Origin of the sequence: Agrobacterium tumefaciens (assembly GCF_013318015.2) — a bacterium.
In the GTDB taxonomy this organism is placed as follows: domain Bacteria; phylum Pseudomonadota; class Alphaproteobacteria; order Rhizobiales; family Rhizobiaceae; genus Agrobacterium; species Agrobacterium tumefaciens.
Genome location: NZ_CP115843.1, coordinates 57,672 through 114,092 on the forward strand (window position 1 = coordinate 57,672; position 56,421 = coordinate 114,092).

A 56,421-nucleotide genomic window follows, 5' to 3' on the forward strand; every position below is an offset into this window, starting at 1 on the left:
ATCTGGGCGGATCCTACCGGCCCGCAATAAAAAAATTGCTCGCCGACGACGCTCAGAACGTCCTTAACGGCATCGCAATCCGCGCGGTCTCCGCCAAGAATGATCGTGAGCGTGCCCTCTACAGCTTTGACCACCCCGCCACTCACCGGAGAATCGATCAGTTTGATGCCATATTGCTCGACCTCGTTCGCGAACTCACGAATGGCCGCTGGCAGGACGGTTCCCATCACGATCAAATATTGCGTCTTGTCCTTGGGCTTGTTTGTCACGATACCCGACGGCCCCAGAACAACCTGGCGAATCTGGTCATAGTTCGCAACCATAAGCATGATGACATCACAGTTACCGCAATCAGCCGGATTTTGGGTCGTCCGAACACCGAGCTCTCCAAACGGACTCAATGCTTTTTCGCTGACATCGCAAACGATGAGATCAAATTTGTTGCGGGCGAGCCTTAGGGCCATCGGCCCTCCCATAGCACCCGCACCTATAAATCCGACTTTCACAGACATTAACTTTCTCCCGAATGTTGATGCGGCACCTGTCTAACAAATGTTGCACCAATTATTTACCGGACGTACGGTCGAATTATATTGACTTATGTTTGGCTCCTCGTCAACAATAGGTCCAACAAGTTTGATCGCTTGAAAGGAAGGTGGCCCCTATGCAGACCCCACGCCGTCAGGGACGGCCTCCGGTTCTCGAAAATGCTTATGAGCGGATTCTCGATGGGGCCGCTGTACTGTTCGCCCAGAAGGGCTTCGACGCCAGTTCTATCAGCGAAATCGCTACAACCGTCGGCATGTCGAAGGCTGCCGTATTTCATTACTTCCCTGCCAAGCAGGACATCTATGACGCTATAATTGTACGCGCTCTGAGGGGGCTTAAAGATCAGGTATCGGATGCGGTGAACAACGATAACGCATCTCTCGATCGCCTCAGGCTCTTCATGACTTCGCATGCAAACTACTTCGAAGAGAATTTCTGGAGTTTCGTAACCATGCTGATCGGTTACGGAGGTATGGCAACGCCGACCTTGAAGCAGGAAGCTTTGGCCCTGCGAGATGAATACGAGAGCCTGCTTCGCGAGATCATTCGCGAGGGAGTGAAGCAGGAGCAAATTAAGGATGTTGATCCGGTCGATGCGAGCCGCGCCATCCTGTCAATGCTTAACTGGATGGCCCGATGGTTTAAGCCTGGCGGCGAGCGTTCTGCCGCCCAGGTCGCGGAAGACTATTACTCGATTATCGTCGGCGGATTGAAGCGCGCCTAGTGAGGATTACAAGTCATGGCTCTGGACACCGATACATTTAACATGCTCCTGGAGACTGTCAGCCGCTTTGTCACCGAGCGGCTCATCCCTCGGGAAGTGGAAGTCGTTGAGACCAACGCCATTCCCGCGGATGTTATTGCGGAAATGAAGGAACTTGGGCTCTTCGGGCTGTCGATCGCGGAAGAGCACGGCGGGCTCGAACTGTCGATGGAAGAAGAGGTCCAGGTTGTCTTTGAGCTCGGAAGGGCGTCTCCTGCTTTCCGGTCCGTCGCAGGCACCAATATCGGCATCGGTTCGCAGTCGATCGTTATTGCCGGCACCCTAGAGCAGAAGCAGAAGTATCTTCCGGCCCTGGCATCGGGCGATCTCATCGGTTCGTTTGCATTGACCGAACCGGACGCCGGTTCCGATGCGATGGCGCTGCGAACTTCGGCGCGCAAGGACGGTGATCACTACGTCCTGAACGGCACCAAGCGTTACATCACCAATGCTCCGAGCGCCGGCCTGTTCAGCGTAATGGCCCGCACCGCACCCGAGCGGAAGTCGAATTCTATCTCCTGCTTCCTCGTAGAGGCAGGCACTCCGGGTATAAAGCTTGGTCTTCCGGACAAGAAGATGGGGCAGCGTGGTGCGCTGACATGCGATGTGGTGTTCGAGGATTGCCGCGTTCCCGCGAGCGCGCTTCTTGGCAACGAGGAGGGAAACGGCTTCCGCACGGCCATGAAGGTTCTCGACAAGGGGCGTCTGCATATCGCCGCTCTTTGTGTCGGTATCGCTGACCGGCTCATTAAGGAATCGGTCGCCTACGCGAAGGACCGCAAGCAGTTCGGTCAGCCGATCGCAGCGTTTCAGCTCGTTCAGGCGATGCTGGCCGACAGTGAGGCCGACACCTATGCGGCGCGTTGTATGATCCTTGACGCGGCCGCCCGTCGCGACCGTGGGGAAAACACCACCAAGGTTGCGGCTTGCGCGAAAATGTTCGCGTCCGAAATGGTCGGTCGTGTTGCCGATCGAGCCGTACAGATTTTCGGCGGCGCGGGCTACATGGCGGAATATCCCGTGGAACGTTTTTATCGCGACGTACGGCTTTTCCGCATCTTTGAAGGCACCACCCAGATCCAGCAACTCGTCATCGCGCGCGAACTGCTCAAGGCTGCGGACTGAAGAAGGACATAGTGAGGATCCCATGGCCGTCGAATTGACACAACAGGAAGAGTTTGCGGTTCTCACACTCAACCGCCCGGACGCGCTGAACGCGCTGAACGCCCAGACGATCGGCGAGATATCGGATGCTATCGACGCGGTCGAGCGGATGGATGTGCGTGCGCTCATCATTACGGGAGCGGGTGAAAAGGCCTTCTGCGCGGGCGCTGACGTCAAGGAGATGGTCGGTATCGATCTCATCTCGAAGAAGCGCAAGGCCGAGCGCGGCCAGTCGACTTTTGCCAAGCTTGACCAACTGCGTGTTCCCTCGGTTGCGCTGATCAACGGTTATGCCTTCGGCGGTGGCCTCGAACTCGCGCTCGCCTCCACCTTCCGGCTGGCGACGCCGCGCGCAGCCGTTGCACTTCCGGAAATCAAGCTCGGCCTGATGCCCGGCTACGGCGGCACGCAGCGTCTACCGCGCATCGTCGGCGAGGCGAGAGCGTTGGAGATGATCATGACCGGGCGAACCGTTCGCGCGGAAGAGGCGCAGGCCATCGGTCTCATCCATCGTCTCGTCAGCGAGGACAACCGCCTGGCGGAAGCCTTTGCCTTCGCCCGTGAGTTTTCCAAATTCAGCCTGGTTGCCCTCGGTTATGCGCGGGAGGCCGTCCAGCGTGCTCTGTCGACCACATTGCAAGACGGGTTGAAGATCGAAGCCGAGATCTCAACCCTCGCCTTCCAGTCAAAGGACGCGCAGGAAGGCATCACCGCCTTCATCGAAAAACGGACGCCAAACTTCACTGACGCATAAGCGCGTAACGAAATGAAAAGAAGTCGAGGAGGATCGATGCTAAGCTACCGGATTCACGAAACTGGTAACACCGGTTCGGCAAAAATCGAGGACGTCGCCGGCCTTCTTCCAGAGGACGATGAGATCATTGTCGATGTCGCGGCGGCGGCGGTTGGCTTCGTCGATACACTCGTCGTCTCTGGCCGATATCAGAACATTCCACCTACACCTTTCACCCCTGGTATGGAATTCTCAGGCTGGATATCTGCTGTGGGATCGAAAATTGCCGGGTACAAGCCGGGCGATCGGGTGACCGCCTATGTGTTGAACGGTGCCTTCGCTCAGCAGGCCAAAGCTAGGGTTGGTGAATTTTATCCGGTCCCTGCCGATGTTCCTCTCGATCAGGCTGCGCTTTTGTGCGGAGCCTATCTGACAGGCTATTTCGCGCTGGTGGAACGCGGGCAGTTCAAGGCTGGCGACACTGTACTGGTCGGCGGAGCAAGTGGAGCGGTCGGGCTGGCAACTGTACAGATAGCCAAGGCGTTGGGAGCCGGGCTGGTGATCGGCACATACCGATCGCCAGAAGACAGAGAGGCGCTCCACGCCGCTGGCACGGATGCTGAGATCGACGTGTCTGGTAGCGACGTCCGCGAAGCTCTTCGGTCCACGGTGCTGGAACTGACCGATGGAAAAGGTGTCGATCTGGTGATCGATCCCATTGGCGGCGAATTCCTGAACGCGGCTCTTCGGTCGATCGCATGGTCCGGACGTCTCGTCGTGGTGGGGTTCGCAGCCGGCGATATACCCTCCATCAAGGTCAACTATCTCCTTCTGAAGAACATAGCGGTCGTAGGATTGGACGTCAGCCAATATCGCAAGCGTGCGGCTGAACGGCTTGCGTTGGCCCAAGGCGAAATTTTCGAGCTGTGGCGTAAAGGTTTGGTAAGGCCGAGAGTCGCCAGACAATTCGCCTTCGAACATATCGGGGAGGCTCTAGACCTCGTTGCCAAGGGTCAGACGCATGGCCGGGCCGTGATCATTCTAGGGGACGGAAAGCTTTGAACGCTCTATCAAAATCCAGTGTTGTCGCTGTCATCGGCGCCGGTGCGATGGGGGCCGGAATTGCCCAGGTCGCCGCACAGGCGGGGCATACCGTTATCCTGTTCGATGCGAAGGAAGGTGCGGCGGACAAGGGTCGGAGCGGTGTGTTGGCAGGGCTCGACAAGCTCGTAGAGAAAGGGAAGTTCGAACAATCGCTGCGCAACGAGGTTGCCGAAAGGATCATCGTAGCGGCATCGCTTGGCGATTTGCGCGAAGCGCGCCTTGTCGTGGAAGCAATCGTCGAAAAGCTGGATGTGAAGCGGTCGGTGTTTGCTTCTCTGGAAGAGGTGGTTGCGGACGATTCCATCCTCGCAACGAATACATCGTCGCTGTCCGTTACCGCCATCGCAGCCGGACTAAACCATCCGGAGCGCGTTGCAGGGCTGCATTTTTTCAATCCGGCTCCGGTCATGAAGCTGGTGGAGATCGTCTCCGGTCTGGCGTCGAGCAAGCAGGTCCTCGATACGCTTTTTGAGACTGCGCGTGCCTGGAAGAAGGAACCGGTGCGGGCCACATCCACGCCCGGCTTCATCGTCAACCGCGTCGCTCGCCCCTACTACGCTGAGGGATTGAGGCTTCTCGAAGAGAGGGCGTCCGATGTTGCCAGCATCGATACCATTCTGCGCGAGGCCGGAGGGTTTCGGATGGGTCCGTTCGAGTTGATGGATCTCATCGGCCATGATGTTAACTTCGCCGTCACCAGGTCCGTGTTCGACGCCTATTTCGGTGACCCTCGGTTCCGGCCGTCTTTGGCGCAACAAGAACTGGTCGCCGCAAACTGGCTCGGCCGCAAGACAGGTCGCGGCTTTTACGACTACAATCCGGATGCGCCAAAGCCGCAGGTGCTTTCAATTAAGGGCGGCGTGGCGGTCAAGAGCCTCATCGTTGAAGGCGAAGTCGGCCATCTTGAACCTTTGATCCGGACTGCAGTAGCAAACGGGATACAGATCGATCGTCGAGGGGGAGAGGGCTATATCCGGATTGAGGGTTCTACAATCGCTTTCAGTGACGGACGGACGGCAACCGAACGGGTGGCCCAGGGTGGCCCCTCAGACCTCGTCCTTTACGATCTGACGCTCGATTTCGAAAAAGCGTCTCGAATTGCCATCGCAAAAGCGGATCAGGCGCATCCCGATTGCCTGCATTCCACCGCTGGCTTGTTCGGCTCCCTGGGCAAGACGGTTACAGTCGTCGATGATACGCCCGGCCTTGTCGTGCTGCGCACGGTTGCTATGCTCGCCAATGAGGCATCCGAAGCGGTGCTTAACGGCGTGGCGACCCCGTTCGACGTCGACCGCGCCATGACGCTTGGTGTCAATTATCCGCGTGGACCGCTCGCATGGGCCGATTCTATCGGTGCACAGCATGTACTTGCGACACTCGAAGCAATTCATGCGTCGTACGGCGACGACCGCTACCGACCGTCGCGGTATCTACGTCGCGTCGTCGGTGCCGGCAGGCGTCTTCTGCCCGGTCCTGATCTTTAGCCGCCGACAATGGAGGCTTCGGGACCAAAGTCCGTCCGCGGTTGCTGTTACAAAAGATGCTCCTACGAGCGAGAGGAAGAAGGAATACTCGATTGAAAATCCTCGTGCCGGTTAAGCGAGTTGTCGACTACAATGTGAAGATCCGCGTCAAGGCGGATGGTTCCGGTGTCGAACTGGCCAACGTCAAGATGTCGATGAACCCCTTCGACGAAATCTCGGTTGAAGAGGCACTGCGTCTCAGGGAAGCCGGCAAGGCCGAAGAGGTAGTCGTCGTGTCCATCGGACCTGCGAAGGCCGAAGAGACCCTTCGCACGGCGCTGGCCATGGGGGCCGACCGCGCCATCCTGATCGAGACCGACGAAACCGTCGAGCCACTGGCTGTTGCCAAACTCTTGAAGGGTGTTGCCGAAGCAGAGGCTCCCGGCCTCGTCATTCTTGGCAAACAGGCGATCGATGACGATTCGAACCAGACCGGCCAGATGCTCGCAGCTCTTCTCGGCTGGGGTCAGGGCACATTTGCCTCGAAGGTCGAACCTTCTGACGGCAAGGTTGCCGTGACTCGCGAAGTGGACGGCGGCCTGCAGACGGTCGAACTGAAGCTTCCGGCCATCGTCACCACCGACCTTCGCCTCAACGAGCCGCGCTACGCTTCGCTGCCCAACATCATGAAGGCAAAGAAGAAGCCGCTCGACAAGAAGACGCCTGCCGATTTTGGCGTCGACATCGCCCCGCGCCTCAAGGTGCTGAAGACCGAAGAACCGGCTGGCCGCAAGGCTGGCATCAAGGTTGGTTCGGTTGCCGAGCTTGTTGAGAAGCTCAAGGCTGACGGCGTCATCTAAGGTTTAGGATAGGGAAATTACATCATGGCCATTCTTCTTCTGGCAGAACACGACAACGCAACCCTTTCCGACCAGACGGCAAAGACGCTGACGGCAGCAACCAGGATCGGTGGCGACATCACCATTCTGGTCGCCGGTTCCGGGGCGAAGGCCGCAGCCGATGAGGCCGCCAAACTTTCCGGCGTTTCCAAGGTGCTTCTGGCTGACGACGCTTCGCTCGCCAACCAGCTTGCCGAGCCGCTTGCGGCCCTGATCGTTTCGCTGGCTTTGGGATACGACGTCATCATCGCACCCGCGACAGCATCGGCCAAGAACGTCATGCCGCGGGTTGCAGCGCTGCTCGACGTGGCGCAGCTTTCGGAAATCACCGAAGTAGTTTCCGCTGACACCTTCAAGCGGCCGATCTATGCCGGTAACGCCATCCAGACCGTACAGGCGACTGATGCCAAGAAGGTCATTACCGTGCGCACGGCGTCCTTTGGCGCAACTGCTGCCGGTGGTTCCGCTTCGGTCGAAACCACCGCCGCTGCGGCCAATCCGGGCGTGTCGTCCTTCGTATCGGACGCGCTTGCCTCGTCCGACCGTCCGGAACTCACATCCGCCAAGATCATCATTTCCGGCGGTCGCGCACTCGGTTCTTCCGAAAAGTTCAAGGAAGTCATTCTGCCGGTGGCCGACAAGCTCGGTGCCGCCGTTGGTGCCTCGCGCGCTGCCGTCGATGCCGGTTACGCCCCCAACGACTGGCAGGTTGGCCAGACCGGCAAGGTGGTTGCACCGCAGCTTTACATCGCATGCGGCATCTCCGGTGCTATCCAGCATCTGGCCGGCATGAAGGATTCGAAAGTCATCGTCGCCATCAACAAGGACGAGGAGGCACCGATCTTCCAGGTTGCTGATTACGGCCTCGTCGGCGATCTCTTTGACATCCTGCCTGCTTTTGAAAAGGCACTTTGAGCGCTTTGCGGAGGAGCATACCATGACCGAAGTTTTTATCTGCGATTACATCCGCACGCCCATCGGCCGTTTCGGCGGCGCGCTTTCGTCCGTCCGGGCCGACGATCTCGGAGCGATCCCCCTCAAGGCGCTTGTCGAGCGCAACAAGGCCGTCGACTGGGAAGCCGTCGACGACGTGATCTTCGGCTGCGCCAACCAGGCAGGCGAAGACAACCGTAACGTTGCCCGCATGTCGCTGCTTCTGGCCGGTCTGCCGGTTTCGGTCAGCGGCACCACGATCAACCGCCTGTGCGGCTCCGGCATGGACGCGGTCATCACCGCCGCCCGGGCCATCAAGGCCGGTGAGGCCGACCTGATGATCGCCGGCGGCGTCGAAAGCATGAGCCGCGCCCCGTTCGTCATGCCGAAGGCAGACAGCGCCTTCTCCCGCAAGGCGGAAATCTATGACACCACCATCGGCTGGCGCTTCGTCAACCCGGCAATGAAGGTGCTTTACGGCGTCGATTCCATGCCCGAGACCGGCGACAACGTCGCCATCGACTACAAGGTCTCCCGGAGTGATCAGGATGCCTTTGCTGTGTGCAGTCAGGAAAAGGCTTCCACCGCCCAAGCCAATGGCCGTCTCGACAAGGAAATCGTTTCCGTCAGCATTCCCCAGAAGAAGGGCGATCCGCTGAAGGTGGCGAAGGACGAGCATCCCCGCGCGACCAACGTCGAGGCACTGGCCAAGCTGAAGCCCGTCAACCGCCTTAACGGCGCAACGGTAACCGCCGGCAACGCGTCGGGCGTCAATGACGGCGCCGCCGCCCTCATCATCGCCTCGGCTGCGGCGGTCAAGAAATACGGCCTCACCCCGATCGCGCGCATCGTTGGTGGTGCGACGGCTGGCGTTCCGCCGCGCATTATGGGCATCGGCCCCGCCACGGCCTCGCAGAAGCTGCTGGCCCGCATCGGCTGGGCCGCAACCGATCTCGATGTCGTCGAACTCAACGAAGCCTTTGCCTCCCAAGGCCTTGCGACGCTCCGCCTGCTCGGGATCGCCGATGACGATTCGCGCGCGAACCCGAACGGCGGGGCGATCGCACTTGGGCACCCGCTCGGCATGTCCGGCGCCCGCATTGCCGGCACCGCCGCGCTCGAACTGTCGCTGACCGGCAAGAAGAAGGCGCTTGCCACGATGTGCATCGGCGTCGGCCAGGGCATCGCCATTGCGCTGGAACGTGTCTGAAATGGATGTGGAAAGCATCCAGGATCTGCCTGAACGAGAGGCAATGGAGTTCGACGTTGTGATCGTGGGGGCTGGTCCTGCCGGGTTATCTGCGGCGATCCGGCTGAAGCAGGTCCATCCGGATCTCTCGGTGGTCGTTCTGGAAAAGGGCGCGGAAGTCGGCGCGCACATCCTGTCGGGCGCGGTTGTCGATCCGGCTGGCATCGACAGGCTTTTGCCCGGCTGGCGCGAGGAGGAGGGGCATCCGTTCAGGACCGAGGTGAGGGATGACCAGTTCCTGTTTTTAGGGCCTGCCGGTTCGATCCGCCTTCCGAATATGCTGATGCCGCCTTTGATGAACAATCACGGCAATTACATCGTGTCGCTTGGGCTGGTCTGTCGCTGGCTGGCGGAAAAGGCGGAGGCTCTCGGCGTGGAGATCTATCCCGGCTTTGCCGCCAGCGAAGTGCTTTACAATGATCAAGGCGCGGTGATCGGCGTGGCGACCGGCGATATGGGCATCGAGAAGAACGGTGAACCCGGCCCGAATTTCACCCGCGGCATGGAATTGCTCGGCAAATATACGCTGATCGGGGAGGGCGTGCGTGGCTCGCTGGCCAAGCAGCTCATCGCCCGGTTCGACCTTCAGAAAGACCGCGATGTCCAGAAGTTCGGTATCGGCATCAAGGAACTGTGGCAGGTGAAGCCGGAGAAACACAAGCAGGGTCTGGTGCAGCATTCCTTCGGCTGGCCTCTGGGGTTCAGGACCGGTGGCGGTTCGTTCCTGTATCACCTTGAGGACAATCTGGTCGCCGTCGGTTTCGTGGTGCATCTGAACTACAAAAACCCCTATCTCTATCCGTTCGAGGAGTTCCAGCGTTTCAAGACGCATCCGGCGATCCGCGATACGTTCGAGGGCGGCAAGCGCCTGTCCTATGGTGCGCGCGCCATTACCGAGGGCGGTTACCAGTCCGTGCCGAAACTGACGTTTCCCGGCGGCGCGTTGATCGGCTGTTCGGCCGGTCTGGTCAATGTGCCCCGCATCAAGGGCAGCCATAACGCGGTGCTGTCGGGTATGCTGGCGGCGGAAAAGATTGCCGACGCGATCGTAGCCAGGCGTGCGCATGACGAGGTTATCGAGATCGAGAACGAGTGGCGCGACAGCGCGATCGGCAAGGACCTGAAACGGGTGCGCAACGTCAAGCCGTTGTGGTCGCGGTTCGGCACGCTCCTGGGCGTCGGCCTTGGCGGCCTGGACATGTGGACGAACACGCTGTTCGGCAAGTCGATCTTCGGCACGCTGAAGCACGGCAAGACGGATGGGCAGAGTCTGGAACCAGCCGCGAAGCACAAGCCGATCGCCTATCCCAAGCCTGACGGCGTGTTGACCTTCGATCGGTTGTCATCAGTGTTCATGTCGTCCACCAACCATGAGGAAGACCAGCCGGTGCATCTTCAGGTGAGGGATATGGAATTGCAGAAGCGGTCCGAGCATGATGTTTATGGCGGTCCATCGACACGCTATTGCCCGGCAGGCGTCTATGAATGGGTGGAGAAAGACGGTGAGGAGGTCTATGTGATCAACGCGCAGAACTGCGTGCACTGCAAGACCTGTGACATCAAGGACCCCAACCAGAACATCAACTGGGTGCCGTCACAAGGTGGCGAGGGGCCGGTTTACGCTAGTATGTAGGACGTGTCCCCCAAAAATGGGCTGCAGACTGGGTTTTCTTTCCCTGAAAGATCCGCCCCGCGATGATGATGGGAACCATGACTTCAAAATACTCTCGTCGGCTGTCATCAAGTCGAAATCGCCATGTGGGGCCGCCGACGCTGGACAGGAAACCTATAACGTTCGGCTACCGCTTCATGGGTGAAAGCGAAGGGGTCTCAAACCGGCAATTCCGACGTCAGCTTGATCTTCTGCATGGGGATTTCGGTCTTGACGCTCCGGACCCCCTTGATCCGGGTCAGATGGTTGACCTGGAACCTGCGGTAGTCGTCTAGGTCGGCCGCCACCACGCGGAGAAGAAAATCGCAGTCCCCCGCCATCAGATGGCATTCGACGACGTTTGACAGGCGCCGCACCTGATCCGTGAAATGATCGACAGTCTCGACGTCCTGCCCAGTCAACCAGATCCTGGCAAAGACCGTCAGTCCTAGCCCCACCTTGGATGCATCGACCAGAGCGACGTAGCGTTCGATGATGCCGGCCTCTTCCAGCATCTTGACCCGCCGTGAACAGGGCGACGGCGACAAGCCGACCTTTTCCGCGAGTTGGACGTTCTGGATAGCGCCGTCCTTCTGAAGCACACGCAGGATGCGTCGGTCGATATCGTCAAATTTGTTCATCGTGATGTGTTCCCTGAACTTTTAGCAGTGAGTGTCGCGATCTGCGACAAATCAGCTCCAGACTGCCAATAAATCAGAAATCCTGGTCATATACGCAAGCAAAATCCACGTAGCTCGGGATAGGTCTTGGTTCAGCGGTGACGATGTCATGTTGCCAAAGGAAATAACGACGATGAACAAGACGAAGCCGACTTTTGATGTGAAGAAAAACCCTAATCCCGTGACCGGTGAACAACGGGAATTGCTGCTTGCCAATCCGGGTTGGGGACGTGTGTTCACCGACCACATGGTCACCCTGCGCTACAGCGAGGATCGTGGGTGGCAGGACTGGAGAATCGAACCGCGCAAGGCGCTCGATCTCGATCCAGCCACGACCGTCCTTCACTACGCGCTGGAGATTTTCGAGGGGATGAAAGCTTATCGGCTGCCCGACGGCGGCGCCACGCTGTTTCGTCCACACGCCAACGCCCGCCGCTTTCGCAATTCCGCCGAACGGCTTGCCATGGCGGATCTGCCCGAGGACCTTTTTGTCGAGTCGGTGCGGGCGCTGGTGTGTATTGACCGCGAGTGGATCCCGTCGGCCCAAGGGGCCGCGCTCTATTTGCGCCCGTTCATGATCGGCACCGAGGTGGGGCTCGGCACCAAGCCGTCCTCCGATTACATATTCTGTGTCATTGCCTCTCCGGTCGCTTCGTATTTCAAGGGTGACGGACCTGCAGTCACGCTCTGGGTCTCGGAAAATTTCACACGCGCAGCACCCGGTGGGACCGGCGCCGCAAAATGCGGCGGCAATTATGCGGCAAGCCTCGCCGCCCAGGCCGAGGGATTACGCGAGGGATGCGAGCAGGTCGTTTTCCTTGATGCTGTCGAGCGCAGATGGGTTGAGGAACTCGGCGGCATGAACGTCTTCTTCGTCTTCGAGGATGGCTCGCTTCAGACACCGCCGCTTGGCGGCACGATCCTGCCGGGGATTACCCGCGAATCGCTTATCACGTTGGGCCGGGACATGGGCCTGACGGTGCGGGAAGAACGCTATTCGATCGACCAGTGGCAGGAGGATGCCCGAAGCGGCCGACTGACGGAGGCTTTCGCCTGCGGCACGGCCGCCGTGGTGACGCCGATCGGCAAGGTCAAGGGCCGCACGCACGGGTTTACGGTCGGTGACGGCAAGGCTGGTCCCGTCACGCAGCGGCTCAAGGCAGCCTTGACGGACATTCAGTTCGGACGCGCCGATGACAAGCACGGCTGGCTCGACCGGCTGTTTTGATGCAAGGCCGCAACGGAGATTCTATGATGACAGGTACCACGGAAGAAATCGGCTTTATCGGCCTTGGCGTGATGGGCAGGCCGATGGCCCTCAATCTGGTGAAAGCAGGAACACGGCTGATCGTCTGGAACCGCTCACCTGAGCCCCGCGAAGCCTTGCGAGAAGCCGGCGCAACCGCTGTGGCCAGTGTCGATGACGTGTTCGCGCGCACCCGTGTCGTGATCTGCATGCTGGTAAACGAGACGGCGCTTGACGCGGTCCTCAAGCGTGGCACCCTGGGATTCGGCGATCTGGTAAATGGCCATGTCGTCGTGTCGATGGGCTCGAATTCGCCAGAATACTCGCGAGCTCTTGCCGCCGACATTACCACAGCCGGCGGTCACTACGTCGAGGCACCCGTTTCGGGCTCTCGCAAGCCCGCCGAGACCGGACAACTCGTCTCGCTTCTCGGCGGAGATCCGGACATCGTGGGGGAAGTTCGCCCGCTGCTTTCGCCGATGTGCCGGGAAACGGTCCTCTGCGGTTCGGTCGGCAATGCACTTTTGATGAAGCTGACCGTGAACCTCTATCTGAACGCTATGCTTGCGGCCATGGCCGAGGCCGTTCATTTCGCCGACCGTCACGGTCTGGATCTTCCCACTTTCAAAGCGGCGATCGATTCCGGTCCGATGAATTGCGACTTCACCCGTATGAAGCTGCCGAAGTTCATCGCGCGGGACTTCTCCGTCCAGGCCGCGACGGAAGACGCCTTCAATAGCACGCGACTGATCGCCGATGCAGCGCGCGCTGCCGGGATAGCCACTCCGCTTCTCAATCTGGCAAGCGATCTTTACGGCGAGAGCGTGGGCCTGGGAAACGCCAGGGAGGACATGATCTCTGTGCTTCAGTCCATCGAGGCACGCACCGAGGCGCTCTCCGGGTCGAATGCACGTCCCGCATCGCGTGGTCACGACATACGGGATCGTCAACTGTGATTTCCGCATTCCTGCTCGTCATTCCCGTCTTCGCCCTGATCTTTGCCGGCTGGCTGGCAGGGCGGACCGGCGTGCTCGGTTCGGCGGCGGCTGGCGAGATCAACCGGTTCGTCGTCTGGCTGGCGCTCCCTGCGATGCTGTTCGACATCATCGCGAGTGCCCATTGGTCCGAGCTCTGGCAACCGGGGTTCATCGCCGTCTTCACGCTGAGCGGCCTGCTCGCCATGACCGTGGCGATGGCCGTTCGCTTTAGAGGACGTCGCAATCTGGCCGACGCGGCAATCGAAGGCCTCAATGCCGGCTATTCCAACATCGGCTTCGTCGGATTCCCGATCGTACTTGCCGCGCTGGGGCAGGAGGCCCTCGTTCCGGCCACGATCGGCTCGATCATCACCATGTGCGTGATCTTCGCCGCCACGATCGTCATCGTGGAGGTGGCCCTTCAGAGCCGGCCCTCGAGGCTCGCGCTGCCGGCTAAGGTGGGCCGCACTCTGATCCGCAATCCGATCCTCGTCGCTTCCTTGTCCGCGACGGCCTTTCCCATCCTGGGTATCGAATTGCCGGCACCGGCGGAAACGTTTCTGAAACTGCTCGGTGGCGCGGCCGCTCCTTGCGCGCTCGTGGCGCTCGGGTTGTTTCTCGCATCGAAGCGACAGACAACAAGGGAAGGCTATGGCGCCGCGATTTTCCTGGCCGGCTGCAAGCTGATCCTGCATCCGCTCCTTGCCTGGCTGCTTGCCCGCTTCGTGTTTCACCTTCCGTCGTTTACGACCGAGGCGGCGGTGCTGCTGGCCGCGCTTCCCGCCGGCACAGGATCGTTCATGTTGGCGGAATTCTATCGGCGGGATGCGCAGGTTTCGTCCAGGACCATTATCCTCTCGACGCTCGCCTCGATCGGAACGCTATCATTGTGCCTAACCTCACTCCGGTGACAACTCTGTCGTGAAAGACCGAAACCGGTCGATAGCAATCTCGACCGTTTAGGATCGATTTCTTTTCGGAAGACCCGACTTGGGCAGTTCCACGCCGGCGAGATCCTTCTGCAGCGCGTTGAGATAGTGAACGAGCGCGACACGGTCGTCGAACGAGAAGTGAGCGGTGGCCTGATCGTAGAACTGGAAAATTCGCTGCAGCGTTTCCTTCCAATAGGTGCGGCCGGACGGCGTCAGCTGGACGAGACGGGCACGCTTGTCACCATCGCCGGTCACCCGCTGTACCAGGCCGTCCCGCTCGAGACGCTTGATCACGCCATCGAGGTTCTGCCGGGTGACGACCAGGTAGTCGCCGAGTTGACCGAAAGGGATGCCCGACGCAAACTTGTCCTGCGAGAGCGCGCCGAGCGCCGCCCACTGGACGGTGGTGATGCCGAGCTGCTGCATCGCCTGCCGCTGCAGTTCGTTGCCGAGCTGGAACAGCCGGAAAAAGATCCGGTTGTTGAGCTGGTCGTTTCCGGGATTGCGAGCCGAAGTGGAATTGACAACCTCTCCCGAGACGGTGTCTTCCGCGCCATTTGAGGAACGACGACGCCGGGCCGACGAGCTTGTACGAGACGTTTCTACCATCTGATTGTCCAATACCTCGTCGAAATCGAACCCACGCCTGGGGTCGGTTCTTTCCATGTCCTGGTCTGCCATCGTCTTCACTCTTACCATCAAACTATATTCCGCAGCCTGAAACGAAACGAAAATACTCAGCGACTCTTATATTTGTCTTCGGTCCGGTCTCCAGAACATTTCTCCGCCTCGCGCAGAAAATCGACCACCGCCTTCAGTATGGCTGACTCGGCTTCGACGTGAGGATTGTGGCCGCTCTCGGCGAGCTCCAGGATCGATACACACTGCCCCGCACGTTCGCCGATCAGACGAGCGTGTTCCAAGGTTCCGAACGGATCGGTAGAGCCCTGGATCACAAGCAGCGGCAGCCGCAGTTTGTCAAGTTCGCCGACGATTGTCCAATCGCGGAATTCTGGAAGAAGCCAGGTTCGGGCCCATACGAAGAATGCTCCGTCCGGGTCCCGGTGGTATCTGGCGAGCTTCTTGCGCAAGGCAGGATCCGTCTCGTATCGTTGCGACAATGCCGCGACCCCGTCCAGGGTCAGCTTCTCCGCAAACACATGCGGCGCCTCGACGATCGACGAAAGGGCGCGGTCTGGAAATGCCGACGCGAAGAGCAGGGCGATCGTGGCGCCATCGCTATGGCCGTACGGATGGCACCGATCGACGCCGAGCGCGTCGAGCAGCATCGGCAGGAATTGGCGGGCTTCTTCATGCAGGTAGCCGATGTCTCTTGGTCCGGGCAGGGCAGAAGAGGCTCCACAGCCGCGGCGAGAATAGGCTAGCGCTGGATGACCGGTGGCCATCGCCACCTTTGTCGGAAAGGCCTTCCAGTCGGCCACGCACCCAAAACCATGATGCAGGAAAACGATCGGCGCCGTTGAGAGCCGATCGTCTTCTCGTGGTGCCGGCGGGAACCAGGCATATTCGATCAGGGCGCCGCCGACTTCGATCTTCTGCATGCCGGGTTCCCTTCTGGTTCGCCCAATCAGTGCTGGAGCGCCTCAGCGAAACTTTGGTGGGCGCTTTTCGAGGAAGGCCTTCACACCCTCCTTGGACTCCTCGGTCTGGTAAAACAGGCTCAGCGCCTGCATGCCGATACCGGAGATGCCTCGGATCGATTCCGAGTCGAGATTAAACGACTTCTTCGCGATCGCGATCGCCGTAGGACTGAGCGCCGCGATTTCTGCGCACCAGCGATCCACTTCCGCATCCAGCTCCTCCGGCGCCACCACCGCGTTGATCAGACCCATTTGCAGGGCCTGTTCAGCCGGATAGCGCCGGCACAGCATCCAGATTTCTCGGGCTTTCTTTTCACCGACCACGCGAGCCAGCAAGGCCGTTCCGAAGCCTGGATCGACTGATCCTACCTTCGGTCCAACCTGCCCGAACACGGCGGTCGATGAAGCGATCGCTAGGTCGCAACATGTCACGAGGACGTTACCTCCGCCGATGGCGAAACCATTCACGCGCGCGATAACTGGCTTCGGTGCGTCCCGGATGACGGACTGAAGTTCCTCCACCGGCAGACCGATCGTGCCACGCCCGTCATAGGCGCCGTCATGCGCAGACTGGTCCCCCCCGGTGCAGAACGCTTTTGGACCGGCCCCCGTCAGTACGATCGCGGCGATCGCCTTGTCCCAGCTTGCCTTGTTGATCGCATGAATCAACTCCTCGCAAGTCTGGCCACGAAAAGCGTTATACTTTTCCGGTCGGTTGATGGTGATCCAGGCCGCGGCTTCCCGGACGTCATAAATGATATCTTGATAGTCCATATTTTCGCTCCTTACCCGTGCATCGTCAGGCCGCCGGACACGCTGATGACCTGGCCGGTGATGAAATCCGCGTCGCTGCTCGCGAAGAATGCGACCATGCCGGGAATATCGTCTGGCTGGCCAAGACGCTTGAGCGGGATAGCCTTCTGAAGCTTGTCGTAGATCTTCTGGCCGTATTCGCCTTCGCCGACGAACGAACGCAGCAGGGCCGTATCGGTAGGGCCGGGGCATACCACGTTGACCCGGACATTGTCGCGGGCGCATTCGCGGGCGACCGTCTTGGAAAAGGCAATGAGGCCGCCTTTGCAGGCTGAATAAACGGACTCGCCGGAGGAACCTACGCGGCCGGCGTCCGACGCGATGTTGATTACCTTGCCGCCACCAGCTGCAATCAGATGCGGAAGCACCGCCTTGTGCAGATTGAGCGGACCACGCAGATTGATCGAAATGATCTTGTCCCATAGTTCGGGTTCGGTATCGAGGAAGGGTTTGGCGATGTCCCATCCGGCATTGTTGACGAGGACGTCGATCTTGCCGAAATGCGCGACGGCCTCGGCAACGGCCGAGACGACTTCCTCGAAGCTTGTGATGTCAAATGCCAGCGGCAGGACATCGCCACCGCGGCTGTTAAGTTCACCGGCAAACTCGCTAAGGGACGCATCATTGACGTCCGCCGCAATGAGCTTGACACCCTCATCGACGAATCGATTGCAGATCGCCCGGCCGATACCGCCTGCGGCGCCGGTCACGAGCGCGACGCGCTCTTTCAAACCTCTCATTTATCTACTCCATTCTACGAGCGTGAGGCGCTCTGTTCGCTTTGTTGAATAAGTTGGCGCAGTCTGAATTTCTGCACTTTCCCGGTGGCCGTCCTTTCGATCGGCCCGAAGATCACGTGGTCCGGCACCTTGTATTTGGCGAGACGCGCGCGACAAAAATCGAGCAACTCCTTCTCCGTGATCTGGTTCGAGGAGCCCGGTTTCAGCTCCACAAAGGCGCAGGGACGTTCGCCCCAGCGGTCGCTATGCATGGCGACGACGGCAGCATAAGACACGGCCGGATGCTTGAAGAGGACATCCTCGATCTCAATCGATGAGATGTTCTCGCCGCCGGAGATGATGATGTCTTTCGTGCGGTCCTTGATTTCGACGTACCCGTCCTCATGAACCACGGCGAGGTCGCCTGTGTGATACCAGCCGCCCCTGAAAGCCTCTTCCGTTGCCTCCGGGTTCTTCAGGTAACCTTTCATTCCGATGCTGCCACGAAAGAGGATTTCGCCGATCGCGGAGCCATTGTGTGGAACGGGTTCCAGTGTGACCGGATCGGCAACCACCAGTGCGTCAGTCACAGCGGTCCGCACACCTTGACGGGCCATTTTCTTCGATCGATCGTCAGGCCCGAGATCGTCCCATTCACGGTGCCAGTCGCAAAGCGTCGTCACACTATGCAGCTCCGTCGAGCCGTAGACATGTCGGACGACAAAGCCGAGCGTCTCGGTTTCCTTCAACACAGCCGCAGGGGGAGCAGCACCCGCTGTCATGACGGCAACTGGTCGCTCCAACTTCCGGCCGGCAGCCTTTCCACTCTCGATCAGCATACCAAGCACGGTCGGCGCTCCGCATAGATGCGTTACGCCATGCGTCCGTATCGCCTCGAAAATCTCCTCGGGAATAACCTTGCGCAGGCATACATGGGTTCCGCCGACAGCAGCGATCGCCCAGGAGAAGCACCAGCCGTTGCAATGGAACATCGGCAGAGTCCAGAGATAGACAGAGTCGGCATCCATCTTGTGATGAAGAAGCTGTCCAAGCGAGATCAGATAGGCGCCACGATGATGATAGAGCACACCTTTCGGATTTCCCGTGGTGCCTGACGTGTAGTTGAGGGCAATTGCCTCGAATTCATCCTCGGGCCAATAGGTCGGTTCGTCCGCGTGCCCGCGCTCAAGGAATTCTTCGTAGGTGTAGTAGCCGATCCGCTTGCCGCCCTCCGCGAGCGAATCCTCGATGTCGACGACAACCGGTTTGCTTTTCATGAGGGCAAGCGCCTCTTCTGCGATATCGCTGAACTGCTTGTCGACCAGGAATACCTTGGCTTCACAGTGTTCGAGGATGAAGGCGATGGCCGCCGCGTCCAGACGGATGTTCAGCGTGTTGAGAAGGCCGCCCGACATAGGCACGCCGAAATGTGCCTCCAGCATCGCCGGCGTATTGGGGGAGAGGATCGCGACTGCGTCACCCTTGCGGATTCCCGTCCGCATCAGCGCGGACGCGAGCTGCTTGCAGCGTTTGGCGTATTGCCGCCACGTGTAATGTTCCTCCCCGTGGACGATCGCCACCCGATCCGGAAACACATCGGCGGCTCGCAACAGGAAGTTCAGCGGTGTCAAAGGGCGGTAGTTGGCGGGCCTTCGCTGCAGAAAAGGTTCATCCAGATTCAATGTCACGTTCTTCCTCCTAAAAAACAACACATATTGCTTGTCGGGGCTCGCCTTCAGAGCCGGCATCCAACGGTTGCAAGCCTTCCTTCAGTCAGTCACTCAGACCCGATTTCCCACAAGAGTTCCCTCGAACATCGCGCGTTTCGCATCGAGTTCGCCGGCGCGTTTCGCACCGCCAATGACATGCACCGACTGCCCACGAGCCTCTAGTTCGTCTGCCAGACCACGGACCGATTCCTGCCCCGCACACACGACTATGGTGTCGGCCGGGATGATCTTGACCTCGTCCTGAACCTGGATGTGCAATCCCTCGGCATCGATCTTCAGATATCTGGCCTCGCCGATCTGACGAACTCCAAGGTCTTTCAATTCCTTCCTGAGTATCCAGCCGGTGCTCTTGCCGAGTGTGCGCCCGAAGTGACCGGGAGAGCGTTTGACCATGGTAACCGTGCGCTGAGCCGGATGCGGATGGGGACTGCCCTTCACGCCCCAGCGATCCTCGAAATCGGCAACAGATTGGGGTTCGTGGCCGTCGCCAAGCGCAACGAAGAGCGCCACGTCATGGCCGATACCGCCAGCACCAATGACGACGACACGCTGTCCGGTCTTGACCGAACCGTCGAGAATGCTGGTATATCCGACAACCCGGGGATCGTCGGCACCCGGAATGTCCAGCAAACGGGGTGCGACGCCGGTCGAGACGATCACGTCGTCGAAATTCTCACGGCAAAGCGCTTCGCTGCTGATGCGCTGGCCAGTGTGGACATGGACACCGGCTTCATCGAGCTGCCTCTTGAAGCTCTCGATCGCCCGACCGTAGTCTTCCTTGCCCGGCACGCGCGCAGCCAGCGTGAACTGTCCACCGATTTCCGGTCCAGCCTCGTAGAGCGTAACGTCGTGGCCACGGTTGCCGGCCTCCAGCGCCGCAGAAATGCCAGCCACACCGCCCCCAACGACCGCGATCCTTTTGGATCGCTCTGCGGGCAGATCGGAAAATTCACCCTCGCGCGCAGCTCTTGGATTGACCAGGCAACTGATGACCTGATCGGTGAAATAGTGATCGAGACAGGCCTGGTTGCAGGCGATGCAGATATTGATCAGATCCGGCCGCCCGCTTTCCACCTTCTTGACAAAGGCAGGGTCCGCCAGGAACGGACGGGCCATCGAAATGAGGTCCGCAGAACCATCGTCCACGAGCCGTTCCGCATCCTCTGGAAGATTGATCCGATTGCTCGCGGTAACGGGAATACTGACGGCGGCCTTGATGCGGCGAGTTGCCTCGGCGAAGGCGGCGTGCGGGACTGTGCCCGCGATCGTCGGCACCGTCGATTCATGCCAACCGACACCCGTCGACAGACAGTCGGCGCCGGCTTTTTCGACCTGCTGCGCGAGCCAGACCGTTTCCTCGTCGTTCAGCCCACCTTCGATCAGTTCAAGTGCAGAGATGCGATAGGAAAGGATCGGTCCGTTGCCTATCGCAGCACGAACAGCCCGAATTACGGAGAGCGGAAATCGGGCGCGGTTTTCAAGTGAACCGCCCCACGAATCCTCCCGTTTGTTGGTGCGGACGGCCAGAAACTGGCTGATCAGATAGCCTTCCGAGCCCATCACCTCGACGCCGTCGTAACCAGCCCCGGATGCAAGCTGGGCTGTATTGGCGTAGGCGGCGATCGTTTCCTCGATCTCAAAAGGTGACAACTCGCGGGGAGCGTCGCGATTGATGGGGGACTTGATCGCTGAAGGTGCGACAATCGCCGGATGATATCCATAGCGTCCAGCGTGCAGGATTTGCAGCAAAATGCGGCCGCCGGCAGCGTGGACCGCGTTTGTAATCTTTCGGTGATCCTCAACCTGATCGGAAAACTCGAAGGTCCCCGGCTCGTCCTTCATGCGCCCGGCGAATGAAGGCGCAAATCCGCCGGTGACGATCAACCCGACACCTCCTTTTGCGCGCTCGGCGTAGAACCGGCCAAGCTCCTCAAATCGCTCCGGATGGCATTCGAGACCTGTGTGCATCGATCCCATTACGACGCGATTGCCCAATGTCACGTTGCCCACGCGGATAGGCTTAAGCAGAGCGGAATATCCGTCCCTCATCGAAACTGCTCCTCCCAACACCAACGCCTCCCTCCTGCCGGGAGACCATCGTGCCATAAGACCTAGATCGGGACGAAAACTATGTCAATATATTTGCGCATATAACCGCAGATCTCACAGCCACCGATACCGGTGGACGTTTAGTTTGCTCTAGAATATTCTTATCAGCAGAGCATTCTCTGCTTTTCTACTTGTGCGGTGCACAATGGAAATTCTGTGCGGTCAAAAAAATTAGGTCAACATATTGACATTGATTAGGCCGTTTCGCTACCTTGTTCACGGCGGTCCACGTGGCCGTTTTCTTTGGGAGGAGATGGAAATGAAATTGAAAGGTCTGTTGCTTGCCTGTGCGCTCGTGTCGCTTCACGACCCGGCCTGGGCTGAAACCGCTGTCAAGCTTGGGGTCTTGACAGATCTCAGCGGCCCATACGCGGATTTGTCTGGGAAGGGCTCGGTCATCGCAACGCAGATGGCTGCGGAGGAGTTTCAGAAGTCGCATCCTGATTTCAAAATTGAAGTGATCTCGGCGGACCATCAGAACAAGCCCGACGTCGGGTCAGCCGTCGTTCGCAAATGGTTTGACCAGGACGGCGTCGATGCCGTCGTCGACGTCGCGAGTTCTGCAGTTGCGCTGGCGGTCAGCAAATTGGCTGCGGACAGCGACAAGGTCTTTCTCGCATCCGGCCCGGCAAGCTCGGACATCACCAACAAGTCTTGCTCGGCCAACACCGTTCAGTGGACCTACGACACCTATGCCCTGAGCAAGGGCACGGGCGACGCTCTCGCACGCTCGGGCGGCGACAAGTGGTTCTTCGTGACAGCCGACTACGCTTTCGGTCACGCAATGGAGCGCGACACGTCACGCTTCGTCGAGGCCGCGGGCGGCAAGGTGTTGGGAAGCGTCCGGCACCCGATCAACACCCCGGACTTCTCATCCTACTTGCTGCAAGCACAGTCGTCCGGGGCCAACGTCGTGGGGTTGGCCAATGCCGGCGCGGATACGATCAATGCTGTGAAGCAAGCCGCCGAGTTCGGATTGACTGCCAGCGGGATCAAGCTTGCCGGTCTTCTGGTATTCATCACCGATGTTCACAGTCTCGGCATACAAACGGCGCAGGGCCTCGTCGTCACCGAGGCCTTCTACTGGGATCTGAACGACGGCACCCGCGCGTTTTCAACAAGATTTGCGGAGCGGGCTGGCGGGAAGATGCCCAGCCAGGTCCATGCCGGCGCCTACTCAGCCACACTTCACTATCTGAAGGCGCTGGCAGCCGTAGGATCGAAGACCGACGGCAGGGCTGTGGTGGCGAAAATGGAAGAGCTGCCGACCGAGGATGAAGCTTTCGGCAAGGGCACTGTCCGAAAGGATGGGCGCAAGCTGCACGACATGTATCTGTTCGAGGTCAAGAAGCCCGAGGATTCGAAGACCCCCTGGGACCTCTACAATAAGCTCGCCACCATTCCGGCCGATCAGGCCTTCCGGCCTGTTTCCGAGAGTGAGTGCGCGCTCCTTCGCTAAGAGCCCGCGTCTGAAACACTGCCTGCGCGGGATGCGCGGGCAGTAAGCCCGCATCCGAAATTGAGATGGATCTCTACGTTATGAAGTTGTTTGCGCATTTTGAGCAGTCGCGTTCATGGTCCGACGAAGAAGCCATGATTATCGAGCAGGTGTCCCGGCTAGCGGCGGAGGTGATCGCACCGAATGCTGACAGGTTCGACGAGCGCAAGGAATTTCCGTGGGAAAATTTCGGCCTCTTCAAGGATATTGGACTGAACGGTATTTTTGTACCCGAAGAATATGGTGGTTCACCGGTCAGCTACCGCTGCTTCCTTGAAATTGTCCGCCTCATCTCCGAGGCTTGCGCATCGACCGGCATCATCTTCGGAACCACCGGCGCGGTGGTCAAACCCATTCTCCAGTTCGGGACCGAAGAGCAGAAGCAGCGCTTGTTGCCGGTCATTGCCGGAGGCGGGCTCGGCGCCATGGCGATTACCGAGCCGCATGCGGGCTCCGACGGTTCGAACATCCGCACCAGATTCCAGCCGGATGGCGACGAGATCGTCATTAATGGGGGTAAAATCTTCATCACGACCGGCGACGTCGCCGATGTGCTCCTTCTGTTCGGGAAGTGGAGCGAACTGGAGGATTCCTCCAAGGGGGTCTCAGCCGTCATCGTGGAAAAAGGCACGCCCGGCTTCGACATCGTGCGCCTCGAATCCAAAATGGGCACGAACGCCTCGTCCACGGCCGAGCTAGCCTTCAACGATTGCCGCATCCCGCGCGCCAACCTTCTTGGCAATCCCGGTGACGGCATGAAGATCATGCTAAACGTCCTCAACAAGTCCCGTCCGAGCGTCGGCGCTCAGGCGTTAGGCATCGCCTCTGCTGCATTCAATGATGCGGTCGCCTACGCGAACGAGCGCCAGCAGGGCGGTAAAAAGATCATCGGACACCAGGCGATCGCCTTCATGCTTGCCGATCTCGCCATCGAGCTCCTCGCAACGCGGGTTCTGCTGGATCATGTCGGCCGCCTTGTCGACGAAGGCGTCGAAGACATCAGCGTCGAAGCCTCGACCATAAAGGTGAAGGCGTCGGACCTGGCCATGCGGATGACGACGGACGCCGTTCAGGTCTTCGGGGGGCACGGCTACGTTCGAGGCAACCGCGTCGAACGGCTGATGCGCGAAGCCAAAGTTACCCAGATCTGGGAAGGTACCAACCAGATTCAGAGACAAGTCATCAGTCGTGATCTGGTCGCGCGCTAGGTGGAATTTCAAATGGAAGGAGGGCTTTCGATGGCCCTAACACAGATACATTCAACGTGCTCCTGGAGACGGTCAGCCGCTTTGTCACCGAGCTCGTTCAGGCGATGCTGGCCGACAGTGAGGCCGACACCTATGCGGCGCGTTGTATGATCCTTGACGCGGCCGCCCGTCGCGACCGTGGGGAAAACACCACCAAGGTTGCGGCTTGCGCGAAAATGTTCGCGTCCGAAATGGTCGGTCGTGTTGCCGATCGAGCCGTACAGATTTTCGGCGGCGCGGGCTACATGGCGGAATATCCCGTGGAACGTTTTTATCGCGACGTACGGCTTTTCCGCATCTTTGAAGGCACCACCCAGATCCAGCAACTCGTCATCGCGCGCGAACTGCTCAAGGCTGCGGACTGAAGAAGGACATAGTGAGGATCCCATGGCCGTCGAATTGACACAACAGGAAGAGTTTGCGGTTCTCACACTCAACCGCCCGGACGCGCTGAACGCGCTGAACGCCCAGACGATCGGCGAGATATCGGATGCTATCGACGCGGTCGAGCGGATGGATGTGCGTGCGCTCATCATTACGGGAGCGGGTGAAAAGGCCTTCTGCGCGGGCGCTGACGTCAAGGAGATGGTCGGTATCGATCTCATCTCGAAGAAGCGCAAGGCCGAGCGCGGCCAGTCGACTTTTGCCAAGCTTGACCAACTGCGTGTTCCCTCGGTTGCGCTGATCAACGGTTATGCCTTCGGCGGTGGCCTCGAACTCGCGCTCGCCTCCACCTTCCGGCTGGCGACGCCGCGCGCAGCCGTTGCACTTCCGGAAATCAAGCTCGGCCTGATGCCCGGCTACGGCGGCACGCAGCGTCTACCGCGCATCGTCGGCGAGGCGAGAGCGTTGGAGATGATCATGACCGGGCGAACCGTTCGCGCGGAAGAGGCGCAGGCCATCGGTCTCATCCATCGTCTCGTCAGCGAGGACAACCGCCTGGCGGAAGCCTTTGCCTTCGCCCGTGAGTTTTCCAAATTCAGCCTGGTTGCCCTCGGTTATGCGCGGGAGGCCGTCCAGCGTGCTCTGTCGACCACATTGCAAGACGGGTTGAAGATCGAAGCCGAGATCTCAACCCTCGCCTTCCAGTCAAAGGACGCGCAGGAAGGCATCACCGCCTTCATCGAAAAACGGACGCCAAACTTCGGCGGTTCGTGAAGGCTGATCGTGAATGAGGGTTACCGCATGCCTCCTTTAACAGATTTTCTCGTTATTGATTTCTCGACGCTCCTTCCCGGGCCGCTCGCGAGCCCGAGGCGGGCTGAGGTGGGCGCGCAGGTGATCAAGATCGAACGTCCGGACGACGGCGACGCGATGCGCACTTACAAGCCCATTGTCGACGGCGAAAGCCTGCTGTTCGCCATGCTCAACCGCGGCAAGCAGTCAATGGCGGTCGATTTGAAATCGCCTGCCGACATGGGGGTACTCTGGCCGCTGATTGAAAAGGCGGACGCACTGATTGAGGAGTTCCGGCCGGGGGGCATGGACCGCCTTGGCCTCGGATACGATGTGTTGGCAAAGCGCAACCCGCGGCTGATCTATTGCTCGATCACCGGCTGGGACCAGACTGGTCCAAAGGCAGGTAAGGGCAACCGTGATCTGAACTTCGTCGCCGAGGCGGGACTGTTGGGTCTTTTCGCCGGTAATTATGGCGTGCCGGCTCTACCGGTGTTCCTCGCGGGAGACATTGCAGGTGGCGCGCCGCCGGTGGTGATCAACATCTTGCTCGCGCTTCGTCAGCGCGACGGCACAGGCCATGGCATGTATATCGATGGCGCGATGACGGAACAGGGGATCGCGACGATCATCGAGCGGGTCTAACAACATCAACTCTCGGGGGAGGACCATGGAGAGAAACGAAGCCGGCGTAAAGCCGGGAGGAGTAGACGATCATATTCTGCAAACACGCGGACTGACGATGGAGTTTCACGGCTTCGTCGCCGTGCGCAACGTCGATCTGAACGTGAGGCGCCACACTATACATGCGCTTATAGGGCCGAACGGGGCGGGCAAGACAACCTGTTTCAATCTCTTGACGAAGTTCCTCACCCCGACGGGTGGTTCGATCGTTTTCAATGGTCGGGACGTCACGAGAACCGGACCCGCGGCGATGGCCCGGCTCGGAATGGTCAGGTCCTTCCAAATCTCCTCGATCTTCCCCCATCTGACGGTGATTGAGAACGTTCGCATGGCGCTTCAACGCAAGCTCGGCACCTCGTTCCACTTCTGGAAGCCGAAGCGTTCGCTTTACCCGCTTCACGCTAGGGCGGACGAGCTCATCGAATGGGTCGGCCTCGAGACCTATCGAGATACGCTTGCCGGCGACCTCTCCTATGGGCGCAAACGTGTTCTCGAACTCGCGACCACGCTCGCACTCGATCCGGAGTTGCTGCTTCTCGACGAACCGATGGCGGGGCTCGGCCACGAGGACATCGGTCGTGTCGCCGAATTGGTGCGGCGTGTATCCGAAGGCCGCACCGTGCTGATGGTCGAGCACAATCTGGATGTGGTTTCCGACCTTTCCGACACCATCACCGTGCTGACGCGAGGCAGCATTCTCGCAGAGGGCGACTACGCCTCTGTTTCCCAAAACCCGGCGGTCCGGGAAGCTTATATCGGAGGCGTCCATGCTTGACACCCATCGCGAAAAACGCCTGCGCATCGAGGGACTGAACGCTTTCTACGGAGACAGCCATGTACTGCATGGCATCGATCTGCATGTCGAGCGCGGTGAACTCGTTACGCTTCTCGGACGCAACGGCGCCGGAAAGACCACCACATTGCGCGCCATCATGGGCCTCGTCGAGCGGCGCGGTGACATCCGCTTCGACGGCGCTGATCTGTCCCGGCTTCCTCCGCATAAGATTGCCCGCTTCGGTATCGGCTACGTGCCGGAAGAACGCGGCATCTTTTCAAGCCTCGACGTCACGGAAAACCTTCTGCTTCCGCCCACGATCAAGCCGGGCGGCATGACCATCGAAGAGATCTACACGCTGTTTCCCAATCTTAAGGAGCGGGCGGGAAGCCAGGGCACGAAACTCTCTGGGGGCGAACAGCAGATGCTTGCGATGGCGCGTATCCTGCGTACTGGCGCCGATTTCCTGTTGTTGGACGAGGTTACGGAGGGTTTGGCGCCGGTCATCATCGAGCAGATCGGCATCGCGATCGGGCTTCTCAAGGAGCGGGGCTTCACGATCCTGCTGGTGGAGCAGAACTTCCCCTTTGCCAGTCGCATCGCCGACCGCCATTACGTAGTCGAGAACGGACGCGTGGTCGACATGGTGGCGAAGGACGACCTCAATGATCCGGGTGTGGCAGAACGCCTGCACTCGTTTCTCGGCGTTTAGGAGGCGAGCATGACGACTATCCTTGGCATTCCCATGCAGGCGCTGCTCGGCCAGATCCTGATCGGGCTCATCAACGGCGCCTTCTATGCACTCCTAAGTCTCGGTCTTGCGATCATCTTCGGCCTGCTCAATATCATCAACTTCGCGCATGGCGCGCTCTACATGCTCGGCGCCTTCGCCGCGTGGCTCCTGCTCAACTATCTCGGCGTCAACTATTGGGGTGCGCTAATCCTTTCTCCGTTTATCGTGGGCGTGCTCGCGGTCGCCATGGAGCGCTATATGCTCCGCCGCATTTACAAGCTGGACCATATCTATGGCCTTCTTCTTACCTTCGGCACCGCTCTTCTGATCGAAGGCGTTTTCCGGAACCAGTTTGGCGTGTCGGGGCTTGCCTACCCGATCCCCGCGCAGCTTCAGGGCGTTCAGAACCTTGGCTTCATCTTTCTCCCGAACTATCGGGCCTGGGTGCTGGTCGCCTCTCTCTTCATATGTTTCGCGACCTGGTTCCTGATCGAAAAAACGCGATTAGGCTCCTATCTGCGCGCCGCGACAGAGAACCCGAAGCTCGTGCAAGCTTTCGGCATCAACGTGCCGTTGATGATCACACTCACCTATGCGTTTGGGGTTGCACTGGCGGCGCTTGCCGGCGTAATGGCTGCCCCCATCTATCAGGTAAGCCCTGTCATGGGCTCCAACATCATTATTGTTGTGTTCGCCGTCGTCGTCATTGGCGGCATGGGCTCGATTCTCGGTGCCATCGTCTCAGGCTTTGGTCTCGGACTCATCGAGGGATTAACGAAGGTCTTTTACCCTGAAGCGTCCAGCACCGTCATCTTTGTCGTCATGGCCATCGTGCTGCTCGTGAAACCCACTGGTCTGTTCGGGAGGGCCGTATGAACACCACCAAGACGCGTCCCTTGTCACGGCACAGTGGCCGCCTTTCTCGCCGGATCGCGATTTTCATCCTCGCGGCGGCCGTGCTTGCCATTGCGCCGTACGTCGTCTATCCGGTCTTCTTGATGAAAGCCTTGTGCTTTGCACTCTTCGCCTGTGCGTTCAATCTTCTGATCGGCTATGGCGGGCTCTTGTCCTTCGGACATGCTGCCTTCTTCGGCTCCGCAGCCTATCTCTGTGGTTACGCGGCGCGGGACCTGGGTCTTACCCCGGAACTCAGTGTCCTCGTCGGGACTGTGGGTGCCGGACTGCTGGGCTACGTGATCGGTGCGATCGCTATCCGTCGCCATGGCATCTACTTCGCCATGGTCACGCTGGCGCTGGCGCAGATGGTCTACTTCTTCGCGGTACAGGCCCCGCTCACCGGTGGGGAGAATGGCATGCAGGGAATTCCCCGCGGGTTTCTGTTTGGCATCATCGATCTCAACAACACGATGGCGATGTATGCCTTCGTTGTTGCGGTTTTCCTGGTCGGCCTTGCTGTTCTGCACCGTGCGGTCGAATCACCGTTCGGCCAGACCCTGAAGGCCATTCGCGACAACGAGAACCGTGCGATCTCCCTGGGCTACGATTCTAATCGCTACAAGCATCTTGCCTTCGTGTTGTCAGCTGCGATCGCTGGCCTCGCAGGCGCGACCAAGGCACTGGTGTTCCAGCTCGCATCGCTGACGGACGTCCACTGGACGATGTCCGGTGAGGTGGTGCTGATGACGCTGATCGGCGGTCTCGGCACGACGCTGGGTCCCGTAGTCGGGGCCATCATCATCGTCGCGATGCAGACCTATCTCGCCGAGAGCGGCTCGTGGGTCACGGCCATTCAGGGTGCGACGTTCATCGTCTGTGTCCTGATGTTCAGGGAGGGAATTGTCGGCGCCGTCTGGAAGCTGCGAGCGAACGAGCGTTTGCCGGAGCCTCGAGAATAACAGTCAGACGCGGAGGCTCATCGTCTCCGCAAGGTACAGGAAGGAAAAAGCAGGTGAAGCCGCTCGTCGCTGTTAAGCGCGTCGTCGACTACAACGTGAAGATCCGTGTCAAATCGGACGGCACGGGTGTGGAGCTTACGAACGTGAAGATGTCGATGAACCCGTTCGACGAGATTTCCGTCGAGGAGGCTCTGCGTCTGAAGGACGCGGGCAAGGCGAAAGATGTGCAGTTCGTCATCAACGCCCAGAACTGCGTTTCACTGCAAGACCTGCGACATCAAATATCCCAACCAGAATATCAACTGGGCACCGCCCCAGGGCGGTGAAGGCCTCGTTTATGTGAGCATGTAGGAGGCGATGAGCATAACGCTTTATCTGGAAGAGCTCTTCGTTCACGTCCGGCTTCAAGGTCGGAAATAGTCGCAGAAATTGATTGGAGACAAGGATGCATATCGTAATGCTCGGACCACCCGGCGCTGGCAAGGGAACACAGTCGTCCCGGCTGGCACTCGCCTTCAGAATTCCCCATCTCTCGACCGGCGATATCCTGCGCGCTGCCATACGCGATGCGACGCCTCTGGGTCTTCAGGCAAAGGCTGCCGTCGATAGCGGCGCTTTGGTCGACGATGCCACCATCACTGGCTGCGTCAAGGAGAGGCTCGCAAAGCCCGATGTGCAAGGTGGCTTTATCCTCGACGGTTTTCCCCGGACGATCGAGCAGGCTCTCACACTCGATGTCATCCTCAAGGAAGCCGGTGTGAAAGTGGATATCGCCTTCGAGCTCGTCGTCGACATCGAGCACCTTCGGCAGCGTATTGCAAAGAGGGCCACCGATGCCGCAGCCGCCAAACAAGAAATCCGTTCCGATGACAACGAAAATGCGCTGCGAAAGCGGGTCGAAGCCTATCTCGCGCACGGCGCGCCCTTGTCGGAGTTTTATCGCAGCCAAGCCAAATTGGTTGAGATCGATGGACTGACGGATGTGGAGACTGTGACGTCGAAGCTCACACTTGCGATTGAGTCCGTCTTTTCCGGGAGACTCCCGTCAGCATAGGAGCAGGGCGGACATTGATCAGCAAATCTATATCCCCAGCGATGGCGGTGTCGGTGCCGACTGGCAAGGTAAAGCCCGGAGCGAAAATAAATCATGCCTAGCGGGAACAGATCTTCACATCTTGCAAGATTGGAAATTCCAAACAACTGGAGAACGATATGACAGAGCTGGTTTTGCTGACAAAGCACGGGGGTTGGAGCCGGGTCACACTCAATAGGCCCGACCGTCTGAACGCCCTTAACGAGCCAATGCTGCAGCAACTGACCACCGTTATTGAGGCTCTGTCGGCAGACGTCTCGTGTCGTGCCGTGTTGATCACCGGCGCGGGCCGTGGGTTTTGTGCTGGGCAGGATCTCGCCGACTGTATGCCTGGTTCGGGTGCACCAACCCTCGACCTCGCGGACATCATGGAGCGGCTTTATAATCCACTGGTGTTGCTGCTCCGTTCGATGCCGAAACCGGTCATTTGCGCGGTCAACGGCGTTGCCGCCGGCGGGGGCGCCAATCTCGCACTCGCCTGCGACATCGTCCTTGCCGGGCACTCCGCGAAGTTCATCCAGGCTTTCGCCAAGATCGCGCTCATCCCTGATTGCGGTGGCACCTGGCTTCTTCCGCGGCTGATCGGCGATGCCCGCGCCCGCGCGCTCGCGCTCCTCGCGAAGCCGGTTGAGGCGCAGCAAGCTGAAAACTGGGGGATGATCTGGCGTGCTGTTCCGGATGCGGATCTCATGTCGGAAGCAGTCGCACTTGCCGAATATCTTGCCGAGCAACCAACCGAAACGTTCGGCCTGCTCAAGAAGGCCCTCGCCGCATCGGCGACGAACGACCTGACTGCTCAGCTTAACCTTGAGAGAGATCTCCAGGGCAAGGCTGCGAAGACGCCGGATTTTGCCGAGGGACTGAATGCCTTCTTCGAGAAGCGCACCCCTAGCTTTTCAGGGGGCACGGATTGAGTGCCGGACTGACCAAAGGATTTGACCCAAAAGAGCCCAAGGGTGATGCGTATGGGTCCGCATCATGAGTGGGCAAGCAAAGAAGATGGGAGGTATCAGGATGGTTTGCACCGGGCGAAATTGGTTTTGGCGCGCCGTTCCAAGTTCCATAAATATGCTTATGCAATTTTGGTATGTAGCCGCAAAGTTAAAGTGTCCTGTTTCCGCAAAGTTGGAATGTCACACTCCCCGGATCTGAATGATACCGGGGAGATTGCGGATGGGATTGATCACGATGAGCGAGCGCGATTTGCAGCGGATCGAGGTTTTGTCGAAAGTCGTTGATGGCCGCATGACTATCGTCGCAGCGGCGCATGTGCTGGCAATCAGCGACCGGCATGTTCAGAGACTGATTGGTCGTATTGAGGCTACCGGCGCTGCCTCGATCAGACACAAGGCAATTGGTCGCCCGTCGAACAATAAAATCGCCACCGGCGTCCGCGATTACGTTTTGATTCTGGTGCGCGAACGCTACCTTGATTTCGGGCCAACGCTGGCGGCCGAGAAGCTTCAGGAAGAGCATGGCGTCACAGTCTCGCGTGAGACGCTGCGTAAGTGGATGCAGGATGCTGGCATCTGGCTTTCGAGAAAACAGCGGCGGGCGTTTCATCAGCCGCGGTTGCGGCGCGAGGCTTATGGTGAACTGGTGCAGATCGACGGCTCCGAGCACCGCTGGTTTGAGAACCGTGGCCCTGCGTGCTCTCTGCTGGTCTTCGTCGACGATGCGACCGGAAAGCTGATGCAGCTGCGGTTTGTTCGATCGGAGAGCGCTTTTACCTATTTCGAGGCGCTTTCGCTTTACCTTGAAGAGCATGGCGCACCTATCGCCTTTTACTCCGACAAACATTCCGTTTTTCGTGTCGCCCGGAAAGACGCCAAGGGCGGGCAAGGCATGACGCAGTTTGGTCGCGCGCTATCGGAGCTGCACATCGAGATTCTTTGCGCCAATTCCAGCCAGGCCAAGGGACGCGTCGAGCGTATGAACAGGACATTGCAGGATCGGCTGGTCAAGGAATTGAGGCTTGCCAATATCAGTGACATGGAGACCGGCAATGCGTTTCTGCCAGCCTTCATCGAGCGATACAATGACCGCTTTGCGGTGACCCCTACCCGCCCCGACAACCTCCATCGGCCTGTCAATCTGGCGCCAAGCAGGCTGAATGACGTGCTTTGCAAACGCGAGCAAAGACACGTCGGCGCACAGCTTTCATTCTCCTATGAGCGCAAACGCATCATGCTTGAGGAGAACGACGTCACGCGCGGCCTGGTTGGAAAGTATGTCGAGACATTCGCTTACGTTGATGGTCGACTGGATATTCGATGGAAAGGTCACTCGTTGCCTTACAAGATCTTCGACAAGGACCAGCGCGTGACCCATGCGGCTGTGGTCGAGAACAAGCGTCTCGGCGAAGTACTCGCCTACATCAAAGAGAAGCAAGATCAAGACCACGCACCTGCGCCAAAGACCAACAGTGAGAAAATCGGCTACAAGCCGAGAGGCCGCAAACCCGGTCCGCGCACGGATTTCATGAATGATCCGGACGTCATTGCGAGACGGCAAAAGGCTCTTGCTCAAATGGATGCGGCTGAGTGAAGGCCGCACCCACTTCTGCCGTGTAAACAACTGGCTTTTCAGTAAAAATGGACTTTCGACAGATCGACTTCATATGGATCTGTCCGGATTGGGCTTCCATCTTCCTTGTAAACTTCAAGCTCGGAGATTCTGCCATTGGTTACGTGCAGCGCCAATCGCACAAGTCTGGCGATGCGAACGATACTTTTCTGGTTTGGAGCTTCATCGTCGTAAAAGCTCTCGATGGGTATATGGTCGTTTGGTCTAGGCGAAGGGGCGTCGCTGTCCTTCACGATCGCCAACGGCCCTTGACTGCGAAGCTTTAGGCTCCCGGTAGGGCTGATGCGCATCACTTCCACGGAGCTCATCTGCTCCAGGATTTCCGCTTTCCCTTGAAAGTCACCTCGCAGCAGATGCATTAGGAGCGCGCGTTCGCGATGGTCGATCTCTCTCCAGTTCTCAAGCCCATCTATCATGCCCTTCCCTCTCATCTGGCGAAGCCAAGGTGAATCTGATTGTAGCTTATGGCGCTGTCAACGGCTGACCATGCCCCGACGAAAAGTGCTTTGGAGTAAGAAAGCTAAAGCCGAAGGGTGTGTTCAATCACCCGCCCCCTCCCTACCCTTGCAACCCGGCCCAGCCGGTCCGGTCGGGGGCTGATTGTTTGAGCCAGTGTCGCATTTCTAACTGGCTGGCAGAGCGACAGATGACATTTTAACTTTGCACGATTCGCGACATTTCAACCTTGCCGCCACATGGTATGTAGCCGGGGTGGGTTCAAGCTTGAAGTGCGACTTGCGAATGATACCAATGGGTTATCAGTCACAAGGAAGATGCAATGGAACGCTCCTACTCCCACATCGATCTCGATGAACGTCGGAAAATCGCCCGCTGGCGAACGGCCGGGCTGAGTGTTGGTGCGATCGCAGAGCAGCTCGGCCGGCATCGCTCGACGATCTTTCGTGAGATCAAACGCAACACTTTTGTCGACAAGGTGGTGCCGGATCTAACCGGCTATTACTGCGTGACTGCGCACGACATGTCGTGTGAACGACGTGCGAAACTCCGCAAGCTAGTGCGCTTCTCACATGTGCGGCAATCGGTCATCGACCGGATCATTCATGGCTGGTCGCCACAGCAGATCGCTGGTCGGATGCGTCTGGAACGGCATCCAATCTCGGTCAGTCACGAAACGATCTACAAGTTCGCATATTCGTCCGACGGCCAAGCGATCAAGCTTTGGCGACACCTGCCTGAGCATCGAGCTCGACGACGTCCGCGACATGCACGACGCAAGCATGGCCAAAGGTTTAGCCCGGAGCTCAACATTCTACGCCGCCCCGATGCTGTTGCTGGTCGAAAGCAGTTCGGGCATTGGGAATGCGATCTCATTCAGTTCCGCAAGAAGTTCGGAAAAGCCAATGTGACATCGCTTGTCGAGCGCGTGAGCCGTTTCGCCATCTTCCTGCGCAACAACGATCGGCAGTCCCGGCCAGTTATGAATGGCCTTGTCCAAGCACTCCAGGCCCTGCCCCATCTCGCCCGCCGTTCGATCACCTTCGATCGGGGCACGGAGTTCACAGACTGGCCTTATCTGCAGGCGAGTATCGGCACCCAGACCTGGTTCTGCGACCCGCAATCGCCGTGGCAAAAAGGAACCGTTGAAAACACCAACAAGCGTGTTCGCCGATATTTGCCCGCAGAGACGATCGTGCTTGAGGTTACCAACCAAGAAATTCGCTCCCTGTGTGATCGACTAAATAACACGCCACGCAAATGCCTGGGGTTTCAGACGCCAAAAGAGATGTTCAGCCGACATATATTGGCACTTGAACGGAACGGGGTGTAGATTTCCGACCAACGTTGCATTCAATCTGGAACCAACATGTAAAGCCGACAACGAAGCCAGCCATTGCTGCCGATTACAAGCCCGAGAACGAGCCGGATCAGTGGGTCGGCTTCGGTCGTACTCCTGCTGGTGAACAGTTTGCGCCATACAGCCAGATTAACGCTGAAAACGTCAAGAATCTTGAGGTTGCATGGACCTTCCACACAGGTGACATCACCGGAAACGGCAGTGAAAACCAGAACACGCCGCTACAGATCGGCAATATTCTTTATCCCTGCACACCGACCAACCAAGTCTTTGCCGTGCGTGGCGACACGGGCGAAAAGCTTTGGCATTTTGACCCAGGGGTGAAGCCTGACGCGACCGCGCACTGGATGCCGGTCGCTCGCGTATTACGAAATTCCAAGTCTTGCCGACGATGCGCCAGGCAAGAAGCGTCTCTATGTAACGACAGGTGACATGCGTTTGATCGCCCTTGACGCTGCGAGCGGCAAGCCGGTCGAAACTTTCGGCGAAAAAGGCACCGTATTTCTCGCAGCCGGCATGGGGGCAGTCATTCCCGGCTTCTATAATCCAACGTCTGGCCCGCTTTTGGCTGGCGAAAACCTCATCATCGGCGGTTGGGTGATGGACAACCAGTCAGCTGACGAGCCCTCGGGCGTCGTGCGCGCGTTCAACGCAATCACCGGTCGGTTTGTTTGGGCATGGGACGTCGGCCGACCAGGTCAGCCCAACCCGCCAGCTGAGGGTAAGAGTTATACGCGTAGCACGCCGAACATGTGGGCGACACCAAGCTATGACCCAAATCTCAACATGGTCTATCTGCCGACCGGGAACGGTACGCCAGATCTTTTCGGCGGTCAGCGCTCGGCGCAAACCGATCGTGTCGGATCGTCTGTCGTCGCTGTCGATGCGACGACAGGCGAAGAACGCTGGACCTTCCAGCTTGTCCACCACGATGTCTGGGACCTCGACCTACCGTCCAAGCCGGTTCTCTATGAAATGCCGGACGGTAAAGGTGGAAGGACCCCGGCTCTCATTCAGGCAGGCAAGAATGGGGAGATCTACGTCCTTGATCGCCGCACTGGAAAACCGATCACTGCGGTGGAGGAACGTCCGGTACCAACAAACGGCGTGCCCGGTGAAAGGCTTTCGCCGACTCAGCCTTACTCGGTCGGGATGCCATCCTTCCGCGACGACGTGCTAACAGAACGGACCATGTGGGGTATCACACCCATCAACCAGCTGAATTGCCGCATTCAGTTTAAGGATCTGTACTACGTCGGCGACTACACGCCCCCGCAGATGCAGTGGTATCTTCAGAACCCGTCCTGGTACGGTACGACCAACTGGGGCGGACAGGCGATCGACAAAAGCCGTGACATCATGATCGTAAACGACATGCGTGTCGCGATGAAAGGTCGCCTGCTGAGCCGTGAGGACGAAATCGCTCGCACCAAGGCATCGGGCAAGGCATCGCACAGCACAGGAGGCGTCGTCCCTATGAAGGAAACACCGTATGGTGCTGAACGTGGAATCGTTCAGTCCTTCCTCGGAGTACCCTGCACCACGCCGCCGTTCGGCACGATGGCTGCCGCCGACATGAATACTCAGAAGGTCCTGTGGCATCGTTCGATGGGTACGCCGGAACAGTTTGGTCCGCTCGGAATCAAGACGCATCTTCCCATCGAGCTCGGCATGCCGACACTTGGCGGTGCTACTCCGACGGCGTCAGGCTTGGTGTTCTTCTCTGCAACTTCGGATTACTATCTGCGAGCCGTCGATGTCGCGACCGGCGAAGTCATTTGGAAAAGCCCGCTGCCTGTCGGTGCAGGATCGACGCCCCTCGTATTCATGTCGCCGGAAGATGGACGGCAATACGTGGTCGTGACCGCCAACGGTGCACGTTCGGCTCCGGATTTCGGGGATTATATTATTGCTTTTGCATTGCCCAAGGAGTTCGCTGCAAGCGGCAGCAAGGCTCCCTGAGCGCTGTAGAGGCCGAAATCACGTTGAGATCGGTGGGCAACTGCCTGCCGGTCTTTTTTGTTTCGGCGCATTCCACGGCTGAGCAAGAGCAGTCTCCGGGCCTAACTCAGATCAACACCGCGATGGATCAGAGGACGATACGGAATGCCGTAATCCTAGAAGAGATGAATGCTGCCGGATCCGAGTTGGCTAATGAGTGAGTCGACCTTGATAGCTCTCCCGCCAGGTTCAACCTTCAAGCGGGTTCCCAAAAGCAGGAAATCGCGCATGCGTCATTTTGGCCAAGGACGCAGGTGGCTTAGCATAATCGGCCTCAGGAAGAGCGTGGACTTTATACATCCCCTTTCGTGCGCTCGCCCCTCTATCAAGTCCCGAGACTACCGCGACGACCTTCATTGGCCAGTGCTTCAACAACGTGTCGCACTCTCGGTAGCAAGTGTCTGGTTGAAGGCCAGATTGCTGAGATTTCGATTTTCGCGCCTGTAAATTCATCGAGAACACTATTCAGACGACCGGTCCTGATGTGATCATCAACCAGCGAGCTTGGCATCTGTATAAGTCCTAGGCCTGCGACTGCAGCATCGACAATTGCCGCGCCATCGCCGATTTCGTGTGTTGCGGGGGGAGTGATACGGTACACTGACCCGTCGGCACTTCTCACGCGCCAAGCATTCGGGATGTCTCGACGGAAACCTACAATGCAATCGTGTTGTTGTATATCCTCAACGGAGACGGGTGTTCCACGGGTTTTGAGGTAGTTCGGCGACGCGACGATCATTGCCCGCTGCTCGGCCAGTTTGCGGGTTATCAATCCGTTTGTGTCTTTGGTCTCGCCGAACCTGATGGCAAGATCGACTCCTTCCTCAACGGGATCGATAATCCGGTCTGTCAGCGAAAGCGACAATGTAAGACCTGGATGCTCTTTCGCGATTCTGGCCAATATAGGTAACAGAACCTGCCGTCCCCACGCGGCGGGCGCATCGACTCGGAGACGTCCGCCCAACTGCTGACTTTTGGCGAGAAGCACTTGTTCCACGCTGCCTATTTCCTCCAAGGCGCGACGGCAACTTGCCAGATACGCTTCACCATCGGGTGTCAACGTAAGCTTCCGGGTGCTGCGATGGAGGAGCTTTGTGCCCAACCGGTCTTCCAAGCGAGCAACGCTTTTGCCCACGGCTGACTTGGTAACACCAAGTTTCTCAGCCGCCGCCGTGAAGCTTAGCAACGTCCCTGCTTCTACGAAACTTATAATCCCATTGAGCTGTTCAAGCTGTGGCATTGTAGAAATTTCCTCTACCGATCGTAGAATTATGACTGTTTATCGGCATGCAGATTTACATTATCTTTCTGTTTGAGACAACATGTGGCACTTTTCGGCCTACCGTCCTCGGCGCAAGGAGATCCTACAATGCCAAGATTTTTTTCGATTATGGGCACACTCTCAGCGGTGTTTTTGTCTACGACCATCGCTTTTGGGGCTCCCGCGATTGAAGTCCTCGGCAAGGACTATGTTTTCACAAATAAACTTGAAGGGCTCCCGGCGAAGCTCTCCGATTTCAAAGACCTGCAGATCAATAGTTTCCAGACGGGGGACGGGGTGAAAATTTCCTACTGGGAAGCTGGTAGCGGTCGGCCGCTGATCTTCGTTCCTGGCTGGTCGGCGAACGGCGCTGAATTCGTTAATGTCATGTACCTCCTGAGCAAGAAATTCCATGTTTACGTGATCGATCCCCGTAACCAGGGGCTGTCTCAAAGCGTCGAGTATGGAACGCGGATCGCCCGGTTCGGTGCGGATCTTAAGGAGTTCGTTGATCATCTTGGCGTTGAGCAGGTTGACCTCACTGGATGGTCTATGGGAGCATCGGTAATCTGGAGCTATATCGATCTGTTCGGTACCAAGAATATCCGCAAGGTTGCCTTCATCGACGAGCCGGTCTCAATTTACACGCACGCGGACTGGTCAGAGAAACGGCGACTTGAAGCCGGCGGGATGACGACTTCGCCCGAGCGGATGATCGCAGCATTCAATGGGGCGCCGACCAACGATCAAGTTGTCGATATGAACGCTATGCGCCGCTACAAGGAAAATAACTCGCCAGCGTTTCAAAACTCCGAAGCGTTTGCTCGCGAGTTCATCAAGAGCGACCCGAAAATGATGAGCCTCGTGCTGTTCGATCACGCGGTGAACGACTGGCGCGACGTGATAAGTCACAAGATCAATATACCGACCGCAATCTTTACCGGCGAAAACAGCAACAATGTTGCGAGCCAGAAGTGGATGCAATCCGTGATCCCCGGATCAGAGCTGCACGTCTACACCGGGCAAGAACACGGCGATCATTTCCTCGCGTTCAAAAACCCGACGAAATTCACGAACGATCTTGCATCGTTTTTGGAGAGATAACGCGAGCAACCGGCTCGCTGTACCAACGGCCGACAGACGCCGTCAATTTGAAGGAGAATACATTATGCCAGTTGTACGCGTTTCTTGGTTCAGTGGTAAGGATGCCAAGGCAAAGAAGGCAGTTGCCGCCGAAATTACCGAGAGCATCGTTAAAAACACCGGCACGGATCCGAACTACATCTACGTCATCTTCGAAGACGTTGCGCCCTCCGATTGGGCAGGCGCTGGCAAGATTTTCGGTGAAGAACCAGAAAAGTCCTGACACGCTCCGCAGTCAGGGGGCGGACCTTGCCTTCCTGACTGCCGACCACAAGACACAACATTTATACAGGACTAACTGAATGACCGATATTACTTGCGTCTACTTCCTCTCTTTGGAGGCGGCCAACGTCGACGATTTCAAGAAGCTGATTGTCGATATTGTCGCCGCTGCCAAACATGAAGCCGGCACGCTCATCTACGAATATTCGGCAAGCGAGGACCAGCGACAGTTCCATATTGTCGAGCGATACCGCGCCGAAGCCGTTTTGCCGCATGTTGAACTGACGTTCGCTCCGTTTGCAGAGCGTTTTCTTGAACTGGCCAAAATCGAGCATCTCTACGTATACGGTGTCGTACCACGGGACATCCGTGACAAGCTGGACGGCTTCAACGCCGTTTACATGTCGCCGGTCGCGGGCTTTTCCAAGTCATTCGCGGTAGCCTGAGAGGTCTCAACCCTGCGAAACGACCTTGCCCCTACAGCGTCTGGCAGCGTAGATAAGCCTGACGACCCAGACACGTCAAAGCAGGGAATGTTCAACGTGCGCAACCCAGTTCTGGCCGCTTTGGCGCTGACCGTATTGGGTTCAAGCGCGATGTTCACGGTCTTTACCTGTATCGCCCCGATCTTGTATGACATCACTCATGCTGCAACAGTCTTCGTTGCGGCAATGCTGGTGCTCTCGCTACAGGCAGGACGGTGGGCACGTTGATCAGGGGCCAGGCACCGAATGTATCTCTGTTGGTTCTGACGGTGGTACTCGGCGCCTTTGATGTTGGCAACACCATTCGCGCAGCGCTCGGTGGAGCGGTGATCGGTTTCGGATATCCGGTCGTTGCGCTTGTGCTGGCGTTACCATGCAGTTGCGGCAGCAAAACGTGGTCGTTGTCAGATCGTTCCCGGTCCGGCAACTATCGATGCCCGTGGTTGGAGAAAGCGACATCATGCAAATGAAAGCAGCAGTCATCCATATGCCAGGCGGTCCGGAAGCGCTCGTCATTGAAACGCGCGAAATACCCGATCCACAGCCTGGCTGGGTAAGGATCAAGGTCAAGGCGTTCGGTCTCAACCGCTCAGAACTGTTTACGCGCCAAGGTCACTCGCCGAACGTCAAGTTTCCACGCATCCTGGGAATAGAGGCGGTAGGTATGATTGATAGTGCTCCTACAGGCGAGTTCCTACAGGGCGATATCGTCGCGACCGTGATGGGCGGCATGGGCCGCGCGTTTGACGGCAGCTATGCCGAATATGTCTGCGTTCCGTCAAGGCAGGTGAAACGTCTCGAGACCGCACTGGCTTGGGAGACGCTGGGCGCACTTCCCGAGATGCTACAAACCGCATGGGGATCTTTGTTTTCAGCGTTGAAGCTTCAGGCGGGTGAGCGCTTGCTCGTCCGTGGCGGGACGACGTCCGTCGGCATGGCGGCTATCGGTCTGGCCAGACGCGCCGGTGCCCATGTGAGTGCGACGACGCGAAGCGAGGATCGCGCCGGTCTTCTTCTGGATCGCGGCGCGCAACGGGTCATTGTGGATGATGGCAACATTCATGCCGGGCCTCACAAGTTTGACAAGGTACTTGAGTTGGTAGGCGCGACGACCTTGGAAGATTCGCTGAAGGTGACGGATCGTGACGGAATCGTCTGCATGGCTGGTATGGTAGGAAACCAGTGGGTTTTGAAAGATTTTGCACCCATGGATTCGATTCCGAATAGGGTTGCGTTGACAATCTACAGCGGTGAGCCCGACGATTTCATGGAGATGCCATTCCAGCAGCTGGTGGACGAGGTGGCGTCGAATAGAATTGCGGTCAAGATTGGAAAAGTTTTCACCCTTGATCAGATTATCGAGGCGCACGCTTGCATGGAAGCCAACGCCGCGGGCGGCAAGATTGTGATCATTACGGAGTAGACATGGATCTCTTCAACGAAACCCGGGAAATATCCCTTGAGGGTGCACATGTCGTTTATAACCCAACACCTGATTTGGGCATCTTGCCTGACGAACTATTCGATCGTTTGCGCAGTGAAATTGTCTGGGAGCAGCACTCCATCCAGATCGAGAACCGCATCATCGCGCAACCTCGGCTAAGCAGTTGGTATGGCGATGTTGTGCATACTTATTCGACACTTGCGCATGTGCTGACGCCGCACCCCTTCACCCCGCTGCTGGAGACGATACGACAACATGTCGAAGGAATCAGCGCCTCAAAGTTCAATTCGATGCTGGCGAACCTTTATCGAAGTGGCGACGATGCGATCGGTTGGCATTCCGACAACGAACCCGAACTCGGACCCGAGCCTCTTATCGCGTCGATTAGTCTCGGGGCTGAGCGCCGATTTGACATGCGACGCCGAGACGACCATTCAAAGACCGTCAGTCTTGTTCTGGAACACGGTAGCTTACTCATCATGTCAGGCGCAACGCAACGCAATTGGCAACATGGTGTGGCCCGTACCAGAAAGGTGGTGGGAGAAAGGATCAACCTGACTTTCCGTCTGACGGCTCCACGCGGCACGAAGCTTAGATCCGTTACGGCTTCTAGGCAGTGATCGGGCACGAGGCGGATCGTACGTGTGAGCTGGTTCAGCGGCAAGGATGCCAAAGCAAAAAAGGCTGTGGCTGCTGAGATTACCGAAAGCATAGTAAAGAATACCGGGACCGACCCGAACTACATTTACGTAATTTTCGAAGCTGTAGAGCCGTCAGACTGGTCCGGGGCAGGTAAAATTTTCGGTGAGGAGAGCGCGTAAGCGTCGTCTGTTCCAATCGCAGGGCAGTTCATCGTTTCGGGCTGCCCTGAGCCTATGGTCGCCATGCCATCATGGGCCCGCGCCTTGCGGCGCGTAAATTCTCGCCGGTTGATGTCGCCCCGCAACTCGACCCGTCCGAACGATCTGTCTTTGCGGCTTCAGCGCAGTTTCACATCCCGAACACTCAGTCGTTTACATCGCGTGATACATGCCTGTAGACAACGACAACGCATTTACGTCTGTCAGTTGAGGGATACGACATGCCGCGAGCCGAGAAAAATGCCGAAAAGGGCGAGCAAACGCGGGCCGCGATTCTCAAGGCTGCCGTCGAGCTCTTTGGTGAAGCGGGCTATCGCGCCACCTCTCTTAGTCAGATTGCCAAAAGAGCAGGCGTAGTCCAATCGGCGCTTCACCATCATTATGGTGGCAAGGAACAACTCCTGGATGCCGTATTGCGCCGTTATTACCCGGCCGACGCAGGTCGTCCTGATATAGAGGCGGTTGCGTCGGGAGAACGGCATTTCGTCGATGAGGTTCTCACTGCAGCCCATCGCAACGCGCAGGATCGCGATCTCGTACGCTTCTTTTCGGTTATGACAGGTGAATCGCTGACGCAAGGCCATCCCGCGCACGCGTTCTTCGTCGGCCGATACGATCTGCTTCGCCATGGTTTCGCTGGCGCGATCGCAAAAGCTGCCGGGATCGAAGACAAGGAAATACAGGAGGTCATCCTGCGCATTGTGACACTGCTGTTTGCAACGTCGGACGGACTGCAGATGCAATGGTTGCGCGAGCCATCTTTTGACTTCATTGGCGCGATGGCGCTGGCCGCAGAGATGACGCGGGAACGCCTTAACGCGATTATTTGATCTAGATCCTTGTGGAAGGTGACACAGTCCGTTAGAAAGAGGCAGGTCAACCGGCCTGTATGTTGCCGGCGGTTGAACAAGTTGCACATTATCACCTTGGAGGAGGGGTAGATGCTACAGTCCGTCAATACGGCCGATTCCACCATCGAAAGCACGCCAGATCGCCATGTGAGAGAGACAGGGCAGCAGATCGATGGGCTATTCGTATTTCGTTACATCGCTGCGATCATAGGAATTTACGTTGCACTCATTACGCCGGCGTCGGTGACGCTGGCGCTCCGGGTCGGTCAGATCGATCCTGACGGCAAGGCTGCGTCATTCGCGCTTGTTTCCAGTCTGGGGGCCGCCGCAGCGCTCATCGCCAATCCCATCTTTGGAATGCTGAGCGATCGCTCGACCTCCCGTTGGGGACAGCGCAAACCATTCCTATTTGGCGGCTTCATCGCCGGATCGCTGGCCATCTACCTGATCTCCGTCTCCACCACGATACCGATGATCGCGCTTGGGTGGTTCCTTGCTCAGGCGGGATTCAATGCGGCGACCTCGTCCGTGTTTGCAATACTCCCGGAAAGAATCCCGGCGAAACTGCGCGGTCGCGTATCTGGTCTCATGGGGATGACGGGGCAGGTCGCCGTCGTCGGTGGCGTTTTTCTGATCCAGCTTTTTGGAACGGAAGGCGTCGGCATGTTCATGTGGCCAGTTCTGCTTGGCGCAATCCTTGCTTTGCCATTTCTTCTTACTTTAAAGGAAACACAAAGTGTCAGGGACGATACCGGTATCTCGCTTGCGAGTGTCTTTGGAGCTCTCTGGATCAATCCTTTCGCCAATCGCGATTTCGGATTGGTGTGGTTGGGGCGCCTGCTTGCCTGGACATCGCTTTACCTGCTGACGACGTACAAGACCTATTTTCTGATCGACCATCTTGGTTACACCACAAAGACGGTCGCCCCCATCCTGACGATCGCAATGTTCGTGCTGGCTGTGGCGATTGCGATATCTAGCATCGGCGGTGGCTGGCTGTCGGACTATTTTGGCCAGCGTAAGCCGTTCATTCTCCTGGCTTCTGTTCTGTTCGTCATCGCCATGGTGGTCGTCGCATTCTCGCAGAGCGCGGAGATGTTCCTGGTCGGCATTGTGATCGCCGGACTTGGGAATGGCCTGTATCTTGGCGTCGATTATGCTCTGGTGGCAGAAGTTCTGCCTGATCGTGACCGGTCTGCCGGGAAGGGCATGGGCGTGTTCAATCTTTCAAGCACAATCCCTCAGACACTGGCGCCGATACTTGCGCCACTCCTGCTTATGGTCGGGTCGGAAGGTGGAAAAGGAAACTACACCTCACTCTATCTCTTCGCAGCCGGCCTCGCGATGGTCAGCGCAATCTTCATCCAAATGATCAAAGGTGCAAAATGAATAGCAATGTCGGACCCAGGAACGAGGTCACCGTGTCACTGGATGAGGCGATCAGGCTTACAACCGGCGCAAATTACTGGACGACGGTCGAGGCGAAAGAGAACGGCATCCGTTCGATCAGGCTCGCCGACGGTCCGCACGGGCTACGCGTCCAGGACGACGAGAACCCTGACCATCTCGGTTTGGAACGGAGTGCGCCTGCAACCTGCTTTCCGCCGGCCGTGACCCTGGCGTCTTCCTGGGACGAGAAGCTTGTCGAAACAATTGGTGAGGCGCTTGGACGCGAGGCGCGCGCGGCCGGTGTGGACATGTTGCTTGGGCCCGGACTGAACATCAAGAGAAGTCCGCTTTGCGGCCGCAATTTCGAATACTTCTCCGAGGACCCTTTCCTTGCGGGTAAACTCGCGGGGGCTTCGGCTCGGGGAATTCAAAACAAAGGTGTGGCAGCCTGCCTCAAGCATTATGTCGCCAACAATCAGGAGACCGACCGTCTTCGCGTCAGCGTCAATATTGATGAACGCTCGTTGCGTGAGATCTATTTGCGTGCGTTCCAGATCGCGTTGCGGGAATCCACGGCCTGGTCGGTTATGTCTTCCTACAACCGCATCAATGGATTGCATGTTTCCGAAAACCCATGGATTTTGACCGAAATCCTGCGCGGTGAATGGGGATTTGACGGGATCGTCGTTTCGGACTGGGGTGCGGTACGTGATCCGGTCGCTGCCTTGGCGGCTGGCCTGGATCTTCGCATGCCCGGCCAGCAGAAGGACGGGCGCATCCGTGAAGCCTTCGAGAAAGGCCAGTTGAGCCACGACACGCTTTTGACGACACTGGAGCGGATGCGTCTGCTTGCCGAACGGACGGCGCATGAAGACTCCGCAGAAGCAGCCGACTACGAAGCACACCATGCTCTCGCGCGGAGGGCAGCAGCAGAATCCGCGGTGCTTTTGACAAACGATGGCGCTCTCCCGCTTTCCCTTTCGCAGGGGCTGCGTATCGGCGTTATCGGCGCGCTCGCCAAGGCGCCCCGTTATCAGGGTGCCGGGAGCTCGCACGTCAACCCTTACAAGCTTGTCAGTGGTCTTTCCGCATTGTCCGACCGGGCAGCCGCCGCAGGAGCGACGGTCGAATTTGCTGCCGGTTATGCGCTTTCCAAGGGGACTGATACCGTAGCGATGATTGCCGATGCCGTTGCTCTTGCCAAAAAATCGGATGTTGTCATCCTGTTCCTTGGACTTCCCGGTGAATACGAAGCCGAAGGTGCGGACCGCAGCAATATTGATCTGCCTCCGGACCAGATCGCGTTGCTCGATGCGCTCAAGGACAATGGAACGACGACGGTCGTCGCCATGAACAACGGCTCCGCAGTCACGACGGCATCCTGGCGCGACAGCATTTCTGCGATCGTCGAGTTCTGGCTTACCGGGCAGGCTCATGGCGAGGCAATCGCGGACGTTTTGTTCGGCGACGTCAACCCGAGCGGCAAGCTGGCTGAAACCATTCCGCTGCGGCTTCAGGATACGCCTTCCTATCTCAACTTCCCCGGTGAGCTTGGGAACGTCACCTATGGTGAAGGCATCCATGTCGGATATCGTTACTATGACGCACGCGAAGTCGCTGTCGACTATCCGTTTGGCCATGGCTTGTCCTACACGACCTTCTCGTATTTCGACCTTAAGGTCGCCGTGCGTCCACTCTCGGACGACATCGCATTCGAGGCATCGGTCACGGTCAGAAATACGGGCGCCCGTGCCGGCAGCGAGGTAGTGCAGCTTTACGTCCAAGATCACGCCGGCATGCTTGTCACGGCGCCGAGAGAATTGCGAGGCTGGTCGAAGCTTCGCCTTGCACCGGATGAAGCCGCAACGGTGACCATTGCCGTATCACGCGAGCAGTTGCAGCACTGGCACCCGGTAACTCGCTCCTGGCTGTATTGCGGCGGCGAGATCACCGTGAACGTCGGATCTTCGTCGCGAGACTTGCGGCTGGCGAGTAGGGTGGAGATTCCAGGGGAACCTCTGGTCATCACCTTGAATGCGTGGTCGACACTTGGCGAATGGCTCGATCATCCTGAACTCGGCCCGAAGCTGCGTGCCATTTTCGATGAGCGTGGCGGCGTCAAGGGACGTATCGGTGACCTGCTTTCGGACCAAGGGACGAGCGGCTCCGTCCGCGGCATCCCGCTGGGGACGGTTGCCGATTTCCCCGGCGTGCCGATCGAACTGAGCGATATCGAAAAGCTTTGCGCCGAGGCGTAACCAACTGACCAAAACGCACCCGCCGGGGAACCGCGGGTGCCTGTACGACTGGAGTCGAAAAATGAATGAGAATGCAATAACGCTCGAAGGTCTCGCGGCAGAACAGACAAAGCTCGAGATCACCCGCTTCGACTATGCTTGGGCATGGGAGCTTGGCACGCGGCTGCACGCCTTGGCCATATCGGAAAATGCTCCGGTGGCGATCCAGATCCGACACGGCGACGATGTGGTTTTCTCGACATTATGCCCCGGTGCAACCATCGACAATTTCGACTGGACCCGGCGCAAGGCCGCTGTCGCGCATCGTTTCCATCGCAGCTCGCTTTCGATGCGTCTCGAAGCAGAGAAAAAGGGCTATGACTTCAATACACGTTTCCGGCTCGCGCCCCAGGACTACGTGGCGAGCGGCGGCGGTGTCCCCCTCATCCTGAAAGGCGGTACGCTTGCAGGATCGGTTGCCGTGAGTGGCCTGCCTGATGTCGAAGATCACAGGCTCATCACCCGCTGCCTTCTGGCGCAACAGCAGATCTGAAAACCGAAGGGCGCTTGCCTCTCCCGCTAACAAACATTGCAAGGACACTTTAATGGAACCTGTGATCATCGGCATTATCGGCTGTGGCGTCATAAGCGATGCTTATCTAAAGGGAGCAGCGCGCTCACGCCTTATCAAAGTCAAGGCGGTCGCCGATCTGCGTCACGAGGCGGCGCAGGAAAAGGCGAGCGCTTACGGCTGCGAGGCTGTAACCATCGACCAGCTTCTGGCCGACCGCGATATCGAGATCGTCGTGAACCTGACCATCCCGGCCGTGCATGCCAAGGTCGATCTCGATATCCTCGACGCGCGCAAGCATGCCTATTCCGAAAAGCCGTTGGCGGCGTCACTGAAAGAAGCCGATGCCGTGATCGCCAAGGCCCATGAAAAGGGGCTGAGGGTCGGTTGTGCGCCAGACACCTTCTTTGGCGCATCCCATCAGGCGGCCCGACTTGCGATCGACAGTGGTCTGATCGGGGCCGTGGTCGGGGGAAGCGTGACCATCGCATCGCGTGGTATGGAGCATTGGCATCCGGATCCCCGCTTCTTCTACCAGCCTGGCGGCGGCCCCCACGCCGATGTCGGACCGTATTATCTGACGCAGCTCGTCAATCTGCTAGGTCCGGTCGAAGCCGTCTCGGCCATCACCACCACGCCCTTTGAAAAACGGACGATCACCAGCGAAAAACTTAATGGCACAGTCTTCGACGTCGCCGTCCCAACGACGATTAACGGTAGCCTGCTGTTTGCATCAGGCGCCAATGTTGCACTGACGATGTCCTGGGACATATGGGCGTCGAAGCGACCGAAGTTCGAGATCTACGGGAGCGAAGGTAGCCTTCAGAACCCGGATCCGAACTATTTCGGGGGAACGCCGGAATTTACGAACAAGGGAGGAGCGTGGGAGCCGGTATCGATTTCGGAGTTCGCCTTCGGGGAGACAAACCGTACGACGATATTCGGGCTCGACGTTGCGGACTACCGTGCCGCCGGTCTTGCCGACATGGCTGTTGCGTTGCGTACCGGTCGTGCCCACCGCGCCAGCGGAGAGCTTGCCTATCACGTTCTGGAAATTCTCGAATCTCTGGAGAAATCGGCAAAGACCAAGCAACACGTGCTGTTGAAAAGTTCCTGCGCACGTCCCGAAGCCTTGCCGAAAGGCCGAGACGAAAACGTGTTGGTGTGAGCACCACGCATAGTCGCTGAGACGCCACCTTCATTGCCGCGCGCCGCCCCGTTGCAGCGCGTGGTTTGCCAGCAATGATCCTTGGAAGAAGTCATTCATTCCTGGCGACCTGGGAGATCTGACGACATGAATAATATGGGACAAATGTCCGGCTTCAATGTTCGGAATTACGGCAGAAAGTTGCTCGAGGGCCAAAGATCGGTCCTGACGATTTTCGATGTGGATAGCGGCGAGAGACGTGAGATATTCAGCAGCGAGCACCTCTTCGAGGCACCGAACTGGACGCCTGACGGAAAACACCTGATCATCAATGCCGGTGGCCAGTTATGGAAAGTGGGTGTCGATGGCGTTCTCGTCGGTCTCGTAGTGACGGGCGAACTGGCCGATCTAAACAATGATCACGTTCTTTCTCCCGATGGACAATCCATCTACGTCAGTTCCAATGACGGCCACCTTTATAAGGTGCCGATGTCGGGAGGTGAGCCGCTCAGGGTCTCCAACCAGCACGATACGCCCTTCCTCTACTTCCTGCACGGCGTTGCGCCGGACGAGACGATGCTCGCCTATGTTGCCATCGAGGGGACGGGCGCGCAGGCACGCCGCAATATTTTCACGATCCCGGCAAGTGGCGGCGCTGACATACGGCTCACCGATGTCGCGGCACCGAATGACGGTCCGGAATATTCTCCGGACGGTCGATGGATCTACTTCAACTCCGAGATGGCAGCATCCGTACCGGGGCATGCCCAGGTGTTTCGAATGCTGACAGATGGGACAGGCTTGCAGCAATTGACGTTTGACGAGCGCGTGAACTGGTTTCCGCATATCTCGCCAGATGGAGCAAAGATCGTCTATCTCAGCTACCCTGTCGGCACGCTCGGCCACCCGGCAAACAAGGACGTCATTTTGCGTTTCATGACACCAGAGGGTGGCGCCATGCGTGATCTGGCAGCGTTCCTCGGAGGGCAGGGCACAATCAATGTCAACAGCTGGGCGCCTGACAGTCGCCAATTCGCCTACGTTGAGTATCCGCTCGAAGTTTCGTCTGGCGAGTGACATGATCACTTACTTCCGACCGCCATGACGTAGCGAGATTTACGAAGGCACTTGGTTCGTTACCCCGTTTTTTCTCGTTGCAGCAGTGTCAACACGAGATGTTCGTGAGCGGCGTTCGTGCTACCTTCGAAGGACAGATGACGGCAAGGTACTGACATTCCGGCTGCACTGCATGGCGGCAAAAGTGAAGGTCGCAGAGCTCGCTATCTATCTTTCATTTGAAAACCGTGCTCCCGCAAAATCGAGAAAACTCCTAAGCTTGGGCGTGAGACGGCGATCAGGTGCATATAGGATATGCATCGGGCGAGGCGGAACCGTGTAATTGCTCAAGAGTGCGAGCAATCGCCCGTCGGACAGGTGCTCGCGCACAATTTCCAGGGGCTGTAACATGATGCCGAGCCCGGCGAGCGCGGCGAACAGCAAGGGCTCGCCATGATCGACCACCAGTCGTCCTGATACAGGTACGGATTCAAGACCATTCGGGCCATAAAAGGTCCAATGTGTGCGAAGCGCCGTGTGTGAAAAGCCGAGGCATTCGTGCTGCGTCAGATCCGATGGGCAGGTGACCGGCGGATGTTCCCGCAGGTACGATGGTGCCGCGCAAAGAATGAGCCTGTAAGGCGCAAGGCGCTTTGCGATCAAGCCGGTATCGGAAAGATCACCGACACGAAAAACGGCGTCGTATCCTTCATTGATGAGATCGACCGAACGGTTGGACAAGGTCAGTTCCACCGATACTTCCGGATGCAATTTCATGTAGTCGGGTAGACAGGGTGACAAAGTGTGCATGCCGAAGCTGACCGGGGCATTGATCTTGAGGCGTCCGCTCGGCACGACCCGCGTTTCGGCTGCCATGCTTTCGGCAATCTCGACCTCCGTGAGGATGATCTTATTCCGCAACGCGTCGGTCGGGTTCGAACGCCAGCCTCGCTTCCTGCGTCCCCTCATTTCCGGTGCCTTGATGGCCGCTCCTGCAATTGTCGCCATCGCCCTTGCGGTCATCGCACAAGCTTGAACCTGCTTCCATCCGGTCTTCCGGGAAACCGCCCGAAATGGGTAATCTGAAAAGGAGAGAAGAATGAAACGCTTTACCTTCATCACCGCCGCAACCGTCGCCGGTTTCTTTATGGCCGGATCTGCGCTGGTAGCCGATAGCTACGAAATCGATCCGACCCACGCATGGGTTGGTTTCAAGACCAATCACGCCGGCTGGGCAAAGGCTCATGGTTCTTTCAAGGCCGTCTCGGGAACGATCTCCTTCGATAAGGACGACGTCACCAAAAGCAGCGTGAAGATTATTCTCGAAGCTGCAAGCGTCGACACCAACGATGAAAAGCGCAACACGCATCTCAAGAGCCCCGATTTCTTTAACGCCGAGGAGTTCCCGCAGATCACGTTCGAAAGCACTGCCATCGAGAAGACTGGCGAAAAGACTGCCAAGGTGACCGGCGATCTGACAATGGTCGGCACCACCAAGCCGGTTGTTCTGGATGTGACATGGAACTCTGACTCACCGCTTCCCTGGGATGCAAACACGATCAAGACCGGTTTTTCCGCGTCGGGCTCGCTGAAGGGCACGGACTTCGGCATCGCCAAAATGACCGATTTCGGTATCGGCCCGGATATCGCGATCGACATCGATCTGGAAGCCGTCAAGAAGTAACACTGGAAGTATTATGGCCGGCAGTACGCCGACCGCGAGCGCGCATCACCACGAAGGCAAGTGTGCCGAGGGAGACAGTCAAACAAGCCTCACTTTACGGAAAAATGTTGCATAACATAAAATAGATTGCATTATGCGCAAAACGTCATTGACGAGGCTGCTCGGTTCAAGGAGGAACGACCATGCAGGAAGGCGCAAAAAGCAATATGATGGTGCCGGATGACACGGAGGAACTGCGGCAGCTCTACGCTGACTTCGAAGCGGAACATCTGAAGCCCCTGTGGACACAGATCGACGATCTGATGCCTGTTATCCCGAACCCCAAGGCCGAGCCGCATGTCTGGAAGTGGTCAAGGCTCTATCCGCTAGCCAAACGCTCGGGTGATCTCGTGCCGGTTGGACGCGGCGGCGAGCGACGGGCGATCGGGCTGGCCAATCCGGGACTTGGTGGCCGAGCCTATGTAAGTCCGACCCTGTGGGCGGCCATACAATATTTGGGTCCGCGGGAAACGGCGCCAGAGCACCGTCACGCGCAAAATGCCTTCCGCTTCGTCGTTGAAGGCGAGGGGGTGTGGACGGTGGTTAATGGAGATCCGGTGCGCATGAGCCGCGGCGATTTTCTTTTGACGCCCGGTTGGCATTTTCACGGACACCACAACAGCACTGACTCACCCATGGCTTGGATCGACGGACTAGACATTCCGTTTTCCTATCAGAACGACGTCGGGTTTTTCGAGTTCGGGTCAGAAAGGGTTACCGACTACGCGACGCCCAGGTTTTCGCGCGGTGAGCGCCTCTGGTCCCATCCCGGATTGCGCCCTCTATCTGGTTTGGCCGCGACGGTTTCGTCTCCGATCGGAGCTTATCGATGGGAGCATACGGACCGCGCGTTGACGGAACAACTGCTTCTCGAGGAGGAGGGGCAACCGGCAACCGTTGCTCAGGGACATGCCGCTGTCCGCTATGTCAATCCCACCACCGGTGGTGACGTCATGCCGACGATACGGGCCGAGTTCCACAGGCTGCGCGCCGGGACCGTAACGCCGGGCCGACGGGAAGTTGGGTCTTCGGTATTCCAGGTTTTCGAAGGCTCGGGAGCGGTGCTGTTGAACGGCAAGGAGCACAGGCTGGAAAAGGGCGACATGTTTGTCGTTCCCTCGTGGGTGCAGTGGATATTGCAGGCCGAGAGCGAGTTCGATCTGTTCCGGTTTTCCGACGCGCCAATCATGGAGCGCCTTCATTTCGCGCGAACCCAGATAGACGAACGGCAAGCTTAAGAACCGGGGGTGTCGCTATGAGTATTTCAATCGACCAAGCGGCGAGGCAGGCATTGCGCGAAAGACAGGGATCCGGGGCGCGATATGATTCTCCATTCGCTCCCGCCAGTGATCTGGCCCTCGCTCGGCTGGGAACAGCCTATTTCGCGCGAAGGCTCAATGAAATGAATGCCGACGACCTTTCAGGAACTTCGATGGTTCCCGGCTGGACGAGGCGACATGTCGTTGCTTACGTCGGCTACCATGCACGGTTCCTGGCTCGCATCGTAGACGCGGCGAGGCGTGGGCTGCATCAAGAGGAACTTGTGGAGCCCGAGGCGCAAAACGAGGATCTGGATTTCGGGGCCACCTTGCCAGACCACGCCCTGCGTTACCTTTTCAAGCATTCTGCAATACATCTTGACGTTGAGTGGCGCGATGCGAACGAGACGCATTGGGCGCAACGTGTCGAAGCGCTTTCCGGGGACGAAGTGGCGGTCTCGGACACGCCCTGGCTCAGGGCCAGGGAGATATGGCTGCGGGCGATGGATTTGGGCGCCGGCGCTTCGGTTTACGATGTTCCGATACCGATGGCTTGGCGCCTGCTTCAAGAGAACGCTGGCGATCTCGCGCAAGGGGCGGGGTATTCAATCAAGCTGCGGCCGACCGACCACGAGGGTGAAATCGTCGTTGGCGCGGGTCAGTTTGAAGTCCGTGGCCGCCTTCACGATCTGCTACGTTGGGCAAGCGGGAGAGGCGCTGCCGGCGTGATCGTCGACCCGACAGTTCCTGTTCCGCATTTGTGGTAAGTGGCATCAACCCAGCGCTCTCGCCGGGAGCTTGGGCTATAACTGCGCGGCCGTATCGACTTTCGCCGCGCTCGATACGGCTGTAACAAACGACAGCAGCGCCTTTACGGCTGGATTGTCGGCCTCGAAAATCTGATTAGAGGTGCTGATCAGCGTCACGGCCGCCTCGGCCTCGCCCTGCCAGTTCAATATCGGCGCGGCCACCGCCCTGAGGCCCGGCACGTATTTGCCATCAACATATGCAAATCCGTCTTTTCGGATCGAAACGATCAGTCGATCGATGCTTGCCTCCGTAAGATCCAGATCGGGCCATGAGAGGCCGGCTTCCATGGCCCGCTCGATCTCCAGCCGCAGGCGCGGCGCGATCACAGTGCGTGGAAGATAAGCGAGAAAGGCACGCCCGCTCGATGATGTTAGCAACGGAAGAGTGCTTCCAAGCCCGAACGACGTCACCATCGGGCTGGGTGCCCTGCACCACCTGATGACCGTCGCGCCCTGGTTGCCCCAAACGGTCAAAAGGACGGTCATGCCGGTCTGCTCGGCGAGGTCGGAAAGGCGCTCCGATGCCTGATTGACGATGTCGATACGCCCGAGAGCTGCAATTCCGAGTGTCGCTGAAATCGGGCCAAGTTCGTAGCGCCCGGAGCGTTCTGCCTGCCGAACGAAACCTGCATGGATGAAGCTTGCCAGATACCGGTGCACCTTGCTCGGAGGCATGGATACCGTTCGGGCAATATCTACCAGAGCGACAGGGCCATCGAAACCCGCGAGACTTTTCAAAACTACGAGCGCGGCATCCAGTGCCTGGATACCACCCCGCGCATTGCCGGCGCCACCCATGTCCTGATCGTCCGAATTGCTCATTCCATCCGCCTCCTGAAGTCCTCGGGTATGGCCGCACCTTTGAGAATCCCGTCGACCATTATCGCCCAAGCCCGCTGCTCGTGACCTTCCGCCACCAACGTCTCTGCGTTGAAGATCCTATAGCAGATTCGAAATTTGCGCTCTCCCCATTCGTCGATTTCGGCGAGGATACGAATGGCCTGATCGTATCGAACGGGAGACCGGAATTTCAGGCCGACGTCAACGAGAGGTGTGACCGCACCGTACTGCGCCATAAGCTGTCTCTGGCCCAGTTCGCGGGCGCGCAAGAATTTCTGGAAGGTGCTGTCGAGCCAATAAAAATAGTTCGGATAAAAGACGATGCCTGCCTCGTCGCAGTCGCCCCATTCGACCTCGTAACCTGCTTCGAAAGAACTCATTTTGTTGCGCCTCATAAAATGTGTTGCGTAATATGCAATATTGAGTAAGTTGGCAAAAAGCAATGTAGGAGGAGGATCCTATGAGGAAGATTGCTGTTCTGGGCGGTGGACCCGGTGGGCTTTACTTTGCATATTTGTGGAAGAGCCGGCATCCGGAAGACGCGGTCACGCTGTTCGAGCAAAATCCGGAGGGAGCGACATTCGGCTTCGGTGTCGTGTTCTCCGCAAAAGCGATGGATTTCTTGCGTGCGGATGATCCGCTGACCGCCGATCTCATCACCGAGCGCATGGAGACCTGGTCGGACATCACACTTGTTCACCGCAACGAAACCGTTGCGCTTGACGGAGTGGGGTTTTCCGCCATCGGTCGCCTAGAACTCATCTTGCTGCTCACGCAGCAAGCGCGCAGCGCTGGTGTCGATCTGCGGTTTTCCGAATTCGTGCAGTCGGCTGACGCCGTGTTGGGCTACGATCTTGTCGTTGCCGCCGATGGCGTAAATTCTCTGGTCCGGCGGGCATTCGAAGGAGATTTCCAGACATCGACCTCGTACCTTGACGAAAAATTCGTCTGGTTCGGAACAACCAAGCGGTTCGAGACGCTGACGCAGACATTTATCGAAAACGAAAAGGGCACGTTCAACGCTCATCATTATCGCTATTCTCCAACGATGAGCACTTTCATCGTGGAGTGTGATCGCAACAGCTGGCTCAAGGCCGGTTTCGACCGCTGTTCGGCGGATGAGACGAAGCTTCGTTGCGAAGAAATGTTTGCAGACGTGCTCGACGGGCATGCTCTTGTTGCCAACAAGTCGACATGGCGCAATTTTCCCTGGATCTGGAACGGCCGATGGTCGCACCGTAACATGGTGTTGCTGGGAGATGCCCTTCACACAGCACATTACTCCATCGGTTCGGGAACGCGTCTTGCGCTCGAAGATGTGCTGGCGCTGGTCAAGTCGCTGGAGGCGCATTCGGGCGACCTGAGCAAGGCCTTGCAGGCCTACGAGGCGGATCGCCGCCCGATTGTCGAGAAGCTGGTTCGCGCAGCCCGCGACAGTGCTGCGTGGTACGCCGATTTTCCCACGCATATGAAGCTCGATCCCGTTGAATTTGCCTACAGCTACATAACGAGATCCGGTCGTATCGATGACGACAGGCTGTGGAAAATGTCTCCGCTTTTTATGGAACGTTACGAGGCAACGCGTCCTCGCCCGGCGGCCTGAGGGAGGATTAAATGAACATGCAGGTACCCCCCAGATCAGGGATGGACGATAACATCGCCGATCGCGTTCCCCGCAATGCCGCCGGAAGCGACGAAATCGGTTTTGCATTGCCTGAATTGTACAATGCGAGCTCCATACTTTTCGACAATCTTGATCGTGGTCGTGGCGATCATCCGGCCGTCATCGGGCCTATGGGATCGCGCACCTATGCAGAGCTCTGTGCCGATGCCGCACAGTATGGTAACGCGCTTGTCACTGCCGGTTTCGAGCCAGGCGAACGTATCCTGCTGTTTCTGGATGATACGCCCAGCTATCCGGCGATCCTTTTCGGCGCCATCCGCGCGGGCTTCGTGCCGCTATTGATCAACACACTGACACCGCCGGACATCCTGAATTTCTATCTTCAAGATTCCAGCGCGCGCATTGCCTTCGTGGATGCCGGTTTCGCCGACAAATTCGATGGAACGGCCTGCAACGGCACCAGCCTTGAGCGGCTGGTCGTCGTGAACGGCGCCCCGCCTTCATTTTGTCCGGTGGCGGTGAGCGATGCGGAATTCTTCCTTGCGAATGCCGCAATTGAACTGGCGGCGTTTCCCACGAAACGCGACGATATGGCGTTCTGGCAATATTCGTCCGGATCGACCGGGCGGCCGAAGGGTATCGTGCACCTGCAGCACGACATGGCATATACCGCCGCGTCATTCTCGAAGCATGTCCTGGAACTGGGGCCGGACGATATCT

General features: G+C 58.2%; 57 protein-coding genes and 3 pseudogenes (2 of these 60 running past the window's edge). 47 read left to right on the forward strand and 13 right to left on the reverse strand.

The genetic code is table 11. The annotated features are described in order from the left end of the window. On the reverse strand, positions 1–512 hold the 5' portion of the coding sequence (locus tag G6L97_RS23460; RefSeq protein ID WP_174003938.1) for an NAD(P)-dependent oxidoreductase. The gene continues 379 nt to the left of window position 1, outside the view; only the first 512 of its 891 coding nucleotides appear in the window; it begins with the start codon at positions 510–512; its stop codon lies off the left edge, out of view. A gap of 152 nt (positions 513–664) precedes the next feature. Between G6L97_RS23460 and G6L97_RS23465 the strand changes: the two genes are divergently transcribed. The 9 genes from G6L97_RS23465 to G6L97_RS23505 all read left to right on the forward strand — a co-directional run bounded on the left by G6L97_RS23465 (position 665) and on the right by G6L97_RS23505 (position 10,490). Then, the gene (locus tag G6L97_RS23465) at positions 665–1,273 is read left to right on the forward strand and encodes a TetR/AcrR family transcriptional regulator (RefSeq protein ID WP_174003940.1); all 609 of its coding nucleotides are present in this window, start codon (positions 665–667) and stop codon (positions 1,271–1,273) included. 15 nt (positions 1,274–1,288) lie between these two features. Further along, complete coding sequence (locus G6L97_RS23470; RefSeq protein ID WP_272438513.1) at positions 1,289–2,437, forward strand: acyl-CoA dehydrogenase family protein; 1,149 nt, start codon at positions 1,289–1,291, stop codon at positions 2,435–2,437. A gap of 22 nt (positions 2,438–2,459) precedes the next feature. Then, a complete protein-coding gene (locus G6L97_RS23475; protein ID WP_272438514.1) occupies positions 2,460–3,230 on the forward strand; it encodes an enoyl-CoA hydratase/isomerase family protein in 771 nt (256 codons plus the stop codon). 36 nt (positions 3,231–3,266) lie between these two features. Next, on the forward strand, positions 3,267–4,271 hold the full coding sequence (locus G6L97_RS23480; protein WP_174004768.1) for an NADPH:quinone oxidoreductase family protein: 1,005 nt from the start codon (positions 3,267–3,269) through the stop codon (positions 4,269–4,271). Beyond that, on the forward strand, positions 4,268–5,797 hold the full coding sequence (gene paaH / locus G6L97_RS23485; RefSeq protein WP_174004766.1) for a 3-hydroxyacyl-CoA dehydrogenase PaaH: 1,530 nt from the start codon (positions 4,268–4,270) through the stop codon (positions 5,795–5,797). Before G6L97_RS23480 ends, paaH begins: the two co-directional genes overlap by 4 nt. Before the next feature lie 92 nt (positions 5,798–5,889). Continuing rightward, a complete protein-coding gene (locus G6L97_RS23490) occupies positions 5,890–6,636 on the forward strand; it encodes an electron transfer flavoprotein subunit beta/FixA family protein (RefSeq protein ID WP_174004764.1) in 747 nt (248 codons plus the stop codon). Positions 6,637–6,660: 24 nt separating this feature from the next. Continuing rightward, a complete protein-coding gene (locus tag G6L97_RS23495) occupies positions 6,661–7,590 on the forward strand; it encodes an electron transfer flavoprotein subunit alpha/FixB family protein (RefSeq protein WP_174004762.1) in 930 nt (309 codons plus the stop codon). Positions 7,591–7,612: 22 nt separating this feature from the next. After that, complete coding sequence (gene pcaF / locus G6L97_RS23500) at positions 7,613–8,818, forward strand: 3-oxoadipyl-CoA thiolase (protein WP_174004760.1); 1,206 nt, start codon at positions 7,613–7,615, stop codon at positions 8,816–8,818. A 1-nt stretch (position 8,819) separates the two neighbouring features. Then, positions 8,820–10,490 carry an electron transfer flavoprotein-ubiquinone oxidoreductase gene (locus G6L97_RS23505; RefSeq protein ID WP_174004758.1) on the forward strand — a complete coding sequence of 557 codons (1,671 nt, stop codon included), beginning with the start codon at positions 8,820–8,822 and terminating at the stop codon, positions 10,488–10,490. Between the two features lie 197 nt (positions 10,491–10,687). Here the strand turns inward: G6L97_RS23505 and G6L97_RS23510 are convergent, their stop codons facing one another. Further along, positions 10,688–11,149: an Lrp/AsnC family transcriptional regulator gene (locus G6L97_RS23510; RefSeq protein WP_174004755.1), complete on the reverse strand. Its 462-nt coding sequence runs from the start codon at positions 11,147–11,149 to the stop codon at positions 10,688–10,690. 172 nt (positions 11,150–11,321) lie between these two features. On the opposite strand from G6L97_RS23510, the gene G6L97_RS23515 reads away from it, so the two are divergent. From G6L97_RS23515 to G6L97_RS23525, 3 genes are read left to right on the forward strand one after another with little or no spacing between them, the layout of a single operon-like run. Next, complete coding sequence (locus G6L97_RS23515; RefSeq protein WP_174004754.1) at positions 11,322–12,416, forward strand: branched-chain amino acid aminotransferase; 1,095 nt, start codon at positions 11,322–11,324, stop codon at positions 12,414–12,416. Between the two features lie 23 nt (positions 12,417–12,439). Next, on the forward strand, positions 12,440–13,390 hold the full coding sequence (locus tag G6L97_RS23520) for an NAD(P)-dependent oxidoreductase (protein WP_211390074.1): 951 nt from the start codon (positions 12,440–12,442) through the stop codon (positions 13,388–13,390). Continuing rightward, entirely contained in the window at positions 13,387–14,322 is a 936-nt protein-coding gene (locus tag G6L97_RS23525) for an AEC family transporter (protein ID WP_174004752.1), read from the forward strand. Before G6L97_RS23520 ends, G6L97_RS23525 begins: the two co-directional genes overlap by 4 nt. Before the next feature lie 48 nt (positions 14,323–14,370). On the opposite strand, the gene G6L97_RS23530 is transcribed toward G6L97_RS23525, so the two are convergent. From G6L97_RS23530 to G6L97_RS23555, 6 genes are all read right to left on the reverse strand, one after another. Continuing rightward, positions 14,371–15,024: a MarR family winged helix-turn-helix transcriptional regulator gene (locus tag G6L97_RS23530; RefSeq protein ID WP_236771574.1), complete on the reverse strand. Its 654-nt coding sequence runs from the start codon at positions 15,022–15,024 to the stop codon at positions 14,371–14,373. Between the two features lie 56 nt (positions 15,025–15,080). After that, positions 15,081–15,905: an alpha/beta fold hydrolase gene (locus G6L97_RS23535; RefSeq protein ID WP_174004750.1), complete on the reverse strand. Its 825-nt coding sequence runs from the start codon at positions 15,903–15,905 to the stop codon at positions 15,081–15,083. Positions 15,906–15,947: 42 nt separating this feature from the next. Continuing rightward, on the reverse strand, positions 15,948–16,718 hold the full coding sequence (locus G6L97_RS23540; protein WP_174004748.1) for an enoyl-CoA hydratase-related protein: 771 nt from the start codon (positions 16,716–16,718) through the stop codon (positions 15,948–15,950). An 11-nt stretch (positions 16,719–16,729) separates the two neighbouring features. Further along, positions 16,730–17,497 carry a glucose 1-dehydrogenase gene (locus tag G6L97_RS23545; protein WP_174004746.1) on the reverse strand — a complete coding sequence of 256 codons (768 nt, stop codon included), beginning with the start codon at positions 17,495–17,497 and terminating at the stop codon, positions 16,730–16,732. Between the two features lie 14 nt (positions 17,498–17,511). After that, positions 17,512–19,164: an AMP-binding protein gene (locus G6L97_RS23550; RefSeq protein WP_174004744.1), complete on the reverse strand. Its 1,653-nt coding sequence runs from the start codon at positions 19,162–19,164 to the stop codon at positions 17,512–17,514. Between the two features lie 93 nt (positions 19,165–19,257). Continuing rightward, the gene (locus G6L97_RS23555) at positions 19,258–21,255 is read right to left on the reverse strand and encodes an NADPH-dependent 2,4-dienoyl-CoA reductase (RefSeq protein ID WP_174004742.1); all 1,998 of its coding nucleotides are present in this window, start codon (positions 21,253–21,255) and stop codon (positions 19,258–19,260) included. 319 nt (positions 21,256–21,574) lie between these two features. On the opposite strand from G6L97_RS23555, the gene G6L97_RS23560 reads away from it, so the two are divergent. The 14 genes and pseudogenes from G6L97_RS23560 (at position 21,575) to G6L97_RS23625 (ending at position 32,924) form a co-directional block, all read left to right on the forward strand. Continuing rightward, complete coding sequence (locus G6L97_RS23560) at positions 21,575–22,774, forward strand: ABC transporter substrate-binding protein (RefSeq protein WP_174004740.1); 1,200 nt, start codon at positions 21,575–21,577, stop codon at positions 22,772–22,774. A gap of 65 nt (positions 22,775–22,839) precedes the next feature. Further along, entirely contained in the window at positions 22,840–24,021 is a 1,182-nt protein-coding gene (locus G6L97_RS23565; protein WP_174004738.1) for an acyl-CoA dehydrogenase family protein, read from the forward strand. Between the two features lie 89 nt (positions 24,022–24,110). Then, positions 24,111–24,425: pseudogene (locus G6L97_RS23570) on the forward strand (acyl-CoA dehydrogenase family protein); the annotation flags it as partial. A 22-nt stretch (positions 24,426–24,447) separates the two neighbouring features. Beyond that, on the forward strand, positions 24,448–25,218 hold the full coding sequence (locus G6L97_RS23575) for an enoyl-CoA hydratase/isomerase family protein (RefSeq protein WP_272438515.1): 771 nt from the start codon (positions 24,448–24,450) through the stop codon (positions 25,216–25,218). Positions 25,219–25,227: 9 nt separating this feature from the next. Further along, on the forward strand, positions 25,228–25,881 hold the full coding sequence (locus tag G6L97_RS23580; RefSeq protein WP_272438516.1) for a CoA transferase: 654 nt from the start codon (positions 25,228–25,230) through the stop codon (positions 25,879–25,881). A gap of 25 nt (positions 25,882–25,906) precedes the next feature. Beyond that, on the forward strand, positions 25,907–26,695 hold the full coding sequence (locus G6L97_RS23585; RefSeq protein WP_174003950.1) for an ABC transporter ATP-binding protein: 789 nt from the start codon (positions 25,907–25,909) through the stop codon (positions 26,693–26,695). Then, positions 26,688–27,407: an ABC transporter ATP-binding protein gene (locus G6L97_RS23590; protein ID WP_174003952.1), complete on the forward strand. Its 720-nt coding sequence runs from the start codon at positions 26,688–26,690 to the stop codon at positions 27,405–27,407. Before G6L97_RS23585 ends, G6L97_RS23590 begins: the two co-directional genes overlap by 8 nt. Positions 27,408–27,416: 9 nt before the next feature. Continuing rightward, a complete protein-coding gene (locus G6L97_RS23595; RefSeq protein ID WP_174003954.1) occupies positions 27,417–28,304 on the forward strand; it encodes a branched-chain amino acid ABC transporter permease in 888 nt (295 codons plus the stop codon). After that, positions 28,301–29,284, forward strand: a complete 984-nt coding sequence (locus G6L97_RS23600; protein ID WP_174003956.1) for a branched-chain amino acid ABC transporter permease — start codon at positions 28,301–28,303, stop codon at positions 29,282–29,284. Before G6L97_RS23595 ends, G6L97_RS23600 begins: the two co-directional genes overlap by 4 nt. Positions 29,285–29,337: 53 nt before the next feature. Next, positions 29,338–29,520 (forward strand): annotated as a pseudogene (locus tag G6L97_RS23605) (electron transfer flavoprotein subunit beta/FixA family protein); the annotation flags it as partial. Further along, positions 29,503–29,635 (forward strand): annotated as a pseudogene (locus G6L97_RS23610) (4Fe-4S dicluster domain-containing protein); the annotation flags it as partial. The pseudogenes G6L97_RS23605 and G6L97_RS23610, both read left to right, overlap by 18 nt. A 94-nt stretch (positions 29,636–29,729) precedes the next feature. Beyond that, positions 29,730–30,338: an adenylate kinase gene (locus G6L97_RS23615; protein ID WP_174003958.1), complete on the forward strand. Its 609-nt coding sequence runs from the start codon at positions 29,730–29,732 to the stop codon at positions 30,336–30,338. A gap of 158 nt (positions 30,339–30,496) precedes the next feature. Beyond that, positions 30,497–31,291 carry a 2-(1,2-epoxy-1,2-dihydrophenyl)acetyl-CoA isomerase PaaG gene (gene paaG / locus G6L97_RS23620; RefSeq protein WP_174003960.1) on the forward strand — a complete coding sequence of 265 codons (795 nt, stop codon included), beginning with the start codon at positions 30,497–30,499 and terminating at the stop codon, positions 31,289–31,291. A 259-nt stretch (positions 31,292–31,550) separates the two neighbouring features. Further along, on the forward strand, positions 31,551–32,924 hold the full coding sequence (locus tag G6L97_RS23625) for an ISNCY family transposase (RefSeq protein ID WP_112402038.1): 1,374 nt from the start codon (positions 31,551–31,553) through the stop codon (positions 32,922–32,924). Positions 32,925–32,962: 38 nt separating this feature from the next. Here the strand turns inward: G6L97_RS23625 and G6L97_RS23630 are convergent, their stop codons facing one another. Continuing rightward, positions 32,963–33,379: a hypothetical protein gene (locus G6L97_RS23630; RefSeq protein WP_013637588.1), complete on the reverse strand. Its 417-nt coding sequence runs from the start codon at positions 33,377–33,379 to the stop codon at positions 32,963–32,965. A 362-nt stretch (positions 33,380–33,741) separates the two neighbouring features. Between G6L97_RS23630 and G6L97_RS23635 the strand changes: the two genes are divergently transcribed. Genes G6L97_RS23635 through G6L97_RS23645 form a run of 3 tightly spaced genes read left to right on the forward strand, consistent with a single transcriptional unit; the run spans position 33,742 to position 36,741 of the window. Further along, positions 33,742–34,752, forward strand: coding sequence for an IS30 family transposase (locus G6L97_RS23635; RefSeq protein WP_174003963.1), 1,011 nt, complete (start codon positions 33,742–33,744; stop codon positions 34,750–34,752). Between the two features lie 14 nt (positions 34,753–34,766). After that, positions 34,767–35,210, forward strand: a complete 444-nt coding sequence (locus G6L97_RS23640; protein WP_211391368.1) for a hypothetical protein — start codon at positions 34,767–34,769, stop codon at positions 35,208–35,210. Beyond that, entirely contained in the window at positions 35,152–36,741 is a 1,590-nt protein-coding gene (locus tag G6L97_RS23645; protein ID WP_456151980.1) for an outer membrane protein assembly factor BamB family protein, read from the forward strand. The genes G6L97_RS23640 and G6L97_RS23645 overlap by 59 nt, the downstream gene beginning before the upstream one ends. A gap of 364 nt (positions 36,742–37,105) precedes the next feature. Here G6L97_RS23645 and G6L97_RS23650 read toward each other — a convergent pair whose 3' ends face one another. Further along, complete coding sequence (locus G6L97_RS23650; protein WP_141194001.1) at positions 37,106–38,020, reverse strand: LysR substrate-binding domain-containing protein; 915 nt, start codon at positions 38,018–38,020, stop codon at positions 37,106–37,108. A gap of 129 nt (positions 38,021–38,149) precedes the next feature. On the opposite strand from G6L97_RS23650, the gene G6L97_RS23655 reads away from it, so the two are divergent. From G6L97_RS23655 to G6L97_RS23715, 13 genes are all read left to right on the forward strand, one after another. Beyond that, the gene (locus tag G6L97_RS23655) at positions 38,150–39,145 is read left to right on the forward strand and encodes an alpha/beta fold hydrolase (protein ID WP_083211735.1); all 996 of its coding nucleotides are present in this window, start codon (positions 38,150–38,152) and stop codon (positions 39,143–39,145) included. A 64-nt stretch (positions 39,146–39,209) separates the two neighbouring features. Continuing rightward, entirely contained in the window at positions 39,210–39,407 is a 198-nt protein-coding gene (locus G6L97_RS23660) for a tautomerase family protein (protein WP_065705938.1), read from the forward strand. Between the two features lie 79 nt (positions 39,408–39,486). Then, positions 39,487–39,852 carry a putative quinol monooxygenase gene (locus G6L97_RS23665; protein ID WP_141194002.1) on the forward strand — a complete coding sequence of 122 codons (366 nt, stop codon included), beginning with the start codon at positions 39,487–39,489 and terminating at the stop codon, positions 39,850–39,852. An 87-nt stretch (positions 39,853–39,939) separates the two neighbouring features. Further along, positions 39,940–40,119 (forward strand): hypothetical protein, encoded by a 180-nt coding sequence (locus G6L97_RS28250; RefSeq protein ID WP_065705942.1) that lies wholly within the window; start codon positions 39,940–39,942, stop codon positions 40,117–40,119. Between the two features lie 145 nt (positions 40,120–40,264). Then, entirely contained in the window at positions 40,265–41,314 is a 1,050-nt protein-coding gene (locus G6L97_RS23675; RefSeq protein ID WP_236762743.1) for a zinc-binding alcohol dehydrogenase family protein, read from the forward strand. A 2-nt stretch (positions 41,315–41,316) separates the two neighbouring features. Next, a complete protein-coding gene (locus G6L97_RS23680) occupies positions 41,317–41,955 on the forward strand; it encodes an alpha-ketoglutarate-dependent dioxygenase AlkB family protein (RefSeq protein ID WP_174003965.1) in 639 nt (212 codons plus the stop codon). Positions 41,956–41,970: 15 nt separating this feature from the next. Further along, complete coding sequence (locus G6L97_RS23685; protein ID WP_211390064.1) at positions 41,971–42,156, forward strand: tautomerase family protein; 186 nt, start codon at positions 41,971–41,973, stop codon at positions 42,154–42,156. Positions 42,157–42,416: 260 nt separating this feature from the next. Next, positions 42,417–43,025 (forward strand): TetR/AcrR family transcriptional regulator, encoded by a 609-nt coding sequence (locus tag G6L97_RS23690; protein ID WP_065705949.1) that lies wholly within the window; start codon positions 42,417–42,419, stop codon positions 43,023–43,025. A 111-nt stretch (positions 43,026–43,136) separates the two neighbouring features. Then, positions 43,137–44,435 (forward strand): MFS transporter, encoded by a 1,299-nt coding sequence (locus tag G6L97_RS23695; RefSeq protein ID WP_065705951.1) that lies wholly within the window; start codon positions 43,137–43,139, stop codon positions 44,433–44,435. Then, positions 44,432–46,693, forward strand: coding sequence for a glycoside hydrolase family 3 C-terminal domain-containing protein (locus G6L97_RS23700; protein ID WP_174003967.1), 2,262 nt, complete (start codon positions 44,432–44,434; stop codon positions 46,691–46,693). The genes G6L97_RS23695 and G6L97_RS23700 overlap by 4 nt, the downstream gene beginning before the upstream one ends. A 61-nt stretch (positions 46,694–46,754) precedes the next feature. Further along, positions 46,755–47,225 (forward strand): heme-degrading domain-containing protein, encoded by a 471-nt coding sequence (locus G6L97_RS23705; protein WP_065705956.1) that lies wholly within the window; start codon positions 46,755–46,757, stop codon positions 47,223–47,225. A gap of 52 nt (positions 47,226–47,277) precedes the next feature. Continuing rightward, positions 47,278–48,411 carry a Gfo/Idh/MocA family protein gene (locus G6L97_RS23710; RefSeq protein WP_065705958.1) on the forward strand — a complete coding sequence of 378 codons (1,134 nt, stop codon included), beginning with the start codon at positions 47,278–47,280 and terminating at the stop codon, positions 48,409–48,411. A gap of 126 nt (positions 48,412–48,537) precedes the next feature. Further along, positions 48,538–49,467: a TolB family protein gene (locus G6L97_RS23715; RefSeq protein ID WP_236762742.1), complete on the forward strand. Its 930-nt coding sequence runs from the start codon at positions 48,538–48,540 to the stop codon at positions 49,465–49,467. A gap of 207 nt (positions 49,468–49,674) precedes the next feature. Here the strand turns inward: G6L97_RS23715 and G6L97_RS23720 are convergent, their stop codons facing one another. Next, positions 49,675–50,415 (reverse strand): LysR substrate-binding domain-containing protein, encoded by a 741-nt coding sequence (locus G6L97_RS23720; RefSeq protein ID WP_246662367.1) that lies wholly within the window; start codon positions 50,413–50,415, stop codon positions 49,675–49,677. 130 nt (positions 50,416–50,545) lie between these two features. Here G6L97_RS23720 and G6L97_RS23725 point away from each other — a divergent pair, with 130 nt between their 5' ends. The 3 genes from G6L97_RS23725 (at position 50,546) to G6L97_RS23735 (ending at position 53,195) form a co-directional block, all read left to right on the forward strand. Then, positions 50,546–51,130, forward strand: coding sequence for a YceI family protein (locus G6L97_RS23725; RefSeq protein WP_065705962.1), 585 nt, complete (start codon positions 50,546–50,548; stop codon positions 51,128–51,130). A 182-nt stretch (positions 51,131–51,312) separates the two neighbouring features. Then, positions 51,313–52,407: a cupin domain-containing protein gene (locus G6L97_RS23730; RefSeq protein ID WP_065705965.1), complete on the forward strand. Its 1,095-nt coding sequence runs from the start codon at positions 51,313–51,315 to the stop codon at positions 52,405–52,407. Between the two features lie 164 nt (positions 52,408–52,571). Then, the gene (locus tag G6L97_RS23735; protein WP_236762740.1) at positions 52,572–53,195 is read left to right on the forward strand and encodes a maleylpyruvate isomerase N-terminal domain-containing protein; all 624 of its coding nucleotides are present in this window, start codon (positions 52,572–52,574) and stop codon (positions 53,193–53,195) included. A gap of 36 nt (positions 53,196–53,231) precedes the next feature. Here G6L97_RS23735 and G6L97_RS23740 read toward each other — a convergent pair whose 3' ends face one another. Continuing rightward, a complete protein-coding gene (locus G6L97_RS23740) occupies positions 53,232–54,059 on the reverse strand; it encodes an IclR family transcriptional regulator (RefSeq protein WP_065705969.1) in 828 nt (275 codons plus the stop codon). Beyond that, positions 54,056–54,457: an acyl-CoA thioesterase gene (locus tag G6L97_RS23745; protein WP_065706123.1), complete on the reverse strand. Its 402-nt coding sequence runs from the start codon at positions 54,455–54,457 to the stop codon at positions 54,056–54,058. The genes G6L97_RS23740 and G6L97_RS23745 overlap by 4 nt, the downstream gene beginning before the upstream one ends. An 80-nt stretch (positions 54,458–54,537) precedes the next feature. On the opposite strand from G6L97_RS23745, the gene G6L97_RS23750 reads away from it, so the two are divergent. Both G6L97_RS23750 and G6L97_RS23755 read left to right on the forward strand, forming a co-directional pair. After that, the gene (locus G6L97_RS23750; RefSeq protein ID WP_065705971.1) at positions 54,538–55,680 is read left to right on the forward strand and encodes an FAD-dependent monooxygenase; all 1,143 of its coding nucleotides are present in this window, start codon (positions 54,538–54,540) and stop codon (positions 55,678–55,680) included. Positions 55,681–55,721: 41 nt separating this feature from the next. Beyond that, positions 55,722–56,421: the 5' end (the start) of a benzoate-CoA ligase family protein gene (locus G6L97_RS23755; RefSeq protein WP_141194289.1), read on the forward strand. The gene runs 938 nt beyond the window's last position; only the first 700 of its 1,638 coding nucleotides appear in the window; the start codon lies at positions 55,722–55,724; its stop codon lies off the right edge, out of view.

Bases quoted from the DNA above. Each gene is read 5' to 3' on its own strand.
- G6L97_RS23730 (WP_065705965.1), top strand. From the start codon at position 51,313: ATGCAGGAAGGCGCAAAAAGCAATATGATGGTGCCGGATGACACGGAG.
- G6L97_RS23565 (WP_174004738.1), top strand. From the start codon at position 22,840: ATGGATCTCTACGTTATGAAGTTGTTTGCGCATTTTGAGCAGTCGCGT.
- G6L97_RS23530 (WP_236771574.1), bottom strand. From the start codon at position 15,024: ATGGCAGACCAGGACATGGAAAGAACCGACCCCAGGCGTGGGTTCGAT.
- G6L97_RS23515 (WP_174004754.1), top strand. From the start codon at position 11,322: ATGAACAAGACGAAGCCGACTTTTGATGTGAAGAAAAACCCTAATCCC.
- G6L97_RS23590 (WP_174003952.1), top strand. From the start codon at position 26,688: ATGCTTGACACCCATCGCGAAAAACGCCTGCGCATCGAGGGACTGAAC.
- G6L97_RS23745 (WP_065706123.1), bottom strand. From the start codon at position 54,457: ATGAGTTCTTTCGAAGCAGGTTACGAGGTCGAATGGGGCGACTGCGAC.
- G6L97_RS23465 (WP_174003940.1), top strand. From the start codon at position 665: ATGCAGACCCCACGCCGTCAGGGACGGCCTCCGGTTCTCGAAAATGCT.
- G6L97_RS23710 (WP_065705958.1), top strand. From the start codon at position 47,278: ATGGAACCTGTGATCATCGGCATTATCGGCTGTGGCGTCATAAGCGAT.
- G6L97_RS23715 (WP_236762742.1), top strand. From the start codon at position 48,538: ATGAATAATATGGGACAAATGTCCGGCTTCAATGTTCGGAATTACGGC.
- G6L97_RS23720 (WP_246662367.1), bottom strand. From the start codon at position 50,415: ATGAGGGGACGCAGGAAGCGAGGCTGGCGTTCGAACCCGACCGACGCG.
- G6L97_RS23585 (WP_174003950.1), top strand. From the start codon at position 25,907: ATGGAGAGAAACGAAGCCGGCGTAAAGCCGGGAGGAGTAGACGATCAT.
- G6L97_RS23600 (WP_174003956.1), top strand. From the start codon at position 28,301: ATGAACACCACCAAGACGCGTCCCTTGTCACGGCACAGTGGCCGCCTT.
- G6L97_RS23725 (WP_065705962.1), top strand. From the start codon at position 50,546: ATGAAACGCTTTACCTTCATCACCGCCGCAACCGTCGCCGGTTTCTTT.
- G6L97_RS23700 (WP_174003967.1), top strand. From the start codon at position 44,432: ATGAATAGCAATGTCGGACCCAGGAACGAGGTCACCGTGTCACTGGAT.
- G6L97_RS23545 (WP_174004746.1), bottom strand. From the start codon at position 17,497: ATGAGAGGTTTGAAAGAGCGCGTCGCGCTCGTGACCGGCGCCGCAGGC.
- G6L97_RS23480 (WP_174004768.1), top strand. From the start codon at position 3,267: ATGCTAAGCTACCGGATTCACGAAACTGGTAACACCGGTTCGGCAAAA.
- paaG (WP_174003960.1), top strand. From the start codon at position 30,497: ATGACAGAGCTGGTTTTGCTGACAAAGCACGGGGGTTGGAGCCGGGTC.
- G6L97_RS23540 (WP_174004748.1), bottom strand. From the start codon at position 16,718: ATGGACTATCAAGATATCATTTATGACGTCCGGGAAGCCGCGGCCTGG.
- G6L97_RS23625 (WP_112402038.1), top strand. From the start codon at position 31,551: ATGGGATTGATCACGATGAGCGAGCGCGATTTGCAGCGGATCGAGGTT.
- G6L97_RS23635 (WP_174003963.1), top strand. From the start codon at position 33,742: ATGGAACGCTCCTACTCCCACATCGATCTCGATGAACGTCGGAAAATC.
- G6L97_RS23630 (WP_013637588.1), bottom strand. From the start codon at position 33,379: ATGATAGATGGGCTTGAGAACTGGAGAGAGATCGACCATCGCGAACGC.
- G6L97_RS23735 (WP_236762740.1), top strand. From the start codon at position 52,572: ATGAATGCCGACGACCTTTCAGGAACTTCGATGGTTCCCGGCTGGACG.
- G6L97_RS23595 (WP_174003954.1), top strand. From the start codon at position 27,417: ATGACGACTATCCTTGGCATTCCCATGCAGGCGCTGCTCGGCCAGATC.
- G6L97_RS23675 (WP_236762743.1), top strand. From the start codon at position 40,265: ATGCAGTTGCGGCAGCAAAACGTGGTCGTTGTCAGATCGTTCCCGGTC.
- G6L97_RS23695 (WP_065705951.1), top strand. From the start codon at position 43,137: ATGCTACAGTCCGTCAATACGGCCGATTCCACCATCGAAAGCACGCCA.
- G6L97_RS23470 (WP_272438513.1), top strand. From the start codon at position 1,289: ATGGCTCTGGACACCGATACATTTAACATGCTCCTGGAGACTGTCAGC.
- G6L97_RS23475 (WP_272438514.1), top strand. From the start codon at position 2,460: ATGGCCGTCGAATTGACACAACAGGAAGAGTTTGCGGTTCTCACACTC.
- G6L97_RS23495 (WP_174004762.1), top strand. From the start codon at position 6,661: ATGGCCATTCTTCTTCTGGCAGAACACGACAACGCAACCCTTTCCGAC.
- G6L97_RS23650 (WP_141194001.1), bottom strand. From the start codon at position 38,020: ATGCCACAGCTTGAACAGCTCAATGGGATTATAAGTTTCGTAGAAGCA.
- G6L97_RS23705 (WP_065705956.1), top strand. From the start codon at position 46,755: ATGAATGAGAATGCAATAACGCTCGAAGGTCTCGCGGCAGAACAGACA.
- G6L97_RS23560 (WP_174004740.1), top strand. From the start codon at position 21,575: ATGAAATTGAAAGGTCTGTTGCTTGCCTGTGCGCTCGTGTCGCTTCAC.
- G6L97_RS23690 (WP_065705949.1), top strand. From the start codon at position 42,417: ATGCCGCGAGCCGAGAAAAATGCCGAAAAGGGCGAGCAAACGCGGGCC.
- G6L97_RS23750 (WP_065705971.1), top strand. From the start codon at position 54,538: ATGAGGAAGATTGCTGTTCTGGGCGGTGGACCCGGTGGGCTTTACTTT.
- G6L97_RS23535 (WP_174004750.1), bottom strand. From the start codon at position 15,905: ATGCAGAAGATCGAAGTCGGCGGCGCCCTGATCGAATATGCCTGGTTC.
- G6L97_RS23680 (WP_174003965.1), top strand. From the start codon at position 41,317: ATGGATCTCTTCAACGAAACCCGGGAAATATCCCTTGAGGGTGCACAT.
- G6L97_RS23740 (WP_065705969.1), bottom strand. From the start codon at position 54,059: ATGAGCAATTCGGACGATCAGGACATGGGTGGCGCCGGCAATGCGCGG.
- pcaF (WP_174004760.1), top strand. From the start codon at position 7,613: ATGACCGAAGTTTTTATCTGCGATTACATCCGCACGCCCATCGGCCGT.
- G6L97_RS23660 (WP_065705938.1), top strand. From the start codon at position 39,210: ATGCCAGTTGTACGCGTTTCTTGGTTCAGTGGTAAGGATGCCAAGGCA.
- G6L97_RS23555 (WP_174004742.1), bottom strand. From the start codon at position 21,255: ATGAGGGACGGATATTCCGCTCTGCTTAAGCCTATCCGCGTGGGCAAC.
- G6L97_RS23520 (WP_211390074.1), top strand. From the start codon at position 12,440: ATGATGACAGGTACCACGGAAGAAATCGGCTTTATCGGCCTTGGCGTG.
- G6L97_RS23615 (WP_174003958.1), top strand. From the start codon at position 29,730: ATGCATATCGTAATGCTCGGACCACCCGGCGCTGGCAAGGGAACACAG.
- G6L97_RS23655 (WP_083211735.1), top strand. From the start codon at position 38,150: ATGCCAAGATTTTTTTCGATTATGGGCACACTCTCAGCGGTGTTTTTG.
- G6L97_RS23505 (WP_174004758.1), top strand. From the start codon at position 8,820: ATGGATGTGGAAAGCATCCAGGATCTGCCTGAACGAGAGGCAATGGAG.
- G6L97_RS28250 (WP_065705942.1), top strand. From the start codon at position 39,940: ATGTTCAACGTGCGCAACCCAGTTCTGGCCGCTTTGGCGCTGACCGTA.
- G6L97_RS23575 (WP_272438515.1), top strand. From the start codon at position 24,448: ATGGCCGTCGAATTGACACAACAGGAAGAGTTTGCGGTTCTCACACTC.
- G6L97_RS23510 (WP_174004755.1), bottom strand. From the start codon at position 11,149: ATGAACAAATTTGACGATATCGACCGACGCATCCTGCGTGTGCTTCAG.
- G6L97_RS23665 (WP_141194002.1), top strand. From the start codon at position 39,487: ATGACCGATATTACTTGCGTCTACTTCCTCTCTTTGGAGGCGGCCAAC.